General features: G+C 61.2%; 48 protein-coding genes, 1 other RNA gene and 2 pseudogenes (2 of these 51 running past the window's edge). 32 read left to right on the top strand and 19 right to left on the bottom strand.

Going from position 1 to position 57,671, the window contains the following annotated elements:
• The 3 genes from HBJ59_RS04765 to HBJ59_RS04755 all read right to left on the bottom strand — a co-directional run.
• Positions 1-26, bottom strand: the start of a protein-coding gene (locus HBJ59_RS04765) for a phosphoheptose isomerase (RefSeq protein WP_003216190.1). The gene continues 568 nt to the left of window position 1, outside the view; 26 of the gene's 594 nt are visible here — the first part of the coding sequence; it begins with the start codon at positions 24-26; its stop codon lies off the left edge, out of view.
• Between the two features lie 92 nt (positions 27-118).
• Entirely contained in the window at positions 119-490 is a 372-nt protein-coding gene (locus tag HBJ59_RS04760; RefSeq protein ID WP_076014393.1) for a YraN family protein, read from the bottom strand.
• On the bottom strand, positions 490-2,301 hold the full coding sequence (locus tag HBJ59_RS04755) for a penicillin-binding protein activator (RefSeq protein ID WP_167662884.1): 1,812 nt from the start codon (positions 2,299-2,301) through the stop codon (positions 490-492). Before HBJ59_RS04755 ends, HBJ59_RS04760 begins: the two co-directional genes overlap by 1 nt.
• 176 nt (positions 2,302-2,477) lie before the next feature.
• Between HBJ59_RS04755 and rsmI the strand changes: the two genes are divergently transcribed.
• The 18 genes from rsmI to lpxC all read left to right on the top strand — a co-directional run bounded on the left by rsmI (position 2,478) and on the right by lpxC (position 21,986).
• Complete coding sequence (rsmI, locus tag HBJ59_RS04750; RefSeq protein WP_167662883.1) at positions 2,478-3,383, top strand: 16S rRNA (cytidine(1402)-2'-O)-methyltransferase; 906 nt, start codon at positions 2,478-2,480, stop codon at positions 3,381-3,383.
• Between the two features lie 95 nt (positions 3,384-3,478).
• Positions 3,479-3,832: RNase P RNA component class A (rnpB, locus tag HBJ59_RS04745), an RNA gene on the top strand.
• A gap of 355 nt (positions 3,833-4,187) precedes the next feature.
• Positions 4,188-4,643 carry a division/cell wall cluster transcriptional repressor MraZ gene (gene mraZ / locus HBJ59_RS04740; protein ID WP_003171868.1) on the top strand — a complete coding sequence of 152 codons (456 nt, stop codon included), beginning with the start codon at positions 4,188-4,190 and terminating at the stop codon, positions 4,641-4,643.
• Positions 4,640-5,587: a 16S rRNA (cytosine(1402)-N(4))-methyltransferase RsmH gene (gene rsmH, locus HBJ59_RS04735; RefSeq protein ID WP_167662882.1), complete on the top strand. Its 948-nt coding sequence runs from the start codon at positions 4,640-4,642 to the stop codon at positions 5,585-5,587. The genes mraZ and rsmH overlap by 4 nt, the downstream gene beginning before the upstream one ends.
• Positions 5,584-5,877, top strand: a complete 294-nt coding sequence (ftsL, locus tag HBJ59_RS04730; protein ID WP_003216203.1) for a cell division protein FtsL — start codon at positions 5,584-5,586, stop codon at positions 5,875-5,877. Before rsmH ends, ftsL begins: the two co-directional genes overlap by 4 nt.
• Complete coding sequence (locus HBJ59_RS04725) at positions 5,877-7,619, top strand: penicillin-binding protein 2 (RefSeq protein WP_167663429.1); 1,743 nt, start codon at positions 5,877-5,879, stop codon at positions 7,617-7,619. Before ftsL ends, HBJ59_RS04725 begins: the two co-directional genes overlap by 1 nt.
• Complete coding sequence (locus tag HBJ59_RS04720) at positions 7,619-9,082, top strand: UDP-N-acetylmuramoyl-L-alanyl-D-glutamate--2,6-diaminopimelate ligase (RefSeq protein WP_167662881.1); 1,464 nt, start codon at positions 7,619-7,621, stop codon at positions 9,080-9,082. Before HBJ59_RS04725 ends, HBJ59_RS04720 begins: the two co-directional genes overlap by 1 nt.
• Positions 9,075-10,445: a UDP-N-acetylmuramoyl-tripeptide--D-alanyl-D-alanine ligase gene (murF, locus tag HBJ59_RS04715; protein WP_167662880.1), complete on the top strand. Its 1,371-nt coding sequence runs from the start codon at positions 9,075-9,077 to the stop codon at positions 10,443-10,445. The genes HBJ59_RS04720 and murF overlap by 8 nt, the downstream gene beginning before the upstream one ends.
• On the top strand, positions 10,445-11,527 hold the full coding sequence (mraY, locus tag HBJ59_RS04710) for a phospho-N-acetylmuramoyl-pentapeptide-transferase (RefSeq protein WP_017477688.1): 1,083 nt from the start codon (positions 10,445-10,447) through the stop codon (positions 11,525-11,527). Before murF ends, mraY begins: the two co-directional genes overlap by 1 nt.
• Before the next feature lie 6 nt (positions 11,528-11,533).
• Positions 11,534-12,880 (top strand): UDP-N-acetylmuramoyl-L-alanine--D-glutamate ligase, encoded by a 1,347-nt coding sequence (murD, locus tag HBJ59_RS04705; RefSeq protein ID WP_167662879.1) that lies wholly within the window; start codon positions 11,534-11,536, stop codon positions 12,878-12,880.
• Entirely contained in the window at positions 12,877-14,100 is a 1,224-nt protein-coding gene (gene ftsW, locus HBJ59_RS04700; protein ID WP_076014385.1) for a putative lipid II flippase FtsW, read from the top strand. The genes murD and ftsW overlap by 4 nt, the downstream gene beginning before the upstream one ends.
• On the top strand, positions 14,090-15,160 hold the full coding sequence (gene murG / locus HBJ59_RS04695) for an undecaprenyldiphospho-muramoylpentapeptide beta-N-acetylglucosaminyltransferase (RefSeq protein WP_167662878.1): 1,071 nt from the start codon (positions 14,090-14,092) through the stop codon (positions 15,158-15,160). Before ftsW ends, murG begins: the two co-directional genes overlap by 11 nt.
• Positions 15,153-16,598, top strand: coding sequence for a UDP-N-acetylmuramate--L-alanine ligase (gene murC, locus HBJ59_RS04690; protein WP_003216219.1), 1,446 nt, complete (start codon positions 15,153-15,155; stop codon positions 16,596-16,598). The genes murG and murC overlap by 8 nt, the downstream gene beginning before the upstream one ends.
• The gene (locus HBJ59_RS04685; RefSeq protein WP_076014383.1) at positions 16,595-17,551 is read left to right on the top strand and encodes a D-alanine--D-alanine ligase; all 957 of its coding nucleotides are present in this window, start codon (positions 16,595-16,597) and stop codon (positions 17,549-17,551) included. The genes murC and HBJ59_RS04685 overlap by 4 nt, the downstream gene beginning before the upstream one ends.
• A 4-nt stretch (positions 17,552-17,555) precedes the next feature.
• Positions 17,556-18,422, top strand: a complete 867-nt coding sequence (locus tag HBJ59_RS04680) for a cell division protein FtsQ/DivIB (RefSeq protein WP_029615882.1) — start codon at positions 17,556-17,558, stop codon at positions 18,420-18,422.
• A gap of 15 nt (positions 18,423-18,437) precedes the next feature.
• On the top strand, positions 18,438-19,700 hold the full coding sequence (gene ftsA, locus HBJ59_RS04675) for a cell division protein FtsA (protein WP_003216224.1): 1,263 nt from the start codon (positions 18,438-18,440) through the stop codon (positions 19,698-19,700).
• Positions 19,701-19,765: 65 nt separating this feature from the next.
• On the top strand, positions 19,766-20,962 hold the full coding sequence (gene ftsZ, locus HBJ59_RS04670) for a cell division protein FtsZ (protein WP_003216225.1): 1,197 nt from the start codon (positions 19,766-19,768) through the stop codon (positions 20,960-20,962).
• 112 nt (positions 20,963-21,074) lie between these two features.
• Positions 21,075-21,986, top strand: a complete 912-nt coding sequence (gene lpxC, locus HBJ59_RS04665) for a UDP-3-O-acyl-N-acetylglucosamine deacetylase (protein WP_003171886.1) — start codon at positions 21,075-21,077, stop codon at positions 21,984-21,986.
• A 155-nt stretch (positions 21,987-22,141) separates the two neighbouring features.
• Here lpxC and HBJ59_RS04660 read toward each other — a convergent pair whose 3' ends face one another.
• From HBJ59_RS04660 to HBJ59_RS04650, 3 genes are all read right to left on the bottom strand, one after another.
• Positions 22,142-23,641: a diguanylate cyclase gene (locus HBJ59_RS04660; RefSeq protein ID WP_167662877.1), complete on the bottom strand. Its 1,500-nt coding sequence runs from the start codon at positions 23,639-23,641 to the stop codon at positions 22,142-22,144.
• Positions 23,642-23,692: 51 nt separating this feature from the next.
• A complete protein-coding gene (locus HBJ59_RS04655) occupies positions 23,693-25,186 on the bottom strand; it encodes a sensor domain-containing diguanylate cyclase (protein WP_076014381.1) in 1,494 nt (497 codons plus the stop codon).
• Between the two features lie 86 nt (positions 25,187-25,272).
• Complete coding sequence (locus HBJ59_RS04650; protein WP_167662876.1) at positions 25,273-26,595, bottom strand: OprD family porin; 1,323 nt, start codon at positions 26,593-26,595, stop codon at positions 25,273-25,275.
• Between the two features lie 349 nt (positions 26,596-26,944).
• On the opposite strand from HBJ59_RS04650, the gene HBJ59_RS04645 reads away from it, so the two are divergent.
• The 4 genes from HBJ59_RS04645 to HBJ59_RS04630 all read left to right on the top strand — a co-directional run bounded on the left by HBJ59_RS04645 (position 26,945) and on the right by HBJ59_RS04630 (position 30,338).
• Positions 26,945-27,919, top strand: coding sequence for a D-glycerate dehydrogenase (locus HBJ59_RS04645; protein WP_076014379.1), 975 nt, complete (start codon positions 26,945-26,947; stop codon positions 27,917-27,919).
• Positions 27,920-28,097: 178 nt separating this feature from the next.
• Positions 28,098-29,000: a chemotaxis protein CheV gene (locus HBJ59_RS04640; protein ID WP_063027220.1), complete on the top strand. Its 903-nt coding sequence runs from the start codon at positions 28,098-28,100 to the stop codon at positions 28,998-29,000.
• Between the two features lie 3 nt (positions 29,001-29,003).
• Positions 29,004-29,486, top strand: a complete 483-nt coding sequence (locus HBJ59_RS04635) for an N-acetyltransferase (RefSeq protein ID WP_076014378.1) — start codon at positions 29,004-29,006, stop codon at positions 29,484-29,486.
• Between the two features lie 108 nt (positions 29,487-29,594).
• Entirely contained in the window at positions 29,595-30,338 is a 744-nt protein-coding gene (locus tag HBJ59_RS04630; protein ID WP_076014377.1) for a YkgJ family cysteine cluster protein, read from the top strand.
• Positions 30,339-30,504: 166 nt separating this feature from the next.
• Here the strand turns inward: HBJ59_RS04630 and HBJ59_RS31980 are convergent.
• The 4 genes and pseudogenes from HBJ59_RS31980 to HBJ59_RS04615 form a co-directional block, all read right to left on the bottom strand.
• Positions 30,505-31,047: pseudogene (locus HBJ59_RS31980) on the bottom strand (methyl-accepting chemotaxis protein); the annotation flags it as partial.
• A 348-nt stretch (positions 31,048-31,395) separates the two neighbouring features.
• Positions 31,396-32,079, bottom strand: a pseudogene (locus HBJ59_RS31975) (PAS domain-containing protein); the annotation flags it as partial.
• A 107-nt stretch (positions 32,080-32,186) separates the two neighbouring features.
• Positions 32,187-32,978: a transporter substrate-binding domain-containing protein gene (locus tag HBJ59_RS04620; protein WP_167662874.1), complete on the bottom strand. Its 792-nt coding sequence runs from the start codon at positions 32,976-32,978 to the stop codon at positions 32,187-32,189.
• Between the two features lie 167 nt (positions 32,979-33,145).
• Positions 33,146-33,388: a hypothetical protein gene (locus HBJ59_RS04615; RefSeq protein ID WP_003216247.1), complete on the bottom strand. Its 243-nt coding sequence runs from the start codon at positions 33,386-33,388 to the stop codon at positions 33,146-33,148.
• A 214-nt stretch (positions 33,389-33,602) separates the two neighbouring features.
• Here HBJ59_RS04615 and HBJ59_RS04610 point away from each other — a divergent pair, with 214 nt between their 5' ends.
• The 4 genes from HBJ59_RS04610 to HBJ59_RS04595 are packed head-to-tail and all read left to right on the top strand — an operon-like array spanning position 33,603 to position 39,924.
• A complete protein-coding gene (locus tag HBJ59_RS04610; RefSeq protein ID WP_076014374.1) occupies positions 33,603-34,769 on the top strand; it encodes an efflux RND transporter periplasmic adaptor subunit in 1,167 nt (388 codons plus the stop codon).
• Complete coding sequence (locus HBJ59_RS04605; protein WP_076014373.1) at positions 34,766-37,861, top strand: multidrug efflux RND transporter permease subunit; 3,096 nt, start codon at positions 34,766-34,768, stop codon at positions 37,859-37,861. Before HBJ59_RS04610 ends, HBJ59_RS04605 begins: the two co-directional genes overlap by 4 nt.
• 31 nt (positions 37,862-37,892) lie before the next feature.
• Positions 37,893-38,570 carry a heavy metal response regulator transcription factor gene (locus tag HBJ59_RS04600; RefSeq protein ID WP_003216255.1) on the top strand — a complete coding sequence of 226 codons (678 nt, stop codon included), beginning with the start codon at positions 37,893-37,895 and terminating at the stop codon, positions 38,568-38,570.
• Positions 38,560-39,924, top strand: coding sequence for a heavy metal sensor histidine kinase (locus HBJ59_RS04595; protein ID WP_167662873.1), 1,365 nt, complete (start codon positions 38,560-38,562; stop codon positions 39,922-39,924). The genes HBJ59_RS04600 and HBJ59_RS04595 overlap by 11 nt, the downstream gene beginning before the upstream one ends.
• Positions 39,925-39,937: 13 nt before the next feature.
• Here HBJ59_RS04595 and HBJ59_RS04590 read toward each other — a convergent pair whose 3' ends face one another.
• On the bottom strand, positions 39,938-40,906 hold the full coding sequence (locus tag HBJ59_RS04590) for a LysR family transcriptional regulator (RefSeq protein WP_003216257.1): 969 nt from the start codon (positions 40,904-40,906) through the stop codon (positions 39,938-39,940).
• Positions 40,907-41,096: 190 nt separating this feature from the next.
• On the opposite strand from HBJ59_RS04590, the gene HBJ59_RS04585 reads away from it, so the two are divergent.
• The 4 genes from HBJ59_RS04585 to HBJ59_RS04570 are packed head-to-tail and all read left to right on the top strand — an operon-like array spanning position 41,097 to position 45,860.
• Positions 41,097-42,608 (top strand): efflux transporter outer membrane subunit, encoded by a 1,512-nt coding sequence (locus HBJ59_RS04585; RefSeq protein WP_167662872.1) that lies wholly within the window; start codon positions 41,097-41,099, stop codon positions 42,606-42,608.
• 10 nt (positions 42,609-42,618) lie between these two features.
• The gene (locus tag HBJ59_RS04580; protein WP_167662871.1) at positions 42,619-44,802 is read left to right on the top strand and encodes an FUSC family protein; all 2,184 of its coding nucleotides are present in this window, start codon (positions 42,619-42,621) and stop codon (positions 44,800-44,802) included.
• Positions 44,792-44,992: a DUF1656 domain-containing protein gene (locus HBJ59_RS04575; RefSeq protein WP_076014369.1), complete on the top strand. Its 201-nt coding sequence runs from the start codon at positions 44,792-44,794 to the stop codon at positions 44,990-44,992. Before HBJ59_RS04580 ends, HBJ59_RS04575 begins: the two co-directional genes overlap by 11 nt.
• A 10-nt stretch (positions 44,993-45,002) precedes the next feature.
• Entirely contained in the window at positions 45,003-45,860 is an 858-nt protein-coding gene (locus HBJ59_RS04570; protein ID WP_076014368.1) for an HlyD family secretion protein, read from the top strand.
• Positions 45,861-46,058: 198 nt separating this feature from the next.
• On the opposite strand, the gene HBJ59_RS04565 is transcribed toward HBJ59_RS04570, so the two are convergent.
• Positions 46,059-46,460: a DUF4440 domain-containing protein gene (locus HBJ59_RS04565; RefSeq protein WP_076014367.1), complete on the bottom strand. Its 402-nt coding sequence runs from the start codon at positions 46,458-46,460 to the stop codon at positions 46,059-46,061.
• Entirely contained in the window at positions 46,457-47,647 is a 1,191-nt protein-coding gene (locus tag HBJ59_RS04560; protein WP_167662870.1) for an MFS transporter, read from the bottom strand. The genes HBJ59_RS04565 and HBJ59_RS04560 overlap by 4 nt, the downstream gene beginning before the upstream one ends.
• 111 nt (positions 47,648-47,758) lie before the next feature.
• Between HBJ59_RS04560 and HBJ59_RS04555 the strand changes: the two genes are divergently transcribed.
• Positions 47,759-48,622: a LysR family transcriptional regulator gene (locus HBJ59_RS04555; RefSeq protein ID WP_167662869.1), complete on the top strand. Its 864-nt coding sequence runs from the start codon at positions 47,759-47,761 to the stop codon at positions 48,620-48,622.
• Between the two features lie 164 nt (positions 48,623-48,786).
• Here HBJ59_RS04555 and HBJ59_RS04550 read toward each other — a convergent pair whose 3' ends face one another.
• Together HBJ59_RS04550 and HBJ59_RS04545 are read right to left on the bottom strand one after the other, a co-directional pair.
• Positions 48,787-49,599: an SDR family oxidoreductase gene (locus HBJ59_RS04550; protein WP_167662868.1), complete on the bottom strand. Its 813-nt coding sequence runs from the start codon at positions 49,597-49,599 to the stop codon at positions 48,787-48,789.
• Between the two features lie 17 nt (positions 49,600-49,616).
• The gene (locus tag HBJ59_RS04545) at positions 49,617-50,081 is read right to left on the bottom strand and encodes a multidrug transporter (RefSeq protein ID WP_167663427.1); all 465 of its coding nucleotides are present in this window, start codon (positions 50,079-50,081) and stop codon (positions 49,617-49,619) included.
• Between the two features lie 197 nt (positions 50,082-50,278).
• On the opposite strand from HBJ59_RS04545, the gene HBJ59_RS04540 reads away from it, so the two are divergent.
• Positions 50,279-53,659 (top strand): dermonecrotic toxin domain-containing protein, encoded by a 3,381-nt coding sequence (locus tag HBJ59_RS04540; protein WP_167662867.1) that lies wholly within the window; start codon positions 50,279-50,281, stop codon positions 53,657-53,659.
• A gap of 103 nt (positions 53,660-53,762) precedes the next feature.
• On the opposite strand, the gene HBJ59_RS04535 is transcribed toward HBJ59_RS04540, so the two are convergent.
• From HBJ59_RS04535 to HBJ59_RS04520, 4 genes are all read right to left on the bottom strand, one after another.
• Positions 53,763-55,214 (bottom strand): mannose-1-phosphate guanylyltransferase/mannose-6-phosphate isomerase, encoded by a 1,452-nt coding sequence (locus tag HBJ59_RS04535; RefSeq protein WP_076014362.1) that lies wholly within the window; start codon positions 55,212-55,214, stop codon positions 53,763-53,765.
• A gap of 217 nt (positions 55,215-55,431) precedes the next feature.
• Entirely contained in the window at positions 55,432-56,088 is a 657-nt protein-coding gene (locus tag HBJ59_RS04530) for an alginate O-acetyltransferase AlgF (RefSeq protein ID WP_076014361.1), read from the bottom strand.
• Positions 56,089-56,104: 16 nt separating this feature from the next.
• Positions 56,105-57,292, bottom strand: coding sequence for an alginate O-acetyltransferase (locus HBJ59_RS04525; RefSeq protein ID WP_076014360.1), 1,188 nt, complete (start codon positions 57,290-57,292; stop codon positions 56,105-56,107).
• Positions 57,293-57,303: 11 nt separating this feature from the next.
• On the bottom strand, positions 57,304-57,671 hold the end of the coding sequence (locus tag HBJ59_RS04520) for an MBOAT family protein (RefSeq protein WP_076014359.1). It continues 1,198 nt past the right edge of the window; only the last 368 of its 1,566 coding nucleotides appear in the window; the start codon falls outside the window, past its right edge — the gene reads right to left on this strand; it ends in the stop codon at positions 57,304-57,306.

Raw genomic sequence — 57,671 nt, 5'->3', positions numbered from 1 at the left:
TGGCGAATTCGGGATTGCATGTCCATCTGTGTGACCTTAAGTAGCGCGGCTGTTTGGCACAGGAATGTGCAGCCCGCAAAGCAAAGAGCAAAAGTGTGCGGTGTAGATGTCCGGCGAATCAGCTGTCAAAGGCATCTTGCAGCCAGTTCAGATCGGCTGTTCCCCGGGGAGTGCTTTCTATGGCAACCACATCGAAACGGCAGGGATGATCGGCCCAGCGACGCTCTTTGAGCAGGAAAAACTGCGCGGCGAGTATCAGCTTCTGGCGCTTGCGCCCGTCGATACTGGCGAGCGCACCACCCCATTGTGCGTGTTTTCTGTAGCGGACTTCGACAAATACTACTGTATCGCCGTCAAGCATGACCAGATCAAGCTCGCCGCGCTTGCATAACCAGTTCTGCGCCAAAAGGCGCAGACCTTGTTGCTGCAGGTACTCGAGGGCTTGAAGTTCGGCGTCCTTGCCGCTTTGTGCGCTTGACCGCTCAGGCATCAGCGCGGGGTATCAGGCAGGCGCTGGATCTCGCCACCGACGAACTTGGCCCATGGCATCTGGCGGTCGACGCGCTGGTTGGCGCTGACGCCCAGGTTACCCGACAGGCCATCAACACGAGTGTCCGGCAGTGCCTTGAGTTGCCCCAGGCGCGGCGCCAGGCGGTAGGCATCCACACCCATCGCGTACAGGCGGCCAAGGCTGCCGTTGGCTTGTGGCCATTGGGCGGCGACCTGGTTACGCAGCGGGTCGCTGGTGTTCAGGAGCCAAGGCGTCTCGCAGAACATCACGTTGGTCATGTCCAGGTACTGGTTTTTGTCGCCACTGGCGCTGAACACATGGGACGTCGCATACACCGGCACGTCGCCAGCGTATTGGAAGTTCAGGGTCGGCTTGATCTGCTGGGCCAGTTGCGGGGTGACGGCCAGGAAGATGAACTCGATGTCCTGGCGGCGCGACGGCTGGGCGGATACATCCGAACCTACAGTGCTTTGCAGGCTCTTGGCGCGGCCTTCACTTTTGCGCAACTGGAACAGGTCGGCGATCTGCTGGGCCAGGGCTACCGGCTGGTCAACGTACTCGACGCCTACCACGGTGCCGCCATTGGCTTCCCAATCCTGACGGAAGGCTTTGTAGACGCGCTCGCCCCATTCGCCTCTCGGCACCATGGCGGCGGCGCGGTGCAGGCCATCGGCACGGGCGCGACGGGACACTTCACGGGCTTCGTCTTCAGCGGCCAGGCCGAACTGGAACAGTTGCGCCGGGTTCTGGTCGGCTTCGCTGTAGTTCAGGGCGAGGGTGGTGATTGGCAATTGCGGGCGAGCGCTGAGTTGCTTGACCAGCGGTTTCTCCAGGGGGCCGACCACCAGTTGCACGCCGGCAGCTTGTGCCTTGGCGTAGAAGTCATCGATGGAGGTCAGGCGGGAGCTGTCGTAGAACTCGATCACCGGCGGCTTCTGCCCGGCTTGTTCAGCCTGGTAGTGCGCGGCCATGAAACCTTCGCGCAGCGCCTTGGCAACGCCGGCCAGCGGGCCTTCCTGTGGCAGCAACAGGGCGATCTTGTTCAGCGGCTGGCTGGCCAGTTCCTTGAGCTTGGTCAGCGGCTGCGGCAATTGCGAGGCCGCCGGGTGGCCCGGGTTCTGGGCGCGCCAGGTGTCGATGGCCGTTTGCTGTTGTTCCAGGGTGCCGGCGCTCTTGACCGCCTGTGCCAGGCTGATCCAGCCGTCCAGCGTCGGGTTGCCGCTGGCTTGCAGCTGATCGGCAGGCAAGGCTGCAATCAATGCCCAGATGGCTTCGTGGTTGCTGTTGTAGGCGTCGCCCGTCAGCAGCGGAGCCATGGCGACACGCTCGCGAGCGGCGGCCAGGGTCTGGCCGTCGGCTTCATAAGCACGAGCATGCACGGTACCGGTACGGATCTGCTGTTCAGGCGGCAGCTCCTTCAGGTTTTGCAGGCTTGGGTGGTTCAACGCCGTCAACGCGGCCTTGGGCTGGTTGCGGGCCATCGCCAGTTCAGCCGACAGGGTGCTGGCAAATACCTGCGCCGCCGGTTTCAGGACGTCCAGTGGCACTTGGGCAAGAATCTGCGCCGAGCGTCCCGGGTTGTTTTGGTGGAACGCCAGGTCAGCCGCACTCAAGCGCAACAGCGCGGCTTTTTCCGGAGTCTTGGCCGAAGTCGCCTGTTCGAGCAGTTGCTCGATGCTGGCATCCGGGGTCCGGGGGAGGTCGCCAAGGCTGGACGAGGGCGAGCTGGCGCAAGCCGCCAACAGGGCAGCGAGGCAGAGGGCAGAGAACAGCCGCAGGCAAGCGATCATGTAAGTGTTCCTGATACCGATCAAATTAGCGTGGAATTGTACCCAAGCACTGGCCGGGGCGCGATGTTACTGGCGTGAAACCGTCTATTTAGGTCGTGTAAATGTTGCAAGAGCCTACAGATGGCTGAAATGTAGCTTGCCCCGAGGGCATATATTCAAGGCGTCTACGCGCTACAATGTGGCTTTTGCCAATCATAGAGGTGTGCGCTTTGACTGCTCCAGGTCCTTTGAATTCCACTGCTGGCTCGCTTTTTGTCGTGGCGACGCCCATTGGCAACCTGGACGACATCAGTGCGCGCGCATTGAAAGTACTGCGTGACGTTAAGTTGATCGCCGCCGAAGACACTCGGCACTCCCAGCGGTTGATGCAGCATTTTGGCATTCCAACACCCTTGGCCGCGTGCCATGAACATAACGAGCGTGAAGAAGGCAGTCGTTTTATCACCCGTTTGTTGGCGGGCGATGATGTGGCATTGATCTCCGATGCGGGGACGCCGCTGATTTCCGACCCTGGCTACCATCTGGTTCGCCAGGCGCGGGCCGCTGGTATCAATGTAGTGCCTGTTCCGGGAGCGTGCGCGCTGATTGCTGCATTGTCTGCAGCCGGCCTGCCGTCGGACCGGTTTATCTTTGAAGGCTTCCTGCCGGCCAAGGCTGTTGGTCGTCGGGCGCGCCTGGAACTGGTGAAAGAAGAGCCGCGCACGCTGATCTTCTACGAAGCCCCGCACCGCATCCTCGAATGCCTGCAGGACATGGAGCTGGTATTCGGCGGCGATCGCCTGGCCTTGCTGGCGCGGGAAATCACCAAGACCTTCGAAACCCTCAAGGGTCTGCCGCTGGAAGAGCTGCGCGCGTTTGTTGAGGGCGACAGCAATCAGCAGCGCGGCGAGTGCGTGGTACTGGTAGCGGGCTGGTCGGCGCCGGAAAGTGAAGATGCGGTCGGCAGCGAGGCAATGCGCATTCTGGATCTGTTGCTCAAGGAGATGCCATTGAAGCGTGCGGCGGCCCTGGCTGCGGAAATTACCGGTGTGCGCAAGAACGTGTTGTATCAAGCTGCGCTCCATAAACAAAAGGGCGAATAGTTCCGGGTTCCAGCCTGCACTCCGTCTGAACATGATGGCATTAGTGTCTTTTAATACTTGTTCTAACGCCGCCGTGCCGTTAACCTGCGCGGCGGAGAGTCGATTGGACAGTCGCTGCCTTCTATGAAAATTAGAGGGGGGAGGAAAGTCCGGGCTCCATAGGGCGAAGTGCCAGGTAATGCCTGGGAGGCGTGAGCCTACGGAAAGTGCCACAGAAAATAACCGCCTAAGTACTTCGGTACCGGTAAGGGTGAAAAGGTGCGGTAAGAGCGCACCGCACGACTGGCAACAGTTCGTGGCTAGGTAAACCCCACTTGGAGCAAGACCAAATAGGGTCCCAAGGCGTGGCCCGCGCTGGGACCGGGTAGGTTGCTAAAGATGTCCAGTGATGGCCATCGTAGACGAATGACTGTTCAAGACAGAACCCGGCTTATAGATCGACTCTCCACCTTTTTCCCTCCTGTCCGAATCTCGAGCAGGAACCTGGTAGTAACGCGAGAATCCCTCCCTGCTGAATCATCAGCAGATGCGTCTTCGTAATACCGAAAAAATCTTACTCTTAATAAATTACTTTAACTTTAAGCCCTAGCTCTTTGAGCTATTTGGCGTTGTTGAGTCAAAATTGCCGTCAAACTCTCGTTTCTCCTCCTTTTACCTTCCTAAATCTCCGTTCTGTAAGGCTTTTCCTTGAATCCGCGCCTTGACGGTGTGGTGGGCGCATTCCTATAGTGTGCGCAAGTGGCGGAAAGTGGCACAAAGTGGGTTTTTTGAACGTAAAACGCTAAAATTTGGAGAAACGCATCTGTGTTTCGCGGAGCTAACGCTATCAGTCTCGATGCAAAAGGCCGTCTCGCCATGCCGAGCCGGTATCGTGACGAGCTCATTTCGCGAAGTTCCGGACAGTTAATCATCACCATCGATGCCGTTGACCCTTGTTTATGTGTTTACCCGCTCGATGAGTGGGAGCTGATTGAAACCAAGTTGCGGGCGCTGCCTTCACTGCGTGAAGAGAACCGCCGCCTGCAACGTTTGCTGATTGGTAATGCCGTCGACCTCGAACTCGATGGCAGTGGTCGTTTCCTGGTTCCACCGCGTCTGCGCGAATACGCCAAGTTGGACAAGCGCGCGATGCTGGTAGGCCAACTGAACAAGTTCCAATTGTGGGACGAAGATGCCTGGGATGCTGTTTCTGCAGCTGACCTGGCTGCTATTCAACAACCGGGCGCTATGCCTGATGAACTGCGTGATTTGATCCTGTGACTATTGATAGCGGCTTTAACCACATCACCGTACTGCTTGACGAAGCCGTTGAGGCTCTCGCCGTACGCGCGGATGGCTGCTATTTGGATGGCACCTTCGGCAGGGGCGGGCACAGTCGGCTGATTCTCAGCCAGCTGGGTCCGGACGGTAAGCTCCTCGGGTTCGACAAAGACCCTCAAGCGATTGCCACCGGGCAAGCGCTAGCGGCCGAAGACGGCCGCTTTGTCGTTGTGCAGCGTAGCTTTGCCGAGCTCGGCGCAGAAGTGGCCGAGCGTGGCATGGCGGGCAAGGTGGCCGGGGTTCTGCTGGACCTGGGCGTGTCTTCGCCACAACTGGACGACCCTGAGCGGGGCTTCAGCTTCATGAACGACGGCCCGCTGGACATGCGCATGGACCCAAGCCGTGGCGTCAGCGCCGCGCAGTTCATCGCCACCGCACCCCACGAAGAAATCACTCGTGTATTCAAGGAATACGGCGAAGAGCGCTTCGCTGGCCGCATGGCGCGTGCCGTGGTCGAGCGCCGGGAAATCCAGCCGTTCGAGCGCACCGCTGACCTGGCTGAAGTGCTGAAAGTCGCCAACCCTGCATGGGAAAAGGGCAAGAACCCGGCAACCCGTGCGTTCCAGGGCCTGCGTATTCACGTCAACAACGAATTGGGCGATCTGGAAGCCGGCCTTGAAGCCGCTCTGGAAGCGCTGGAAGTGGGCGGTCGCCTGGTGGTGATCAGCTTCCACTCCCTGGAAGACCGCATCGTCAAATTGTTCATGCGTCGTCTGGTCAAGGGCGAATCCGACAACCTGCCGCGCAACCTGCCGGTACGTTACGAAGCCTTTGTGCCGAAAATCAAAATCCATGGCAAAGCGCAGTTCGCTTCCGAAGCCGAACTCAAGGCCAACCCACGTGCCCGTAGCGCTGTCATGCGCGTTGCGGAGAAGTTGCGGTGAGCAAGCTTTTCGCCAAGCCCCTCCCGGGCGGCAGCTTCTTTATGTTGCTGTTGTTTGTTGGCGTGCTGGTGTCCGCGATTGCGGTGTCCTACAGCGCCCACTACAACCGTCAACTGCTCAATACCCTGTACGGGGAACTGAGTGTGCGCGACAAGGCGCAGGCAGAGTGGGGCCGGTTGATCCTGGAACAAAGTACCTGGACAGCCCACAGCCGTATCGAAGTGCTGGCCACTGAACAGCTCAAGATGCACATCCCTGGCGCTGCAGAAGTTCGCATGGTGGCGCCATGATGAAACTTGAGGGCGCACTCTACCCATGGCGTTTCCGTTTGGTGCTGGGGTTGTTGGCACTGATGGTGGGCGCGATTGCCTGGCGGATTATCGACCTGCAAGTGGTGGACCGTGACTTCCTGATCGGCCAGGGCGATGCCCGTAGCCTGCGGCATATCCCGATTCCTGCGCACCGCGGCCTGATCACCGACCGTAATGGCGAGCCTCTGGCCGTCAGTACTCCGGTGACCACCCTGTGGGCCAACGCCAAGGAAATGCAGACCGCCAAGGACAAGTGGCCGGAACTCGCTGCCGCCTTGGGCCAGGACCCGAAAGCCCTGAGCGAACGCCTCGAAGCCCAGGCCAATAAAGAATTCATCTACCTGGTTCGCGGGCTTACCCCTGAACAAGGCCAGCAAGTGCTCGACCTTAAAGTCCCCGGTGTCTACGGCATCGAGGAATTTCGGCGTTTCTACCCGGCCGGCGAAACCACTGCCCATATGGTGGGTTTCACCGACATTGATGATCACGGTCGCGAAGGCGTGGAACTCGCCTACGACGAATGGCTGGCCGGGGTTCCCGGCAAACGGCAGGTCATCAAGGATCGGCGCGGCAGACTGATCAAAGATGTCCAGGTCACCAAAAACGCCAAGGCCGGTAAGCCCTTGGCGTTGTCGATTGACCTGCGCCTGCAATACCTGGCCAACCGCGAGCTGCGTAACGCGATCATCGAGAACGGTGCGAAAGCCGGCAGCCTGGTGATCATGGACGTGAAGACCGGCGAGATTCTCGCCATGGTCAACCAGCCGACCTACAACCCGAATAACCGTCGCAACCTGCAGCCGGCGATGATGCGCAACCGCGCCATGATCGACGTGTTCGAGCCAGGTTCGACCATGAAAGCCATCTCCATGAGTGCCGCCCTGGAAACCGGGCGCTGGAAGCCCTCCGACAAGGTCGAGGTCTACCCGGGCACCCTGCAGTTGGGCAAATACACCATTCGTGACGTGTCCCGTAGCGAAGGCCCGGTGTTGGATTTGACAGGCATCCTGATCAACTCCAGTAACGTGGGCATGAGTAAAGTCGCCTTCGATATCGGCGGCGAAGCCATCTACCACCTCGCGCAAAAAGTCGGCCTGGGGCAACCCACCGGCCTGGATTTCCCGGGCGAGCGTGTAGGCAACCTGCCGAACTACCGCGACTGGAAAAAGGCCGAGACCGCAACGCTTTCCTACGGTTATGGCCTGTCGGTCACCGCGATCCAGCTGGCCCACGCCTTCTCGGTGCTGGCCAACAATGGCCGCATGGTGCCGCTGAGTTTGATTCACCTCGACGAGGCACCGCCTGCGACCCAGGTCATCCCGGAAAACGTCGCCAAGACCATACAAGGCATGCTGCAACAAGTGATCGAAGCACCGCGCGGCGTATTCCGTGCTCAGGTGCCGGCGTATCACGTAGCAGGCAAGTCCGGTACCGCGCGTAAAACCGCAGTCGGCACCAAGGGCTACGCCGAAAACTCCTACCGCTCGCTGTTCGCAGGCTTCGGCCCGATGAGCGATCCGCGTTATGCCATCGTTGTGGTGATCGATGAGCCGAGCAAAGCCGGTTACTTCGGCGGCCTGGTCTCGGCACCGGTGTTCAGCAAGGTGATGTCCGGGACGTTGCGCCTGATGAACATCACGCCGGACAACCTGCCGGCTACCCAACAAGCTAACGCCGGTCCACCGGCCGCTGCGGTAAAAGCCAATGGAGGGCGCGGCTGATGTCTCTTAGCCTGAACAAGATTTTTGCCCACGCTGGCCGCGATCTGCTGATTCGCGAGTTGACGCTGGACAGCCGTAACGTGCGTGCCGGTGACCTGTTCCTGGCTGTACCGGGCGGCAAGTTCGATGGCCGTGACCATATTGCCGACGCGCTGAAACGCGGTGCGGCGGCAGTAGCCTATGAAGTGGAAGGCGCCACTGTGCTGCCGATCACCGACGTGCCATTGATTCCGGTCAAGGGCCTGGCGGCGCAGCTGTCGGACATCGCCGGGCGCTTTTATGGTGACCCGAGCCGCACCCTGAACCTGGTGGGCGTGACCGGCACCAACGGCAAGACCAGCGTGACCCAATTGGTTGCCCAGGCGCTTGACCTGCTGGGCCAGCATTGCGGCATCGTCGGCACCCTTGGCACTGGTTTTTACGGGGCGCTGCAAAGCGGCCTGCACACCACGCCTAACCCGATTGCCGTACAGGCGACCCTGGCCGACCTGAAAAAGGCCGGTGCCAAGGCGGTTGCCATGGAAGTCTCGTCCCACGGTCTGGACCAGGGCCGCGTGACCGCCCTGGCGTTCGACGTGGCGGTGATGACCAACCTGTCCCGCGATCACCTTGATTACCACGGCACCATGGAGGCGTACGCCGCCACCAAGGCCCGTCTGTTTGCCTGGAATGACTTGAAGTGCCGGGTGGTCAACCTGGACGACGAATTCGGTCGCCAGCTGGCCGCCGCCAAAGGTGACGGTCGCTTGATCAGCTACAGCCTGGAAGATTCCAGCGCCTACCTGTATTGCCGTGAAGCCACCTTCGATGACGAAGGCGTGCGCGCCACCCTGGTGACGCCGCAGGGCGAACACCATTTGCGCAGCACCTTGCTCGGGCGTTTCAACCTGAGCAACGTATTGGCCGCCGTCGGCGCCTTGCTCGGCCTGGATTACGCCCTCGACGAAATCCTGCGAGTGCTGCCGAAGCTGGAAGGCCCGGCCGGTCGCATGCAGCGTCTTGGCGGCGGTACCCAGCCGCTGGTAGTGGTCGATTACGCCCACACCCCTGACGCCCTGGAAAAAATCCTGCAAGCCCTGCGTCCCCACGCCAAGGGCAAGTTGCTGTGCCTGTTCGGCTGTGGCGGTGACCGCGATCGTGGCAAGCGCCCGCTGATGGCTGAAATCGTCGAGCGCCTGGCTGATGGTGTTCTGGTTACGGACGACAACCCGCGCAGCGAAGACCCAAGCCAGATTTTTGATGACATTCGTGTCGGCTTTAAAGATGCGTCCAAAGCTACCTTCGTTGCCGGTCGCGGTGCAGCCATCGCCCAATTGATCGCCAGCGCGAGTGCTGACGACGTGGTGGTGCTGGCCGGTAAAGGCCACGAGGACTATCAGGAAATCAACGGCGAACGTCACGCTTTCTCCGATCTGGTCGAGGCCGATCATGCCTTGACCGCGTGGGAGGTGGCCCATGCTTAAGGCGCTCACATTCAGCGAGCTGACCCAGGCCTTGTCGGCCCGCATGCTGTCGGTTGATTGCAGCTTTGATGGCGTCAGCATCGACAGCCGGACGATCAAGCCCGGGCAACTGTTTGTCGCCTTGGCCGGCCCAAGTTTTGATGGCCACGACTACCTGAATGACGTCGCTGCCAAAGGCGCTGTCGGCGCTCTGGTGCAGCGCGAAGTTGCCGACTCGACACTGCCGCAATTGCTGGTAGCTGACACCCGCCTGGCCCTCGGCCAACTGGGTGCGCTGAACCGTGCCGCTTTCACCAATCCTGTTGCGGCAATCACCGGCTCCAGCGGCAAAACCACGGTCAAGGAATTGCTGGCCGGGATCCTGCGCACGCGCGGGCCGGTCCTGGCGACTCGCGGTAACCTGAACAATGATTTCGGCGCTCCGCTGACCCTGCTCGAACTGGCCTCGGAACACACGGCGGCCGTAATCGAACTGGGTGCTTCGCGCATCGGCGAAATCGCCTACACCGTGGCCATGACCAAGCCTCACGTCGCGGTGATCAGCAACGCCGGCACCGCCCATGTCGGCGAGTTTGGCGGCCCTGAAAAGATCGTTGAAGCCAAGGGCGAAATCATCGAAGGCCTCGACGCATCCGGCACCGCCGTGCTGAACCTCGACGACAAAGCCTTCGAAACCTGGCGTGTACGTGCCGCCGGTCGCAAGGTCTTGAGCTTCGCGGTGCACAACGCCGCTGCCGATTTCCATGCCTCGACTATCAAAGCCGACGCTCGTGGCTGCCCGTCTTTCACCCTGCATACCCCGCAAGGTGACGAGCACGTACAGCTGAACCTGCTGGGCAACCATAACGTCGCGAACGCCCTGGCCGCCGCTGCTGCTGCCCATGTGCTGGGCGTGTCGTTGTTTGGCATCGCCACCGGCCTTGGCGCAGTGCAACCGGTCAAGGGTCGCACCGTCGCGCAACTGGCCAGCAACGGCATGCGCGTGATTGATGACACCTACAACGCCAACCAGTCTTCGATCTGTGCCGCCATCGACCTGCTGATCAGCTTCGACGGTCGCAAGGTGCTGGTACTGGGGGACATCGCCGAACTGGGCGAGTGGGCCGAACAGTCTCACCGTGAAGTCGGCGCGTATGCCGCCGGCAAGGTCGACGCCCTGTACGCCGTTGGACCGAACATGCTTCACGCCGTGGACACCTTCGGGCCGGGCGCCAGGCATTTCGCCAGCCAGGCCGAACTGATCCAGGCACTGAGTGCGGCTGAACAAGACAAACACACCACTATTTTGATCAAGGGATCGCGCAGCGCGGTGATGGAAAACGTCGTCGCGGCCTTGTGTGCCTCAAGTACGGAGAAACATTAATGCTGCTGCTGCTGGCTGAGTATCTGCAACAGTTCCACAAAGGCTTCGCGGTCTTTCAGTACCTGACCCTGCGCGGGATTCTGGGTGTGCTGACCGCGCTGTCGTTGTCGCTGTTCCTCGGGCCATGGATGATCCGTACCCTGCAAAACCTGCAGATTGGCCAGTCCGTGCGCAACGACGGCCCGCAGTCGCACCTGTCCAAGTCCGGCACCCCGACCATGGGCGGCGCGTTGATCCTGTCGTCCATCGGCATCAGTACGCTGCTGTGGGCTGACCTGCATAACCGCTACGTCTGGACCGTGCTGCTGGTGACCTTGCTGTTCGGCGCCATCGGCTGGGTGGATGACTACCGCAAGGTGATCGAGAAGAACTCCAAGGGGCTGCCAAGCCGCTGGAAGTATTTCTGGCAGTCGGTGTTCGGCCTGGCGGCGGCAATCTTCCTCTATACGACTGCGCCAAGCGCGGTCGAGACCACCCTGATCATCCCGATGCTCAAGGACGCCAGCATCCCGTTGGGTGTTGGCTTCGTGGTACTGACTTACTTCGTGATCGTCGGCTCGAGCAACGCGGTCAACCTGACTGACGGCCTCGACGGCCTGGCGATCATGCCGACGGTGATGGTGGGCGGCGCGCTCGGCATCTTCTGCTACCTGTCGGGTAACGTGAAATTCGCTGAATACCTGCTGATCCCTTATGTACCGGGCGCGGGCGAACTGATTGTGTTCTGCGGCGCCTTGATCGGTGCGGGCCTTGGGTTCCTGTGGTTCAACACCTATCCGGCACAAGTCTTCATGGGCGACGTCGGCGCACTGGCGCTGGGCGCGGCCCTGGGCACCATCGCGGTGATCGTCCGCCAGGAAATCGTCCTGTTCATCATGGGCGGTGTGTTCGTGATGGAAACCCTGTCGGTGGTGATCCAGGTTGCCTCCTTCAAATTGACCGGGCGCCGCGTGTTCCGCATGGCGCCGATTCACCACCACTTTGAACTCAAGGGCTGGCCTGAGCCGCGGGTGATTGTCCGTTTCTGGATTATCACCGTGATTCTGGTTCTGTTCGGCCTTGCCACCCTGAAACTGAGGTAGAAACGAGTGTCCCTGATCGCTTCAGACCACTTCCGCATCGTTGTCGGCCTCGGCAAGAGCGGCATGTCCCTGGTTCGCTTCCTGGCGAACCGGGGCACGTCGTTTGCCGTGGCCGATACGCGGGAAAATCCACCGGAGCTGGTCACGCTGCGCCGTGACTACCCGCACGTGGAAGTGCGTTGTGGCGAGCTGGATGTCGAGTTTCTGTGCCGTGCCGATGAGCTCTACGTGAGCCCCGGCCTGGCCCTGGCGACACCGGCCCTGCAAGCGGCGGCGGCCCGTGGCGTGAAGTTGTCCGGCGACATCGAGCTGTTCGCGCGTAACGCGAAGGCGCCGATCGTGGCCATCAGCGGTTCCAATGCAAAAAGCACCGTCACCACCCTGGTGGGCGAGATGGCGGCTGCGGCCGGCAAGCGCGTGGCAGTGGGCGGCAACCTCGGTACTCCGGCGCTGGACCTGCTCAACGACGACGTCGAGCTTTACGTGATGGAGCTGTCGAGCTTCCAGCTGGAAACCACCGACCAGCTCAACGCCGAAGTGGCCACCGTGCTCAACGTCAGCGAAGACCACATGGACCGCTACAGCGGCCTGCCGGCGTATCACCTGGCCAAGCACCGGATCTTCCGGGGCGCGCGGCAAGTGGTGGTGAACCGTCAGGATGCCTTGAGTCGTCCGCTGGTCGGCGAAGGTCTGCCGTGCTGGACCTTCGGCCTGAACAAACCCGACTTCAAGGCTTTCGGCCTTCGGGAAGAGAACGGCGAGAAATACCTGGCCTTCGAATTCCAGAACCTGATGCCGGTGCGCGAACTGAAAATCCGTGGTGCCCACAACCAGGCCAATGCCCTGGCGGCGCTGGCGCTCGGTCACGCAGTTGGCTTGCCGTTCGACGCCATGCTCTCGGCCTTGCGCAGCTTTGCCGGCCTTGAGCATCGCTGCCAATGGGTTCGCGAGCTGGATGGCGTCGGCTATTACAACGATTCCAAGGCCACCAACGTCGGTGCGGCACTGGCCGCCATCGAAGGTTTGGGTGCCGATATTCAAGGCAAGGTCGTGCTGATCGCCGGTGGCGACGGCAAGGGTGCTGACTTCAAGGACCTTAAAGGCCCGGTCGCCGCTAACTGTCGCGCCGTGGTGCTGATGGGCCGTGATTCCGGCTTGATCGCCGATGCCCTGGGCGACGCCGTACCGCAGGTGCGTGCGCAGTCCCTGGATGACGCCATCGCCCAATCCAAAGCCCTGGCCCAGCCGGGTGACGTGGTGCTGCTGTCGCCTGCCTGCGCGAGTTTCGACATGTTCAAGAACTACGAAGAGCGCGGCCAGCTGTTCGCCCGCGCCGTGGAGGCCTTGGCATGAGTATCAATTTGCGGAACATCATCAAGCCGTACCCGTCGCCGCTCATTACCGGGCGCGGTATCGACCTGGATTTCCCGATGCTCGCCGGTTGCCTTGCGCTGCTGGGCCTGGGCCTGGTGATGATCACCTCGGCGTCCTCGGAAGTGGCCGCCGTGCAATCGGGCAACACCCTGTACATGATGATCCGCCACCTGGTGTACCTGGTCATCGGCCTCGGTGCGTGCATCGTCACCATGATGATCCCGATCGCCACCTGGCAGCGCCTGGGTTGGCTGATGCTGGTGGGCGCGTTCGGCCTGTTGGTCATGGTGATCGTGCCCGGCATCGGGCGTGAGGTGAACGGTTCGATGCGCTGGATCGGCTTCGGCGCATTCAACGTGCAACCGTCGGAAATCGCCAAGGTGTTCGTGGTGATCTACCTCGCCGGTTACCTGGTGCGGCGCCAGAAAGAAGTACGCGAAAGCTGGATGGGCTTCTTCAAGCCGTTCATCGTGCTGCTGCCCATGGCCGGCCTGTTGCTGATGGAGCCGGACTTCGGTGCCACCGTCGTAATGATGGGGGCGGCGGCGGCGATGCTGTTTCTCGGTGGCGTGGGCCTGTTCCGCTTCACCTTGATGGTGGTGCTGGCGGTGGCCGCCGTGACCATTCTGGTGCAGGCGCAGCCCTACCGGATGGCCCGTCTGATTACCTTTACCGACCCGTGGTCCGATCAATTCGGCTCCGGCTACCAACTGACCCAGGCGTTGATCGCCTTCGGTCGCGGCGAGTGGCTGGGCGTTGGCCTGGGCAACAGCGTGCAGAAGCAGTTCTACCTGCCGGAAGCCCACACCGACTTCGTGTTCTCGGTGCTCGCCGAAGAGTTGGGCGTGGTCGGTTCGTTGTGCACCGTCGCGCTGTTCGTATTCGTGTGTGTACGCGGCATGTACATCGGCCTGTGGGCCGAGAAAGCCAAACAATATTTCGCCGCTTACGTAGCGTACGGCTTGTCGTTCCTGTGGATCGGCCAGTTCCTGATCAACATCGGGGTGAACGTCGGCTTGCTGCCGACCAAGGGCCTGACCTTGCCGTTCCTCAGTTACGGCGGCAGTTCGTTGGTGATTTGCTGCGCCTGTCTCGGGTTATTGCTGCGTATCGAGTGGGAAAGTCGAACCCACCTGGGCAGCGAAGAGATGGAGTTCAGCGAAAGCGACTTCGCCGAGGAGCCGAACCATGGGCGCTAACGTGCTGATCATGGCGGGCGGCACCGGTGGCCACGTGTTCCCGGCGCTGGCCTGTGCCCGCGAGTTCCAGAGCCGCGGCTACACCGTGCATTGGCTCGGTACGCCGCGCGGCATCGAAAACGATCTGGTACCGAATGCCGGCTTGTCGCTGCATTTGATCAACGTCACCGGCCTGCGTGGCAAGGGCAAATTGTCCCTGCTCAAGGCGCCGTTCGTGTTGCTCAAAGCGGTGTGGCAGGCGCGCAAGGTGATCCGTGAAGTGAAGCCGGTGTGCGTGCTGGGCTTTGGTGGTTACGTCACCGGCCCTGGTGGTGTCGCGGCAAAACTCGCCGGTGTGCCGGTGATCGTCCACGAGCAGAACGCCGTGGCCGGCACCGCCAACCGCCTGCTGGTGCCTTTGGCTGCCCGGGTGTGCGAGGCCTTCCCGAAGACCTTTGGTGCTGCGGACAAGCTGCGCACTACCGGCAACCCGGTGCGTACCGAGCTGTTCATGGACATTGCCCGCCAGCCGTTGGCCGGTCGCAAGGCGCACCTGTTGATCCTGGGCGGAAGCCTGGGCGCCGAACCCTTGAACAAATTGCTGCCTGAAGCGGTGTCGCAACTCCCTGAAGAATTGCGCCCCGAGATCTTTCATCAGGCCGGCAAGAACCACGATGAAGTGACCGCCACGCGCTATCGCGAAGCGGGTGTGGAGGCGAATGTGCAGCCCTTCATCAAAGACATGGCCCAAGCCTATGGCTGGGCCGACCTGGTGGTCTGTCGCGCAGGTGCGTTGACCGTCAGTGAACTGGCCGCCGCCGGTCTGCCGTCCTTGCTGGTGCCTTTGCCCCACGCGATCGACGATCACCAGACCCGCAACGCCGAATATTTGGCCGGGGAGGGCGCTGCCTTCCTGCTGCCGCAAAGAACGACTGGCGCCGCCGATTTGGCCGCACGCCTGACCGAGGTTTTGATGCAACCGGAACGACTGAACAGCATGGCGAGCACCGCAAGCCGCCTGGCCAAACCTGACGCAACCCGCACCGTGGTCGATATCTGCCTGGAGGTGGCCCATGGTTGAGAATCAGAAAGCCATGCCACAGCCGGAAATGCGCCGCATCCGTCGCATCCACTTCGTCGGTATCGGCGGCGTGGGCATGTGCGGAATCGCCGAAGTGTTGCTGAACCTGGGTTACCAGGTGTCCGGCTCCGACCTGAAAATGTCGCCGGTCACCGAGCGCCTGGAATCGTTTGGCGCAAAAATCTTTATCGGCCACCGCGCCGAGAACGCCGCCGAAGCCGATGTGCTGGTGGTCTCCAGCGCTGTGAACACCTCCAACCCGGAAGTGGCCACTGCCCTTGAACGTCGCATTCCCGTGGTGCCGCGCGCCGAGATGCTGGCCGAGCTCATGCGCTACCGCCACGGCATTGCCGTCGCCGGTACCCACGGCAAGACCACCACCACCAGCCTGATCGCCTCGGTGTTCGCTGCCGGTGGCCTGGACCCGACGTTCGTGATCGGTGGCCGCCTGAATGCAGCCGGCACCAATGCACAGCTCGGTACCAGCCGCTACCTGATCGCTGAAGCCGATGAAAGCGACGCCAGCTTCCTGCACCTGCAACCGCTGGTGGCCGTGGTGACCAACATCGACGCCGACCATATGGCGACCTACGACGGTGACTTCAACAAACTGAAGAAAACCTTTGTCGAGTTCCTGCACAACCTGCCGTTCTACGGTCTGGCCGTGGTGTGTCTGGACGATCCGGTGGTGCGTGAAATCCTGCCGCTGGTCAAGCGTCCGACCGTGACCTACGGCTTCAGCGAAGACTGCGACGTGCGCGCAATCAATGTGCGCCAGCAGGGCATGCAGACCTTCTTCACCGTGCTGCGTCCTGACCGCGAGCCGCTGGATGTCTCGGTGAACATGCCGGGCAACCACAACGTACTCAACTCCCTGGCGACCATCTGCATCGCCTCCGACGAAGGCGTCAGCGATGAAGCCATCGTCGAAGGCCTGTCGGGTTTTGCCGGCGTAGGTCGTCGCTTCCAGGTCTACGGCGAACTGCCGGTGGACGGCGGCAACGTGATGCTGGTGGACGACTACGGTCACCACCCGACCGAAGTCGCGGCGGTGATCAAGGCCGTACGCGGTGGCTGGCCGGAACGCCGCCTGGTGATGGTGTACCAGCCGCACCGTTACAGCCGTACCCGCGACCTGTACGACGATTTCGTCAATGTACTGGCGGATGCCAACGTGTTGCTGCTGATGGAAGTCTACCCGGCCGGTGAAGAGCCGATCCCGGGCGCCGACAGCCGCAAGCTGTGCAACAGCATCCGTCAACGCGGCCAACTGGACCCGATTTATATCGAACGCGGTGTAGACCTCGCGCCAATCGTCAAGCCGCTGCTGCGTGCCGGCGACATCCTGCTCTGCCAAGGTGCCGGTGACATCGGCGGCCTCGCCCCTAAATTGCTGGCAAGCCCGCTGTTTGCCGCCGCGCAGGGGAAGTCGAAATGACCACTGACTACGGCTCGCTGTTCTCCACCATCCAACCTGCCGACTTCGGCCGCGTCGCGGTGCTGTTCGGCGGCAAAAGTGCTGAGCGTGAAGTGTCGCTGAAGTCCGGCAACGCCGTACTGGAAGCGCTGCAAAGTGCCGGTGTGAATGCGTTCGGCATCGACGTGGGTGATGACTTCCTGTCGCGCCTGCAGGCCGAGAAAATCGACCGGGCCTTCGTCATTCTTCACGGCCGTGGCGGTGAAGACGGCAGCATGCAAGGCCTGCTGGAATGCCTGGGCATTCCGTACACCGGCAGCGGCATCCTCGCTTCGGCGCTGGCCATGGACAAGTTGCGCACCAAACAGGTGTGGCACAGCCTGGGGATTCCGACCCCGCGTCACAGCGTGCTGTGCAGCGAAGACGATTGTATTTCTGCAGCCAAGGAACTGGGCCTGCCTTTGATCGTCAAACCAGCCCATGAAGGCTCCAGTATCGGCATGGCTAAAGTGAACTCAGCCGCCGAATTGATTGACGCATGGAAAGCGGCCAGTACCTACGATTCGCAAGTGTTGGTGGAACAGTGGATTCAAGGTCCCGAGTTCACCATCGCTACGCTGCGTGGCCAGGTATTGCCGCCTATCGCATTGGGCACGCCCCACACCTTTTATGACTACGACGCCAAGTACGTGGCTTCCGATACTCAGTACCGGATCCCGTGTGGCCTCGACGCAACCAAGGAACAGGAATTGATGGACCTCACGGCGAAAGCCTGTGAGGCGCTGGGTATCGCCGGTTGGGCGCGGGCAGACGTGATGCAGGATGACCAAGGGAATTTCTGGTTCCTTGAAGTCAACACCGCACCCGGGATGACCGATCACAGCCTGGTACCTATGGCCGCTCGTGCAGCCGGTTTGGATTTCCAGCAGTTGGTGCTGGCGATCCTGGCCGCAAGCATTGAGCCCCGAGGCTAAGACCATGAACGGCGCATCGCTTCGTCATCAGCAACCCGCTCCCGGCCGCAAGCCGGTACCGCGTGGTGCCAGCCGAATGGTGGCTAAAGAGCCGATGTCGGCGCGCATGCCGAAAGCCAATTTTGGTTTTCTGAAGGCGCTGTTCTGGCCGGTGATTCTGGTGGCGTTGGGGTTTGGTACGTACGAAGGCGCCCAGCGTCTGCTGCCGTATGCCGACCGGCCGATCACCAAGATCAGCGTGCAGGGCGACTTGAGTTACATCAGCCAGCAAGCCGTGCAGCAGCGAATCGCCCCGTTTGTGGCGTCGAGCTTCTTCACCATCGACCTGGCAGGCATGCGTTCCGAGCTGGAACAGATGCCATGGATTGCCCACGCCGAAGTTCGTCGCGTGTGGCCGGATCAGGTAACGATCCGCCTGGAAGAACAGTTGCCTGTAGCCCGTTGGGGCGATGGACAGTTGTTGAACAACCAGGGCCAGGCATTTGCGCCCCGCGAAGTGGCGAATTACGAGCACCTGCCGCAGTTGTTCGGGCCGCAGCGGGCGCAACAGCAAGTGATGCAGCAGTACCAGGCGTTGAGCCAGATGCTGCGGCCGTTGGGTTTCTCGATTGCGCGACTGGAATTGCGCGAGCGGGGCAGCTGGTTTTTGACCACGGGCGCAGGCAGTTCCGGCCCGGGCATCGAGTTGTTGCTGGGACGCGGCAACCTGGTGGAAAAGATGCGCCGTTTTATCGCCATCTATGAAAAGACCTTGAAAGAACAGATTACGAACATTGCGAGCATCGACCTGCGTTACGCCAACGGCCTTGCCGTCGGCTGGCGGGCCCCTGCGGCGCCCACGGCAGCGCAACCTGCTGTCGCGAAGAATTAAGAAGAGGCAGGACCCATGGCAAACGTGCAAAGCGGCAAAATGATCGTCGGTCTGGATATCGGCACCTCCAAGGTGGTGGCGCTGGTAGGCGAGGTCGCGGACGACGGCACGCTGGAAATCGTCGGAATCGGCACGCATCCGTCCCGGGGCCTGAAGAAGGGCGTGGTGGTGAATATTGAATCCACCGTGCAATCGATCCAGCGCGCCATCGAAGAAGCGCAGCTGATGGCCGGTTGCCGGATTCACTCGGCATTTGTCGGTGTTGCCGGCAACCACATCCGCAGCCTGAATTCCCACGGCATCGTGGCGATTCGCGACCGTGAAGTCAGCTCGGCTGACCTGGAGCGGGTACTCGACGCAGCGCAAGCCGTGGCGATCCCGGCTGACCAGCGCGTGCTGCACACGTTGCCGCAGGACTACGTGATCGACAACCAGGAAGGCGTTCGCGAGCCCCTGGGCATGTCGGGCGTTCGTCTGGAAGCCAAGGTTCACGTGGTGACCTGCGCCGTCAACGCTGCACAGAACATTGAAAAATGCGTGCGTCGCTGCGGCCTGGAAATCGACGACATCATTCTCGAGCAGTTGGCTTCGGCTTACTCGGTACTGACCGACGACGAAAAAGAACTGGGCGTGTGCCTGGTGGACATCGGCGGCGGCACCACAGACATCGCGATCTTCACCGAGGGTGCGATCCGTCATACCGCCGTGATCCCGATTGCCGGTGACCAGGTGACCAACGACATCGCCATGGCGTTGCGCACACCGACCCAGTACGCCGAAGAAATCAAGATCCGTTACGCCTGCGCTCTGGCCAAGCTGGCCGGTGCCGGTGAAACCATCAAGGTGCCGAGCGTGGGCGACCGTCCACCGCGCGAACTGTCGCGCCAGGCGTTGGCCGAAGTGGTCGAACCGCGCTACGACGAACTGTTCACCCTGATCCAGGCTGAACTGCGCCGCAGTGGCTACGAAGATTTGATCCCGGCCGGCATCGTGCTGACCGGTGGCACCTCGAAGATGGAAGGCGCGGTCGAGTTGGCCGAGGAAATCTTCCACATGCCTGTCCGCCTGGGCGTGCCCCATGGCGTCAAGGGCCTGGGCGACGTAGTGCGCAACCCGATTTATTCCACCGGTGTGGGCTTGCTGTTGTACGGGCTGCAAAAGCAGACCGACGGCATTTCCCTGTCGGGCCCGAGCAACCGCGACAGCTACAGAAGCGACGACGAAGCGAAAGCGCCGTTGTTCGAGCGGTTGCAGGCTTGGGTGAAAGGCAATTTCTAAAGATTTACCGCAACACCGTTTCAAGTAGTAGGCGAAAAAACTAGAGAAATGAAAGGAGAGGGAAAATGTTCGAACTCGTAGACAACATCCCCGCAAGCCCGGTCATCAAAGTGATCGGCGTCGGCGGTGGCGGCGGCAACGCTGTCAACCATATGGTCAAGAGCAACATTGAAGGCGTTGAATTCATCTGCGCCAACACTGACGCCCAGGCCCTCAAAAGCATCGGTGCACGCACCATCCTGCAATTGGGCACAGCCGTGACCAAGGGCCTGGGTGCCGGCGCGAATCCGGAAGTCGGCCGTCAAGCCGCTCTGGAAGACCGCGAGCGCATTGCTGAAGTGCTGCAAGGCACCAACATGGTGTTCATCACCACGGGCATGGGCGGTGGTACCGGTACCGGTGCTGCGCCGATCATTGCCGAAGTGGCCAAGGAAATGGGGATCCTGACGGTTGCCGTCGTGACTCGTCCGTTCCCGTTCGAAGGTCGCAAGCGCATGCAGATCGCCGATGAAGGCATCCGTCTGCTGTCCGAAAGCGTCGACTCGTTGATCACCATTCCCAACGAGAAGCTGCTGACCATCCTCGGTAAGGACGCCAGCCTGCTGTCGGCTTTCGCCAAGGCTGACGATGTACTGGCCGGTGCCGTTCGCGGTATCTCCGACATCATCAAGCGTCCGGGCATGATCAACGTCGACTTTGCCGACGTACGTACCGTGATGAGCGAAATGGGCATGGCGATGATGGGCACTGGCTGCGCCAGCGGTCCGAACCGTGCACGTGAAGCCACTGAAGCGGCCATCCGCAACCCGTTGCTGGAAGACGTGAACCTGCAAGGTGCACGCGGCATCCTGGTGAATATCACCGCCGGTCCTGACCTGTCCCTGGGTGAGTACTCCGACGTGGGTAGCATCATCGAAGCCTTCGCTTCCGAGCACGCCATGGTCAAGGTCGGTACTGTTATCGATCCGGACATGCGCGACGAACTGCACGTGACCGTTGTTGCTACCGGCCTGGGTGCAAAAATCGAGAAGCCTGTAAAGGTGATCGACAATACCGTCCATACCAGCCACGCCAGCCAGCAAGCTGCCGCTCCAGCGCCTTCGCGCCAGGAACTGCCGTCTGTGAACTATCGTGACCTGGATCGTCCGACCGTGATGCGCAACCAGGCTCAGGCCGGTGCTGCTGCGTCCCGTAGCCCGAATCCGCAAGATGACCTGGACTACCTGGACATCCCGGCTTTCCTGCGTCGTCAGGCCGATTAATGGAATGTATCAGGGCTATGAAGGTGATTGGTGTTCAGCAAAGGTCTGGTCTGCTATTATCGCCAGCCTTTGTTGATACCAGTTCGCAATTTGCGCTGAAGCGGTCCAAGCCATGATTAAACAACGCACCCTGAAGAATATTATCCGTGCCACAGGTGTAGGTCTGCACTCCGGGGAGAAGGTATACCTGACCCTCAAGCCCGCACCTGTCGACACCGGCATCGTGTTTGTTCGTGCCGACCTGGACCCTGTGGTGCAGATTCCTGCTCGCGCGGAAAATGTTGGCGAAACCACGATGTCGACCACGTTGGTCAACGGTGACGTCAAAGTGGACACGGTGGAGCACTTGCTCTCGGCCATGGCCGGTCTGGGCATCGATAACGCCTACGTCGAGCTCTCCGCGTCCGAAGTCCCAATCATGGATGGCAGCGCCGGACCCTTCGTATTCTTGATTCAATCTGCCGGCCTGGAAGAACAGGACGCAGCCAAGAAGTTCATTCGCATTCTGCGGGAAGTGACAGTAGAAGACGGCGACAAGCGCGCCACCTTCGTCCCGTTCGAAGGCTTTAAAGTGAGCTTTGAGATCGATTTCGATCACCCGGTATTCCGTGACCGCACACAAAGTGCAAGCGTGGATTTTTCCAGCACTTCGTTCGTAAAAGAAGTCAGCCGCGCCCGTACCTTTGGTTTCATGAGTGACATCGAGTACCTGCGCAAGCACAACCTCGCACTCGGCGGCAGCGTTGAAAACGCCATTGTGGTCGACGCGGATGGTGTACTGAACGAAGACGGCCTTCGCTATGAAGACGAATTCGTGAAGCACAAGATCCTCGATGCAATCGGTGACCTCTACCTGCTGGGCAATAGCCTGATAGGCGAGTTCAAAGGCTTCAAGTCGGGCCACGCCCTTAACAACCAGCTGCTGCGCAAGTTGATTGAGCAGACAGATGCTTGGGAAGTCGTGACCTTCGAAGATGCCAGCACCGCACCGATCTCTTACATGCGTCCCGTCGCGGCGGTGTAAGTAACAACTCTCTTTCCTTTTGTTTTTAAAGGCTGCCTTCGGGTGGCCTTTTTTTATGTACGCCAGGCATGGCGCGTTTTGATCGTTCCCACGCTATGCGTGGGAATGCTGCCAGAGACGCTCCGCGTCTCGCTTTATTGACACGCTTGCCACCATCACAGCGTGGCAGCATCGATAACGCGATTGCGCCCGGTGTGCTTGGCTTCATACAGCGCCTGGTCGGCGCTCAGCAGTAACTCCTCCAGTGTGATACGGCTATTTTTGGTCCAGGTACTCAGGCCAATGCTGACGGTAATCGGCACAGTATCCCCGCCCACCCGCGGCAGGTGCTCGACGCTGCTGCGGATATGTTCAGCAATCAACAACGCGCCCTGGCTGCCGGTATGCGGCAGCACCACCGCAAATTCTTCGCCACCATAGCGAGCCGCGAGGTCAGCAGGGCGGCGGATATTGCCGTCGATTACCTGCGCCACCGTGCGCAATGCCTCGTCGCCACCTTGATGGCCATGTCGGTCGTTGAAGGCCTTGAAGTGGTCCACATCGATCATCAGCACCGTCAATGGCTCGCCTGAACGCTGGGCGCGGTCCCATTCCAGGCGCAGGCGCTGGTCCAGCGTGCGGCGGTTGGCCAGGCCGGTGAGCGCATCGGTGGCTGCCAGTTCTGACAGTACCTGCTCGGCGCGATGGCGCCTGCGCAGCTCCATGCAGAGCATCCAGGTCAGCCATAACAGGCCAATGCACAAAACCCCGGTAGCGCCGCTGATCAGCAGCGCTGCACGCTTCCAGGGCGCGAATATTTCCTCTGTCGACAAGCCTACGACGACGACCAGCGGTAAATCCCCCACAGTCGAGAAGGTGTAGAGGCGTTTTTCCTCATCCACACTTGAGGTACCACGAAAGTTGCCGTCGCGCTCTTGCAGGATGCGAGCGACGTTGGGGCGCTGACTGAGGTCCTTGTCGATCATGTCCCGTTCCAGCAACGGCTCTTGGGCCAGCAGGATGCCCTGCTGGTTGATCAGGTTGATGGTGCTGTCGTTTCCAATATTCAGGCTGCGGAACAGTTGCTGGAAATACGACAGGCGCATGGACGCCACGGCAACCCCGAGGAATCGCCCGTCAGGCCCGGAAACCCGACGGCTGAATGCGACGCGCCATTGGTCCTCACACACGCAGCGCGCCATGAAGGGCCGGCTGATAAACAGGCCCAGGTCGGGGTTCTGTCGGTGAGCCTGAAAGTAATCACGGTCGGCGAAGTTGGCGGCTTTAGGTGTCAGCAACGAGGAATCGGCAATCACCTCGCCGGCCTTGTCCAGCAGCAGGATGTCGCCCTTGTACGGCGCTGCTTCCGAACGGTCGAACAGCACCAAGTGGCGGATGCTCGCCGATACACCCGCCAAATCACTGCGTTCGGTTGCTGCGATCAGGCCCTTGATCGATAAGTCGTACAGCTCGACGTTGCGCAGTACGTCGGCGTCGATCAGTTGGGTGATGTTATTGGCGCTGCGCTGGGCCGCTTGCAAGCTGTTGGCGTGTTCGCGGGTCAGCAACACGGCGACCACCAGCATGATCAGCAGCACCGTGACACAACTGCCGATGATCAGCAGCAGCTCCGGGCGGTGGGTAGGACGGGGCGGACGGGTGGTGCTTGGGCTCATCGGGCGTACTTCTGCTTCGAGGATGCCTTTAGCGTAGTTGCTGATAACGGCTCATGTGGTCTGGCTGTGAACGGTGCGGTTGCGCCCGGAGTGCTTGGCGTCATACAGCGCCCGGTCGGCGCTCAGCATCAGCTCTTCGAGTGAGCCACGGCTGCGTTTGTCCCAGGTACTGAGGCCGACGCTGACGGTGACTGACAGCGCGTCCCCGTCTGCCGGTGGCAAGTGCTCCACCGCGCTGCGGATATGCTCGGCGATGATGCTCGCGCCTTCGTCGTCGGTATCCGGCAGGATCACCGCGAACTCTTCGCCGCCGTAACGGGCCGCAAGGTCGGCGGGGCGACGAATATTGCTGCCGATGACCCGGGCTACGTTGCGCAATGCCTCGTCACCGCCTTGATGGCCATGGCGGTCGTTGAAGGTCTTGAAGTGGTCGACGTCGATCATCAGCAATGCCAGTGGTTCGCCCGAGCGTTGCGCGCGCTCCCATTCCAGGCGCAGGCGCTGGTCGAGGGTGCGGCGATTGGCCAAGCCGGTGAGGGCGTCGGTGGCCGCCAGTTCCGACAACACCTTCTCGGCGCGATAGCGGCGGCGCAGTTCCCGGCGCAGCATCCAGGTCAGCCACAGCAGGCCTATACACAGCACACCGGTGGCGCCACTGATCAGTACGGCGGCACGCCTCCAGGCGGCAAACACGTCATCGCTGGACAGCGCCACCACCACAATCAGCGGCAGCGCGCCGACGCTGGTGAAGGTGTACAGCCGTTGCGTGCCACTGACGGTGGAGATGGCGCTGAAACTGCCGCTGCCTTCACGCAGCATTCTTTTGAAGTTAGGCCGCGCGCTCAGGTCCTTGTTGATCATGTCGCTTTCGAGCAGGGGTTGCTGGGCAAGCAGAATGCCGTCGTTGTTCACCAGGTTGATGCTGCTGCCGCTGCCGATGGTGAGGCTATTGAACAACTGGTCGAAATACGCCAGGCGCATGGTCGCCACCGCCACACCGGCAAATTCGCCGTTGGGCCCGGGCACCCGGCGGCTGAATGCGATGCGCCAGACTTGATCGCAGTCGCAATGGATCTTGAAGGGCCGGCTGATGAACAGACCCGCATCGGGGTTCTGCTGGTGGACCTGGAAATAGTCGCGGTTGGCGAAGTTGCGCGACGTGGGGGTCAGCGTCGAGGAGTCGGCGGTGACCGCGCCGGCCTTGTCCAGCAGCAGGACTTCACCTTTGAAAGGCGCAGCAGTGGACTGGTCGAACTGCACCATATGCAGCACTTCGGCGGAAACCTGCGGCAAGTCATGGCGGGTGGTTGCGGTGATCAGGCCGTTCAGGGCCAGGTCGTAGAGCTCGACGTTACGCAATACGTCGGCGTTGATCAGTTGGGTGATGTTGCTGGTGGAGCGCTTGGCCGCCTGCAGGGCGCTGGCGTGTTCGCGAGTCAGCAGTACGGCAACGATGATCACGATCAGGATGACGGTAAGGCCACTGCCCAGAATCAGCAAAAGCTCCGGGCGTGCAGGCTGGGTAAAGGCGCGGCGTTCACTCATGGGACTGGCTTCGGCACTCAAGATGCTGGCAGTTTAGTTCCATGCTGTGAAAAATAAGTCGTCGCCGCTAAAAGAAAACTTGAAGGTTAAAAAACGTCAATCGGGTAGTCGACGATCACGCGGTATTCATCCACGTCCCGGTCCACTGCCGCGTAGCCATTGCCGCCGCGATTGGTTGCCCACTGCAGGCGTACAGCCAGGTCCTTGGCCTTGCCGCCTTGCACCACGTACTTGAGGTCGATGTCCCGTTCCCAGTGCTTGGCGTTCTTGCCGTCGGCGCTGTACCAGGATGAGTAACCACGGCTGTCCGGGTCGACGGTGGTCAGGTCGGTCTTGCCGCTGATGTACGACACCGCCGAGGTCAGGCCTGGCAGGCCCAGCCCGACGAAGTCATAGGCGTATTTGAGCTTCCACGAGCGTTCGTTGGGGCCGTTGAAGTCTGAGTATTGCTGGGAGTTGTCCAGGTAAACGCTGTCGCCCTGGCTGATGTAGTCGAACGGGGTGTTGCCGTTGACCCGCTGGTAGGCGGCGGTCACGGTGTGATTGCCGACGCCGACTGTGAAATGCAGGCTGTAGGTGTTGTTGTCGATGTTACCCAGCAGGGCTTTGCCGGTGTCCTGGGTGTGGTAGTAGTGCAGGCCCGGGTTGAGGCTGACCAGTTCGTTCAGTTGCCAGGTGTAATCCAGGTCGTAGTAGAACTGGTTCCAGATGTCCTTGAGTTCGGACGCGTACAGGTTGCTGGTCAGTCCCGGCAGGCCGCTGAAGGACACGCCGGCCCAGTCCATGTGCTGGCTGTCTTCACCGTTGGGCAAGGCGCCGTAGCTGGTGCCGATCCGCCGGTGGCCGCTCTGGTTGTAGAGCTTGGTGAAGCTGGCCTGGCCGCCTTCGAACATCCAGCCGTCCAGGCTGTGGTTGGTCAGGCTCACACCGCGGAAGGTCTGCGGCAGCATGCGGGTCATGCCGCCGGCAATTACCGGGTTGTTGAGGAACAGGTCGCCGGCTTTCAGTTCGGTGTTGAAGGCACGCATTTTCAGGGTCGCGCCGGCGGTGGAGAACGAGCCAGGCGCTTTACCGTTGCCGGAGCTCACCGGCAGGATGGTGGAACCGTCGGTGCCGCCACCGCCGTCGAGCTTGAGGCCGAGCATGGCGTTGGCGTCCAGGCCGAAGCCGACGGTGCCTGGGGTGTAGCCGGATTCGAAAATGCCGATGATGCCCTGGCCCCATTCCTTGCTGTCATCGGTGTGAATGTCGCGACGGTCGCGGTTCATGTAGTAGTTGCGGGTGTTGATCTTGAAGCTGGAACCTTCGACGAAACCGTCGGCGGTCGGGGTGTCTGCCGCGTGGGCAAGGGGAACGATCGTTGCAGCAATCGCGAGGAATAACGGGGTGAACGTCAGCGAGGTTTTCACCGGTGGAGCTCCTTTGGGTCAATCGAAACCGGCCAGTGTTGTTGGGGTTCCTGGCCTTTTTTCAGCGCAAAAAAAAGCCGCTGAACTCAGCGGCTTTAAGACAGATTCCCAGTGTAGAGCCCTGGAAATAAGTCGAGGGAAATCGGGGGAGAGCGGGTCGGTCTTAACCGCTGCGCTCATCGATGCGACAAATTAGCGCAGGTGAGCGGTGCGATACAGAGTGTAACAAGATAATGACTGTTGCCCAAATCGCAACAGTCTGGTGGTGTGGACGCGGGGCGTCCTGACAACCCCACGCAAGAATGTTAGCGTGCTTGCCATTCCCACGTAGTCGATGAGCCCGCCTTCCATGAAAAAGACTGTCCTCGCCTTCAGCCGCGTCACCCCGGAAATGATCGAACGCCTGCAACAGGATTTCGACGTTATTGCGCCTAACCCAAAGCTGGGCGACATCAATGCCCAGTTCAATGAGGCTTTGCCGCACGCCCACGGGCTGATCGGCGTAGGCCGCAAATTGGGCCGCGCGCAACTGGAAGGCGCGAGCAAGCTGGAAGTGGTCTCCAGTGTGTCGGTGGGCTACGACAACTACGACCTGGCGTACTTCAATGAGCGCGGGATCATGCTCACCAACACTCCCGATGTGCTCACCGAAAGCACCGCCGACCTGGCCTTCGCCCTGCTGATGAGCAGCGCCCGCCGGGTCGCCGAACTGGATGCCTGGACCAAGGCTGGCCAGTGGAAAGCCAGTGTCGGCGCGCCGTTGTTTGGCTGTGATGTACACGGCAAGACCCTGGGCATCGTCGGCATGGGCAACATCGGCGCGGCTATTGCCCGTCGTGGTCGCCTGGGTTTCAACATGCCGATCCTGTACAGCGGCAACAGCCGCAAGACCGAACTGGAACAGGAACTCGGCGCGCAATTGCGCAGCCTCGACCAGTTGCTGGCCGAAGCGGATTTCGTCTGCCTGGTGGTGCCGTTGAGCGAGAAAACCCGCCACCTGATCAGTCATCGCGAGCTGGGGTTGATGAAGTCCAGTGCGATCCTGGTGAACATCTCCCGTGGCCCGGTGGTGGATGAACCGGCGCTGATCGAGGCCCTGCAAAACCAGACCATCCGTGGTGCCGGCCTGGATGTGTATGAGCAGGAGCCGTTGTCGGAGTCGCCACTGTTCCAACTGAGCAACGCCGTGACCCTGCCGCACATCGGCTCGGCCACTAACGAGACCCGCGAAGCCATGGCCAACCGTGCCCTGGAAAACCTGCGCAGTGCGCTGCTGGGCCAGCGTCCGCAGGACCTGGTGAACCCGCAGGTGTGGAAGGGCTGATCACGGCTTGTTGTGTGTAGGAGCGAGCTTGCTCGCGAAGAACTTGAAGGCGATGTATTTATTCAGGCTGCCCGCGTTATCGTTGACGTTTTTCGCGGGCAAGCCCGCTCCTACAGTTTTCAGCGTGCAAGTCGATAACGGTCTATAGATCGTCATCCCTGATCCACAGAAGGTTTTTATGTCCACCACCAAAGCCCGCGCAGACTCACTCTCGCTTCTGCTCTTTACCTTGCGCAGCGGCAAGCTGATGGCGATCAACCTGTTGAAAGTCAGTGAAATCATTCCCTGCCCGCCGCTGACCAAGCTGCCGGAGTCGCACCCGCACGTTAAAGGCATCGCCACCTTGCGCGGCGCCGCCTTGTCGGTGATCGACCTGAGCCGGGCGCTGGGGGAAATGCCCCTGCAAGACCCGGATGGTGGCTGCCTGATCGTCACCGATGTAAGCCGTTCCAAGCAGGGCCTGCATGTGCAGGCGGTGAGCAAGATCGTGCACTGCCTGACCACCGATATTCGCCCACCACCGTTTGGCTCCGGTGGCACGCGTTCGTTTATCACCGGTGTGACCCAGGTCGAAGGCGCCTTGGTGCAGGTACTGGACATCGAAAAAGTCATCCACGGCATTGCCCCGGCGCAGATCGAAGCGGCGCCCACCGACCTGACCATGGAAGAAGCCGAAGTGCTGGGCAACGCCCGAATCCTGGTGGTGGACGACAGCCAGGTGGCCCTGCAGCAATCGGTGCACACCCTGCGCAACCTCGGCCTGACCTGCCACACCGCCCGCAGCGCCAAGGAAGCGATCGACCGTTTGCTGGAGCTGCAAGGCACTGTCGAGCAAATCAACGTGGTGGTCTCGGACATCGAAATGTCCGAAATGGATGGCTACGCCTTCACCCGCACCCTGCGGGAAACCCCGGACTTCCAGGACCTCTACGTGCTGCTGCACACCTCCCTGGACAGTGCGATGAACAGCGAAAAAGCCCGCCTGGCCGGTGCCAATGCGGTGCTCACCAAGTTCTCCTCCCCCGAACTGACCAAGTGCCTGGTGGTGGCGGCCCAGACCGTGGCGCAACAAGGCCTGTGATCGGTGGGTGAATACTTCCAGTTGCTGCGCCGTGACCTCATCGGCAGCCTGCCCGCGCCGCAATGGCCGGCAGATATCCAGCTGGATCATTACCACGAAGCAATGGCTCCGGCGATCCACGCGGTATTGAGCCTGGCCCAGGAACAAGGCGGCGGACGCGTCGGCCCCCTTGAACACTGGCGCCAGCAGTTCATCACCGACGCCGAGTTCGACCCGAAGCTGTGCCTGGTGGCCAGTAATGCCAGTGGCATCCTCGGCGTGTCCCAATGCTGGACCAGCGCCTACATCAAGAACCTGGCCATTCATCCGTGTGCCCAAGGCATGGGGCTGGGCCGGGCGTTATTGCTGCACACGTTCCACGTGTTCAAACAACGCGGCGAGGCGTTTGTCGACCTCAAGGTGCTGGAGTCCAATCGGCGGGCCCGGCACCTGTATGAAAGTGCCGGCATGGTGTTTGTACTTCGGGACCTGGTGCCCGAGGAATAGAAGCACTGGCGCATAACTTGCTTTGCACAGAGGCAGAACGGTAAACAGAGGCAAAAACCCGCCGCCGTTCATGAGCGCCTTCAGACCTTGCCTGGTGACAGATCCTCCATGAATACCCACTTTTCCTGCGTCGGTTGCGGTAAATGCTGCACCGACCACCATGTGCCCCTGACCCTCGAAGAAGCCCGCAGCTGGGCGGCTGACGGCGGCAATGTCATCGTGCTGGTGGAGGGTTTCCTGGGCACTGGGCTTGGGCTGCCCGAGTTGCAGCGCGAACACGCACAACGGCGTTCCGCCATCGTGCCCAGCGGCAACACCGAGGCGTATGTGGCAATCACCTTTGCCGCCTATAACGCCGGGCGCTGCCGGAATCTTGACGAAGACGACCGTTGCCGCATTTACGAGCGGCGGCCGTTGGTGTGCCGTATCTACCCGATGGAGATCAACCCGCACATCCCGTTGAACCCGGGCGCCAAGGATTGCCCGCCGGAATCCTGGGAGCAGGGGCCGGCGCTGATCGTGGGCGGCGAGTTGATGGACAAGGAGCTGGCCGAGTTGATCCGCCGCTCACGCCAGGCTGACCGCGACGACATCCAGGCCAAGGAAGCCGTGTGTGGTTTGCTGGGCATCCATACCACGGCGCTCAAGGGCGATGGGTTTACCGCGTACCTGCCGGATATGAGCCTGTTTGCCCAGGCGATCGAGTTGGCGACGCAAGAGGACGTGCAGGCCAATGAGTGGGTGTTCCATGTGTCCGGGATGGATATTGCCGAGCAGTTGCTGGACGCCGGCGCCCGGATTGCCACCGAGGTGCCGGCGAACTATGCGTTCATTTCGTTGCGCGCGGCTTGAGTGAATGTAAGCCTGTGGCGAGGGGGCTTGTCCCCCGTTGGGCTGCGAAGCGGCCCCAAAATCAGCGACGCCGTTCTGTCTGAAACACCGCACTGACCTTGCTGGGTCTGCTTCGCAGCCCAACGGGGGACAAGCACCCTCGCCACAAAGACAGCTCATGCCGCTACTAGCGCCGCTTACTCCAGAACTCCTCCGCCAACCGCCGCAAATCCTCCGCCAGCCCCGCCACATCCCCTGAGCTGAGCTGGCTCTGCTGGCCGGCGCTGACTGTCACCTCTGCGGCATTGCGAATGCCGATGATGTTGCGGTTGATGTCCTCGCTGACCGCGCTTTGCTCTTCCACCGCCGCCGCGATCTGCTGGCTCATGGCAGTAATCTGGGTCACCCGCTGGCTGATGCCATCCAGTGCCGCTGCGGCGCGCTGGGCCTGGTCGACACTGGCCTCCACATGCTGGCTGCTTTGCGCCATGGCTTGCACCGCATCCCGGGCGCCGCCTTGCAGGGTGCTGATCATGCGCTGGATTTCATTGGTCGAATCCTGCGTGCGCTGGGCCAGCCCCCGCACTTCATCGGCCACCACGGCGAAGCCGCGTCCCTGTTCCCCGGCCCGCGCCGCTTCGATGGCGGCATTGAGCGCCAGCAAGTTGGTCTGTTCGGCAATCGCCCGGATCACTTCCAGCACCCCGGAAATATCGCCGCTGTGGCTTTCCAGTTGATGGATCACTTCGGTGGCCTGTGCCAGTTCCTGGGACAAACGCAGCACCGCATCGCGGCTTTCATCCACCCGCTGGTGGCCTTCCCGGGTCTCGCTGCCGGCCTGGTCAGCGGCCTTGGAAGCCTGCAACGCGTGCTCGGCGACTTGCGCCACGCTGGCGGCCATTTGATTGATCGCGGCGGCAACCTGATCGGTCTGGGTCTGTTGGCCGAGGCTGCTGCAGTGGCTGCTGTCCAGCTGCTCTACCAGCGCCGCTGCATGCCCGGATAGACGTTGCGAGGCGTCACCAATCCGGCCGACCACCGCACCCACCTGGGCCTCCAGCATCTGCATGGCAAACTCGATACGCCCGAACTCATCCCCGCGTCCGGTGTAGATCGTCTGGCTCAGCGGGTTGTCAGCAATCAGCCGCGCCCGCTGGTTCAACTGCGCCAGCGGCCGTAACACAGCGTGCACGCCCGCTACCCCCACGGCACATGTCGCCGTCAGCGCCAGCAGTTGCCAGACCACGGGATAGGTCGCCAGTCCAAGGCCCAAGGCCCACGTTACGGCGCAAGCCCCCAGCACCCACGCCGACAACTTGAGGGTCACTCCCACTACCGGCGGCGCCCGCCGGGTACCGGCACGCAAGCGGGCATAGGCCCGCTCGGCCAGTTGCACCCGCCGCGCATCGGGCTTGGTGCGCACCGACTGATACTCCACCGTCACGCCGTTCCGTGTGACCGGCGTGGCGTAGGCGCTGACCCAGTAATGATCGCCGTTCTTGCAACGATTTTTCACCATGCCCATCCACGAACGGCCGCTTTTCAACACCTGCCACATGTGCGCAAACGCAGCGGGCGGCATGTCCGGGTGACGCAGCAGGTTGTGCGGGGTACCCAACAACTCCTCGCGGGTGTAGCCGCTGATATCGATGAAGTCCTGGTTGGCGTAGGTAATTGCGCTGGTCAGGTCGGTGGTCGAGAGGATATTGGCGTCGGGGGCAAAATCCACATTTCGACCGGTGACCGGCAGATTGATCTTCATGAAAACGCGCGCTCGTGATTGTTGGGGGAGTCGGCAGGGCGTCGACTCTAAGCGCACGGGTTTGGTAAATACTGATCCAGCTCATGTTTGGTGCAATTAATTGGCCATTACGGCCTGGCGGGCGGTGCGTCAAGACGGTAGGGCTGGACGATGCGCTGGTATTCGCCACTCTGCATCAGTTGTTCGAGGGCGCAGTTAAGGTCATTGCGCAGCGCGGTGTCGGGCTTGCGCAGGGCAATTGCCACGCCGTTACCCAGCAGATCGGTGGAGACGGCGGGGCCGAGGAAGTCGAAAATCTGGCCGTCAGCGGTGTCGAGCAGTGCCTCGCGGATTTCCACCGTGCCTTGCAATGTCGCATCGATGTCGCCGGCCAACAGGCTGCGGATCAGTTCTTCATTGCGCCAGAAACCCTTGACGATCACACCCTTCGGCGCCCACTTCGCCAGGGCAAACGCCTCGCGGTTGCTGCCCACCAACACGCCGACGCGCTTGCCCTTCAGCGACCGTGGGGTCGGCATCAAGCCTGATGTCTTGCGGGCCACCAGATGCGTGGTCATCGGATAGAGGTCATCGGTGAAATTCACTCGCCGGTGCCGCTTCGACGTGGGGGCGATGCCCATGATCGCGTCGAATTGCCTGGCTTCAAGGGCGGTGAAACTTTCTACCAGGATCTGGTCGACCCAGGTACATCGCATATTGAGCTGTATGCACAGGGCGTTACCCAATTCGATGTTCAGACCTACAAGTTGGCCTTGTTGATTGCGGCTTTGAAAGGGCGGGAACTGCGCGGCCACGGCAAAACGAATTTCGCTGCGTGGTTGATCACCGGCCGCAGCGATGGAGACGACACCGTCTATCAGCGACAAGCCCAGCACAACACAGGTGCGTATAAGAACCACAGGGACGTCCTATTCCGGAAAACCAGCTGCACCACGTCCAGCCCAGAGCGAAAGAGTCGGGGCTGGCGGGTGCGTGCAAGCTTTCAAGAATTGGCCGCAGGCCTACAAGGCGAAACGTCAGTAACTCTTGTAGGCATAAATCTCCATTGCGAAGGATTTATTACCGGTCAGCGCTTGCCCATCGAGCGACGGGTGCCGGGCGGTGCCATGCCCGGGCTCTTGGTGTGGCCGTTCTTCGCGCCGTTTTTGTACCAAGGCTGGCTGGCGTTTTTTGCCCCGGCCAGTTCGCCCGGCTTGAACGGAAACTTGAATGCCGGGATCTCGGCCTTGGTTTCGCCTTCGACGCTGTCAGGATTGGCCTGTTGGTCGATGTCGACCGCTTCAACAGCGGGTTGTGTCGGGGAATTCATGGAAGCTCCGGGGAGTACTGAAAATGACGCGGGCCTGACTTGCAGGCCACACCGTCGGGCAGTATACCTGCGTGCCTCGGATCTTTAACCACTGCTCGTACGAATGGTCGGACTTTACTGACGGCGCTGTCAGTTAGCAGTCACTTTGCTGACCGGGTTGGCGGGCTATAAAGAACCTTCATTCTTCCGATCCTTTGCCCTGGCGCCTCACCCCATGCACATTCAACGAAAAACGGCCTTGATCGTGGGCGTCCTTGTGGTACTGGCCGTGGTTGCCTGGGTGGTGACCCGCCCGGCCAAGACCAAACTGACCGCGTCGGCAGCGATTCCGGTGCGTGTGATCAGCGTCAAACAGCAGGACATTCCGGGTTTTGTCAGCGGCATTGGTTCGGTGCTGTCGTTGCACAGCGTGGTGATCCGCCCGCAAATCGACGGCATCCTCACCAAATTGCTGGTCAAGGAAGGTCAACTGGTGAAGACCGGTGACCTTCTGGCGACCATTGATGACCGCTCGATCCGCGCCAGCCTGGACCAGGCCAAGGCGCAACTCGGGGAAAGCCAGGCGCAACTGCAAGTCGCGCTGGTCAACCTAAAGCGCTACAAGGAACTGAGCATCGACGACGGCGTGTCCAAGCAGACCTATGACCAGCAACAAGCCCTGGTCAACCAGCTCAAGGCCACGGCCCAAGGCAACCAGGCCGCTATTGATTCGGCGCAGGTGCAGCTTTCCTACACGCAGATTCGCTCTCCGGTCACCGGTCGCGTCGGGATTCGCACGGTGGATGAAGGCAACTTCCTGCGCATGAGCGACACCCAGGGCTTGTTCTCCGTGACCCAGATCGACCCGATTGCCGTCGAGTTTTCCCTGCCGCAACAAATGCTGCCGACCCTGCAACGCCTGATCGCCGCGCAACTGCCCGCCGACGTCAACGCCTACATGGGCGCCGACACCGACGGCCAGACCGGCGACCTGCTGGGCGAAGGTCGCCTGAGCCTGATCGACAACCAGATCAGCGGCACCACCGGCACCATCCGCGCCAAGGCCGAGTTCAGCAACGGCGCGCAAAAACTCTGGCCGGGGCAACTGGTGACAATCCGGATCCAGACCGCCCTGCACAAGAATGCCCTGGTGGTACCGCCCACCGTCGTGCAACGCGGGCTGGATTCGCACTTCGTGTACCGGCTCAAGGGTGACAAGGTAGAGGTGGTGCCGGTGCAGGTGCTGTATCAGAACAGCGACATGAACATCCTCCAGGGCGTGCAGGCCGGCGACGTGCTGGTCAGCGACGGCCAGTCACGGCTCAAGGCAGGCGCTCAGGTCGACGTGCTCAAGGAGCCGCCGCAGGTGATCCAGACCGTTGATGCCAAGGTGCAGCCATGAGTGGCAGTCGTTCGCCGTCGGCCTGGTGCGTCGACCATCCGGTCGCCACTTTGCTGCTGACCTTCGCCCTGGTGTTACTCGGGATGATTGCCTTCCCACGACTGGCCATCGCCCCACTGCCGGAAGCTGAATTTCCGACGATCCAGGTCAGCGCCACGCTGCCCGGCGCCAGCCCGGACACCATGGCGTCCTCCGTGGCCACGCCGTTGGAAGTGCAATTCAGCGCCATCCCCGGCATGACCCAGATGACCTCCAGCAGTGCCTTGGGCTCCAGCCTCCTGACCCTGCAATTCACCCTCACCAAGAGCATCGACACCGCCGCGCAAGAAGTGCAGGCGGCGATCAACACCGCGTCCGGCAAACTGCCCAGCGACATGCCAAGCCTGCCGACCTGGAAGAAGGTCAACCCGGCGGACAGCCCGGTGCTGATCCTCAGCGTCAGCTCCGACAGCATGCCCAGCACCGAACTGAGCGACTACGTGGAAACCCTGCTGGCCCGTCAGATCAGCCAGATCGACGGCGTAGGCCAAATCAACATCACCGGCCAGCAACGCCCGGCCATCCGGGTGCAGGCGTCAGCCGATAAACTCGCGGCCATCGGCCTGACCCTGGCGGACGTGCGCCTGGCGATCCAGCAATCGAGCCTGAACCTGGCCAAGGGCGCGATCTACGGCGAAAACAGCGTGTCGACCTTGTCGACCAACGACCAGTTGTTCCATCCCGAGGATTACGCCCAACTGATCGTGTCCTACAAGGACGGGGCGCCCGTGCAACTGCGGGATATCGCCAAAGTCGTCAACGGTTCGGAAAACGCCTACGTGCAGGCCTGGTCCGGCGACACGCCAGGGGTCAACCTGGTGATCTCCCGCCAGCCCGGGGCGAATATCGTCGAGACCGTGGACCGCATTCAATCCGAGCTGCCACGCCTGCAAGCCATGTTGCCGGCCTCGGTGCAGGTCAGCGTATTGACCGACCGTACCAAGACCATCCGCGCGTCCTTGCATGAAGTGGAAGTGACCCTGCTGATCGCCATCCTGCTGGTGGTGGCGGTGATGGCGCTGTTCCTGCGCCAGTTGTCGGCCACGTTGATTGTGTCCAGCGTGCTCGGTGTGTCGCTGGTCGCCAGTTTTGCGCTGATGTACCTGATGGGCTTCAGCCTGAACAACCTGACCCTGGTGGCGATCGTGATCTCCGTGGGGTTTGTGGTGGACGATGCCATCGTGGTGGTGGAAAACATTCACCGCCATCTGGAGGCGGGCCTCGACAAGCGCGAAGCGGCGATCAAGGGCGCGGGGGAAATCGGCTTTACCGTGGTGTCCATCAGCTTCTCGCTGGTGGCGGCGTTTATTCCGCTGCTGTTCATGGGCGGTGTGGTCGGGCGGTTGTTCAAGGAGTTTGCACTGACGGCCACCTCCACCATCCTGATTTCGGTGGTGGTCTCACTGACACTGGCGCCCACCCTGGCCGCGTTGTTCATGCGCGCCCCGACCCATCACGCCCACGACAAACCCGGCTTCAGCGAACGCCTGCTTGCAGGCTATGCGCGCAATCTGCGCCGCGCGTTGGCCCACCAGCGCACCATGGCCGCGATCTTCATGGTGACCTTGGCCCTGGCCGTGGTCGGCTACGTGTTTATCCCCAAGGGGTTCTTCCCGGTACAAGACACCGGCTTCGTCCTCGGTACCAGCGAAGCGGCGGCTGACGTGTCCTTCCCGGACATGGTCGCCAAGCACAAGGCGATCGCCGAGATCGTCAAGGATGACCCGGCGGTGGAAGCGTTTTCCCATTCGGTGGGCGTGACCGGCAGCAACCAGACCATCGCCAACGGCCGGTTTTGGATCGCTTTAAAAGATCGCGGAGATCGCGACGTGTCGGCCAGCCAGTTTATCGATCGGATCCGGCCGAAACTGGCGAAAGTGCCGGGCATCGTGCTGTACCTGCGTGCCGGCCAGGACATCAACTTAAGCTCCGGCCCCAGCCGCGCCCAGTATCAGTATGTGCTCAAGAGCAATGACGGTCCGACCCTGAATACCTGGACCCAGCGCCTCACCGAAAAACTGCGGGCCAACCCGGCGTTCCGCGACCTGTCCAACGACTTGCAATTGGGTGGCAGCATCACCCACATCAGCATTGACCGTCAGGCCGCTGCGCGTTTTGGTCTCACCGCCACCGATGTGGACCAGGCGCTGTACGACGCCTTCGGCCAGCGCCAGATCAACGAGTTCCAGACCGAGATCAACCAGTACCAGGTGGTGCTGGAGCTGGACACCCAGCAACGCGGCAAGGCGGAAAGCCTGAACTACTTCTACCTGCGCTCGCCGCTGACCAACGAGATGGTGCCGCTGTCGGCGGTGGCCAAGGTCGACCCGCCTACCGTCGGGCCATTGTCCATCAGCCATGACGGCATGTTCCCGGCGGCCAACCTGTCGTTCAACCTGGCGCCGGGCGTCGCGTTGGGGGATGCGGTGATCATGCTCAACCAGGCCAAGAACGAAATCGGCATGCCGACTACCATCATCGGTAACTTCCAGGGCGCGGCCCAGGCGTTCCAGAGTTCGTTGGCCAGCCAACCCTGGCTGATCCTCGCGGCACTGGTGGCGGTCTACATTATCCTGGGTGTGCTGTACGAGAGCTTCGTGCACCCGCTGACGATCATCTCCACCTTGCCGTCGGCGGGTTTGGGCGCGTTGATCATGTTGTCACTGATGGGCCAGGACTTTTCGATCATGGCCCTGATCGGGCTGGTGCTGCTGATCGGTATCGTGAAGAAGAACGGCATCCTGATGATCGACTTTGCCCTGGATGCCCAGCGCGTACGCGGCTTGCCGCCTGAAGAGGCGATTTATGAAGCCTGTGTCACGCGGTTCCGGCCGATCATCATGACCACCCTCGCCGCGTTGCTGGGTGCGGTACCGTTGATGCTGGGCTCCGGCCCCGGTGCAGAAATGCGCCAGCCACTGGGTATCGCGGTGGTGGGCGGGTTGCTGGTGAGCCAGGCGCTGACGCTGTTCACCACGCCGGTCATATACTTGTACCTTGAGAAGTTTTTCCATCGACCCAAACCAGCTCCCCAGCTGGCAACCACACTCTGAGGCTGAGGCCCCGTCCTGGAACAAAAGGCTCATGCGTGTACTGATTATTGAAGACGAAGAAAAAACCGCCGACTACCTGCATCGCGGCCTGACGGAGCAAGGCTATACCGTCGACGTCGCCCGTGAAGGCGTCGAGGGTTTGCACCTGGCCCTGGAGAACGATTACGCGGTGATCGTGCTCGACGTGATGCTGCCCGGCCTGGATGGCTTTGGCGTGTTGCGTGCACTGCGGGCGCGCAAGCAGACGCCGGTGATCATGCTGACCGCCCGCGAGCGCGTGGAAGACCGCATTCGCGGCCTGCGCGAAGGGGCGGACGATTACCTCGGCAAGCCATTCTCGTTCCTCGAGCTGGTGGCGCGCCTGCAGGCCCTGACCCGTCGCAGCGGCGGGCATGAGCCGGTGCAGGTGACCATCGCCGACCTGTGGATTGACCTGATCAGTCGCAAGGCCAGCCGCAACGGCGTTCGCCTGGACCTGACCGCCAAGGAGTTCTCGCTGCTCAGCGTATTGGCTCGGCGCCAGGGTGAAATCCTGTCCAAGACCTCGATTGCGGAAATGGTCTGGGACATCAATTTCGACAGCGACGCCAACGTGGTGGAAGTGGCGATCAAGCGCCTGCGGGCCAAGCTCGACGGGCCGTTCGAACAGAAACTGCTGCACACCATCCGCGGCATGGGTTATGTGCTGGAGAACCGCAGTGTCGGCTAACTCCATCGCCCTGCGCCTGAGTGGCATGTTCACGTTGGTGGCGCTGCTGATCTTCCTGTTGATTGGCGGCGCGCTGTACCAGCAGGTGGACAAAGGCCTGGGCCTGTTGCCCGGTGCCGAGCTGGATGCGCGTTACAGCGTGCTGGAGTCTTCGGTGAACCGTTTTGGTACGCCGGATCACTGGGCGAAGATCACCGCCAAGCTCAAGCTGTTGGGTGAGGAAGACAAACGCATCCGCTTCTGGGTGGTGAGCAGCGATCCGACCTACGAATATGGCAACCCGGACGCGCAGATTCGTGCCTTCGCCGAAGGCCCGACCGGCAAGCGCGATTTGCACCTGCCGGGCCATCATCATCCGTTCAAAATGCTGGTCAGCCAGTTCCCGGCCAAGGACCAGCGTCCGCCGCTGCGCTTCATGATCGGGGTCGACACCGAGAACTTCCGCGCCACCCAACATCAACTGTTGGTGGCGCTGATCAGCCTGGCGTTTGTCGGCGTGGTGTTGGCGTCGCTGCTGGGGTTTTGGGTCGCACGTATCGGCCTCAAGCCGCTGATCAAACTGTCGGATGAGGCGCAGAAACTCGCGCCGCCGAAACTCTCCGGGCGCCTGCAACTGTCGCCGTTGCCGCCGGAGCTGAAGCAGTTCGTCAATTCCTTCAACTCGACCCTCGACCGGGTGGAGCAAGCCTATTCGCGCCTGGAGTCGTTCAACGCCGATGTGGCCCATGAACTGCGCTCACCGTTGACCAACCTGATTGGCCAGACCCAAGTGGCACTGACCCGTGGGCGCTCGGCCGAGCATTACTTCGAGGTGCTGCAATCGAACCTCGAAGAGCTGGAACGGCTGCGTTCGATCATCAATGACATGCTGTTTTTGGCCAGCGCCGACCAGGGCAGCAAGGCCACCAAGTTGATCAGCAGTTCACTGGCGGACGAAGTGGCGACCACCCTGGACTACCTGGACTTCATCCTCGAAGACGCCCAGGTGCAGGTACGCGTGAGCGGCGATGCCCAGGTGCAGATAGAGAAGGCGCATTTGCGCCGGGCGTTGATCAACCTGTTGAGCAATGCGGTGCAGCACACACTGCCTGGGCAGGTGATCGAGGTGAAGATCGACGTGCTGGAAGATCACGTGGCGATCGGGGTGACCAACCCGGGTGATGAGATTGCCAGTGAGCACCTGCCCCGGTTGTTCGAGCGGTTCTACCGGGTGGATGCGTCCCGCAGCAATAGCGGGGCGAATCACGGATTGGGGCTGGCGATCGTCAAGGCGATCGCGCTGATGCACGGCGGGGATGTGTTTGTGCGCAGCGAGGGCGGCGGCAATACCTTTGGCATTACGCTGCCGGTGTAGCGGCTGACCGCCCTCAGTTACTCAGCCGAACCCCGCCCAAACTGCCACTTAGCTCATAGGCCGCCAGTTCCGCCTGATGCGCGGCCATGATCTCCGGCAGGGAACTGCGCAGGTATTCCACCCACGTCTTGATCTTCGCATCCAGGTATTGGCGCGACGGGTAGATGGCGTACAGGTTCAGTTCCTGGGAGCGATAGTTGGGCATCACCCGCACCAGCGTGCCGTTGCGCAACCCTTCAATTGCCGCATACACCGGCAACAGGCCAACGCCCATGCCGCTGGTGATGGCGGTCTTCATCGCGTCTGCCGAGTTCACCAGGAACGGTGAGCTGTTGATGGCGACACTTTCCTGGCCTTCAGGGCCGTTGAATGACCATTTATCCAGCTGAATCACCGGGCTGACCAGGCGCAAGCAGGCGTGGTTAAGCAAGTCGCTGGGCCGTTGTGCACAGCCATTGGCCTTTACATAGGCCGGCGACGCACAAGCGATGCTGTAAGTTATCCCCAGGCGTTGCGAAACAAAACCCGAATCCGGCAGTTCGCTGGCGAGCACGATGGACACGTCGTAGCCCTCGTCCAGCAGGTCCGGCACGCGGTTGGCCATGGTCAGGTCAAAGGTCACGTCCGGGTGGGTGCGGCGGTAGCGGGCAATCGCATCGATCACGAAGTGCTGGCCGATGCCGGTCATGGTGTGCACCTTCAACTGCCCGGCCGGGCGGGCGTGGGCGTCGCTGGCTTCGGCCTCGGCTTCCTCGACGTACGCCAGGATCTGCTCACAACGCAGCAAATAGCGCTTGCCGGCCTCGGTCAGGGCGATGCGGCGGGTGGTGCGGTTGAGCAAACGGGTTTGCAGATGGGCCTCAAGGTTGGAGACCGCGCGCGAGACGTTGGCCGTGGTGGTATCCAGTTGCACGGCGGCGGCGGTGAAGCTGCCGGCTTCGGCCACACAACTGAAGGCGCGCATGTTTTGCAAAGTGTCCATGGAGTGCTCTCTGGGAGATGACAAATTGTGACACGAAGTTTCTTTTTTTTGCAGAGCGAATAATGAACCTACGACGGATTATCGCCTGAACGGTAACAAAGATTCACAAGAATCCCACCTTATCGCCATCCGGCCCGGCCCTTAGAATTGCGCCACCTTCCCCGCAACACCCTCTCAGGAATTCGCAGCAGTGCCGCGTCGCATCAGCAGAGAGCTGAAGACTCTCAGTGTTTGGGCCTTATCGTTAGCAATCAGCGGCTGCATCGGAACCGGAGGAATTGCCCCTCAAGGCCAGTCACTCGTCGCCAATTCATTGGCCACCGACGAAGCGATCAACACCGCCGCCCAGGACGCCCACTGGCCCACCGCGCAATGGTGGCAAGCCTACGGCGACCCGCAACTCAACCACTGGATCGACCTCGCCGTGCAAGGCAGCCCGAACATGGCCATGGCCGCCGCTCGTGTGCGTGAAGCCCGGGCCATGGCCGGGATTGCCGAGTCGGCCGAGTCGTTGCAGGTCAATGGTGACGCCACGCTCAAGCGCCACAACTGGCCAAGCGACCAATTCTACGGCCCGGGCGCGCTGGACAATTCCACCACCTGGGACAACAACGCTTCCCTGGGCTTGAGCTATGCCCTCGATCTTTGGGGCCGCGAAAGCAATGCCACCGAGCGTGCCGTGGACATGGCCCACATGAGCGCCGCCGAAGCGCGCCAGGCTCAGCTCGAATTACAGAACAACGTGGTGCGCGCGTATATCCAGCTGTCGTTGCACTTCGCCCAGCGCGATATCGTGGCCGCCACCCTGGCCCAGCAACAACAGATTCTCGACCTGGCGCAAAAGCGCCTGAATGGCGGGATCGGCACCCACTTTGAAGTCAGCCAGGCCGAGACGCCACTGCCGGAAACCCATCGGCAACTGGATGCTTTGGATGAGGCCATCGCCCTGAGCCGTAATCAACTGGCTGCGTTGGCGGGCAAGGGGCCGGGGGAGGGCGCGCAGTTGCAGCGGCCCACGCTGTCCCTTGGTGCACCGCTGAAATTGCCGTCGACCTTGCCCGCCGAACTGCTCGGCCAGCGCCCGGACGTGGTTGCCAGTCGCTGGCAAGTGGCAGCCCAGGCCCGTGGCATTGATGTGGCTCACGCCGGTTTCTACCCCAACGTCGACCTGGTGGGCAGCCTCGGGTACGTCGCCACCGGCGGCGGAATGCTCAGTTTCCTCACGGGTAAAAAGCTCAACTACAGCGCCGGCCCGGCCATCAGCCTGCCTATCTTCGACGGCGGCCGCCTGCGCTCGCAGTTGGGTGAAGCCAGCGCCGGCTACGACATCGCCGTCGCGCATTACAACCAGACCCTGGTCAATGCACTCAAGGGCATCAGCGACCAGTTGATCCGCCGCGAGTCGATGGACAAACAGCAGGCCTTCGCCGCCGAATCCGTGGCTTCCGCGCAGAAGACCTACGACATCGCGATGATCGCCTACCAGCGCGGCCTCACCGATTACCTCAACGTACTGAATGCCCAGAGCCTGTTGTTCCGCCAGCAGCAGGTGCAGCAACAGGTGCAGGCCGCGCGCCTGAGTGCCCATGCCGAACTGGTGACCGCATTGGGCGGCGGCCTCGGTGCCGGCAGCGACGTACCCTTGGACAGCAAGACTCTTCCGAGCAAGACCCCGGCGGCCCTCGCCGTGTTTGATCACTGAGTAGGATGCAATGACTCCCTTGCCTGCACCGCTGCGCTGGTTGCACTCCCTCGAGTGGCGCCGTGGTTTTTTCGATTGGGCACGCAGTGACGGCGTGACCTGGGTCTATATCTTCAAGGTGCTGATCGCGGCGTTCCTGACGCTGTGGCTGGCCATGCGCCTGGAACTGCCGCAACCGCGCACCGCAATGATCACGGTATTTATCGTGATGCAGCCGCAGAGCGGCCAGGTATTCGCGAAGAGTTTTTACCGCTTCCTTGGCACCCTGGCGGGCTCGGCGGTGATGGTGTTTCTGATCGCGTTGTTCGCGCAGAACACGGAACTGTTCCTCGGTTCGTTGGCGATCTGGGTCGGCATCTGCACTGCTGGCGCTACCCGCAATCGCAACTTTCGCGCCTATGGTTTTGTGCTGGCCGGCTACACCGCCGCGATGGTCGGCTTGCCAGCCTTGGCTCATCCCGACGGCGCGTTCATGGCGGCGGTGTGGCGGGTCTTGGAAATTTCCCTGGGGATTGTCTGCTCCACGCTGGTCAGCGCAGTGATCCTGCCGCAAACCGCCAGCGCCGCCATGCGCAACGCCTTGTACCAGCGCTTCGGTGTGTTTGCGCTGTTCGTCACCGACGGCCTGCGCGGTCGCAGCGAGCGTGAAGGGTTTGAACGCAGCAACGTGCGCTTTATCGCCGAAGCCGTGGGCCTGGAAGGGCTGCGCAGCATCACCGTGTTCGAAGACCCGCACATGCGTCGGCGCAATGGCCGGCTGACGCGCTTGAACAGTGAGTTCATGAGCATCACCACTCGCTTCAACGCCTTGCACCAGTTGCTCGAACGCCTGCGCAGCCAAGAGGCCGATCACGTGGTGGCCGCTATCAAGCCCGGCCTGCAAGACCTCGCGGAATTGCTCGACGGTTTTTCCGGCCGCGCCCTCACCAGCCCCGATGCGGCGCGCCTGGCCAATCAGTTGAATACCTATAAGGAAGGCCTGCCCGCCAAGGTGCGCAGCCTGCGCACGAGCTTCCAGGAAAGTCAGCCCAGTGACGCCGAGCAGCTGGATTTCCACACTGCCTATGAGCTGCTGTACCGTTTCGTCGACGACTTGCACAACTACGCCCAGACCCACGCGTCCCTCGCGGATCACAGCCATGAACGCGAACACTGGGACGAGCCCTATACCCCGAAAACCAACTGGCTGGCCTGCGCCGCCTCGGGGATTCGCGCTTCATTTATCCTGATCGTCCTCGGCAGTTACTGGGTGGCCACGGCCTGGCCCAGCGGCGCCACCATGACCCTGATCGCCGCGGCCACGGTGGGCTTGTCGGCCGCCACGCCCAATCCCAAGCGCATGGCGTTTCAAATGGCCTGCGGCACCTTGATCGGGGCGCTGGTGGGCTTTGTCGAAATGTTCTTCGTGTTCCCCTGGATCGACGGTTTCCCGCTGCTGTGCGTGATGCTCGCCCCGGTGATCATCTTCGGTTCGTTCCTGGCTTCACGCCCGCAGTACGCCGGGGTTGGCGTGGGGTTGCTGATTTTCTTCAGTACCGGCTCGGTGCCGGACAACCTCACGATCTATAACCCCTACACCTTCATCAACGACTACATCGCGATGGTCATCGGCATGCTGGTGTGTGCGGCGGCGGGCGCGATCATCCTACCGCCCAACAGCCGCTGGTTGTGGCGCCGGCTGGAGCAGGACCTGCGCGAGCAAGTGGTGTTCGCCATCAGCGGCAAGCTCAAGGGCCTGGCGTCAGGTTTCGAAAGCCGCACCCGCGACCTGCTGCACCAGGCCTACGGCTTCGCCGCCGGGCAACCCCAGGTGCAACGCAACCTGCTGCGCTGGATGTTCGTGGTGCTGGAAGTCGGCCACGCGATCATCGAATTGCGCAAGGAACAGGCGATCTTGCCGGTACACCCGGCGTATGCCGAATCCCAGCCGTGGCGCCAAGCGATCCGGGTGATGGGCCGCTCGTTGGTGCGGCTGTTCCTGCAACCCAGCGCCAGCAACCTGGAGCGCAGTCTGATCGCCGTGGACCATGCGATCAGCCGGGTGCAGGCCACCGACGAACCCTTCGCCCCGCACTTCGACACCTCGGCCCTGCGCCGGGTGAAAAGCTACCTGCACTTTATCCGCACCTCATTGCTGGACCCGCAATCACCCCTGGCTGCACTCAAGTCCGAAGGACCCGCTCATGCCTCGTGAAATCGCCTTCCACGGCGTCTATATGCCCACCATGACCCTGATGTTTTTTATCGCGGCGGGCGTGGCCTGGGCCCTCGACCGGTTTCTGGCCGGCTTTGATCTGTACCGTTTTTTCTGGCACCCGGCGCTGCTGCGCCTGAGCCTGTTCGCTTGCTTGTTCGGCGCCCTGGCGCTGACCGTCTACCGTTGAGAATGCCCCGATGAAAAAGTTTTTCAGCCTGCTCGCGACCTTGCTGGTACTGGCCCTGGCGATCTGGATTGGTCGTACGCTGTGGGTGCAATACATGGAAACCCCATGGACCCGCGATGGCCGCGTGCGCGCCGACATCATTAACGTCGCTGCCGACGTTACGGGCGAGGTGGTCAATGTCCCGGTGCGTGACAACCAGTTGGTGAAAAAGGGCGACCTGCTGATGCAGATCGACCCCGAGCACTACCAGATTGCCGTCAAGCAGGCGCAATCGCTGGTGGCTTCCCGCAAGGCCACCTGGGAGATGCGCAAGGTCAACGCCCACCGTCGCGCCGACCTCGACGCCTTGGTGATCTCCAAGGAAAACCGCGACGACGCCAGCAACATCGCCGACTCGGCCCTGGCAGATTACCAGCACGCGTTGGCGCAACTCGAAGCAGCCGAACTGAACCTCAAGCGCACCCAGGTTGTGGCGGCGGTGGACGGCTACGTCACCAACCTCAACGTGCACCGTGGCGACTACGCGCGTATTGGCGAGGCGAAGATGGCGGTGGTGGATATGAACTCGTTCTGGGTGTACGGCTTCTTCGAAGAAACCAAGCTGCCCCACGTCAAAGTCGGCGATAAAGCCGACATGCAGTTGATGAGCGGCGAGACCCTCAAGGGCCACGTGGAAAGCATCTCGCGCGGGATCTACGACCGGGACAACCCGGAGAGCCGCGAGCTGATCGCCGATGTGAACCCGACCTTCAACTGGGTGCGCCTGGCCCAGCGTGTGCCGGTGCGGATCCACATTGATGAAGTGCCGGAGGGCGTGCTGTTGGCGGCGGGGATTACCTGCACCGTGATCGTTAACGACGACCTTTGATACACCCTCAATTCCCTGGCAGGAACCGGATCAATGTGGGAGCGGGCTTGCTCGCGAAGGCGGTGGATCAATCGCCACATGTATTGACTGGCACACGCCTTCGCGAGCAAGCCCGCTCCCACAACTTGATTCAGTGCTTTCAGGTGTATCGAGGTGCATCGCAGGCAGCCCCACAGTTGATTTCTGTTGTTTGGGAAGTCAGGCCTGGCAGTAGGTCTCGTGCAAGTGCCGCCATAGCAGGGCGCCGCTGGCCAGTTTTTCGAATACTACGGTGGCGCGGCGGTCGGTCTGGGTGCCGCTGTCATCGATCTGATGCTCGCGATACGTCACGGTCGCGCCACGTGCATGACGGTCAATGCCAGTCAGTTCGCTCAAGGTTATCTTCAGCCCCGGACGCTGGCCACCCAGGCGGGTGAACAGGTAATTGACCCCGGCCGCGTTCATCCGAGTCCCGGTGGACGGCGCAATCATGCTGAAGTCGGGGGAGAAGCGCGCCAACAAGGTGTTCAGTGTTCCCTCGGGCGCAACGCCTGCAAACCATTGTTCGATCTCGACATGGGTCTGGATCACTTCATCAAAAAAATCACGGTAATCAATCATTGTGTGGGCTCGCTGGCAGGGTGAAGCAGTGTCCGTACTTTGGATGCATCCAGGCACAGTACTGCAAATAAGGGGATGAGGGTCAACGCTGCGGCAATCGCGAAGGTCGCGGTGAAGGAGTCCAGCGCGGCCAGCACCCCGCTGAGCACGGCGGCACCGAGGCAAAAACTCAATTGCCGATTGATATTCCACAAGGCGCTGGCATGCCCCATGCGCTCGGCCGGAATGTCGAGAAAGGCCAGGGTTTGCGCGGTGCTGCTGCACAGGCTGCCGCCCAGGCCCATCAGGATGTAGGCGAGCACCACGACTATCGGGTGTGGCTCGATCAGCAACAGGATGCCGATGGATTGCAGCAGCATGCCCGCCAACAGCAACGGCCGAGGCCCGCAGCGATTGAACAGTTTTTTGCTCAAGGCAATCGCCAGCCCCGAGGCCAGCGCCCAAGGCAGCATCAGCGCGCCGATGTGGCTGGCGCTGAACCCGAGGCCGTGCAGATAAAGAATCGCCACCAGGTTGGTGCCGATAAACACGCCCGGAATGAACAGGTAGACCAGCATCGCGACCCGCAGCATTGGCCGGCGAATCTGCGCGAGCACCGCGCCGAGATCCAGACTTGGGCGGGTGGCAGCGGGCGTGTCCACCTCCAGCCAGCTCAACGTCAACATCAAGGTGATCAGCGCCAGCGGCAGGTTGGCGAAAAAGATCCAGCGCCACGACACACTGTCCACCACCAAGCCGCCCAATGCTGGCGACAACGCCGGAATCAGTAACGCCACCAGCATGACTTTGGCCGTCAGTTGGCTGCGTTCTGCCGGGGCAAAATGCCGATAGGCCAAGGCTTGGCCGACAGGAATCAACAAGCCACCGCCCAAGCCTTGCAGCAGGCGCCAGCCGATCAACGTTTCAATCGACGCGGCCTGGCCCACCAGCACCGAGGCCACGCCGAACAGCAGCAGGCTTACGGCAATCAAGCGTCGTTCGCCCAACAGGGCCGCCAGCCACACGCTCAGGGGAATCACCACGGTCAGGCCGAGCATATAGGCGTTGCCGATCCACGCCAGTTGCGTGATCGAGGCGTGTAACTCCCGGGCGATATCCGGGTAGGCGATGGTGGCGACAAACATGTTCACCAGGTCGAGGGCGAAGCCCAGTAGAAAGATCCAGGTGACTTTCGAGCGGTAGGTCATTGCGCTGTTCCTGCGGTGGATGGCGGCAGGGTAGGCGGGTGCAGGCACTTGGGAAACAGCAGTTTGACTGTTAGTTTGTCAAAAATATTTTGACAAAGGAGGGTGTGGCCCATGGTCAGCCTGGATCGATTCGACACCTTCAAGGCCGTGGTCGAGGCTGGTTCATTGACCGCAGCCGCTGACTTCCTCGGGCAAACGCGGGCGGTGGTGAGCTTCAACCTCAAGCGCCTGGAGGCCGAACTGGGTGTCACCCTGCTGACCCGCAGTACTCGGCAACTGGCACTGACCGATGCCGGTGAACGCTTTTACCTGCGCTGCACGCGGATGCTGGAAGAGGCACGGCTGGCGGTCGAGGAAGCCCGTTCGGAACACAGCCAGCTCAAAGGCACGTTGCGTATCACCACCACCGTCGAATACGGATTGGCCGTGGTGGTGCCGGCACTGGAAACCTTTCGCGGCCTGCACCCGGAATTGAACGTCCAGTTATCCACATCCTCCAGCCACGCTGACCTGATCTCCGAGCGGTTTGATGTGGCCATTCGATTGGGACGGATGCTCGACTCCAATCACCGGGCGGTGCAGCTGTCGAGCTACGAGATTTTTGCCGTGGCCGCGCCGGAGTTTGCCGGGGTCGCCACGCTGGATGAATTGGAGCAATTGCCCAAGCTGGGCCATGGGCGGCTGACGGAGTTGGCGGTGGTTGATCCGGCTGGTCTCGAGCGCCTGTATCGCCCGGGGCCTGGCAAGGCTTCATTGGTTGCGGACAGCGCCGCCATTCTCCAGGCCTTCGCCGTGCGCGGGCATGGTGTGGCGATCCTGCCCCAGTGGCTGGTGCAGGAAGACCTGGAGGCGAGGCGTTTGGTGCGTCTGCTGCCGGGTCATCGATTTGCGCCACAGGGGGTGTATGCGTTGTACCCGGATACTCGGCATTTGCCGCTGAAAGTGCGGGCCTTCATTGATTTCATGAAAGGCTGATCAGTCGAGAAACCGTGTGGCGAGGGAGCTTGCTCCCGCTGGGGTGCGAAGCACCCCTGAAAAGGTCAGCGCATTCTTTCAGGAATACTCGGGCGGATGGTTTTGGGGCTGCTGCGCAGCCCAGCGGGAGCAAGCTCCCTCGCCACGGGTGTGGCGGGGGGCTCTTACAGCTGGCCGCTTAGGCCAAAGCGTTTTTTCAAGACGGTCTCCAGCAAACCCTTGGGCAGCAACGCCGCCATCAACGGCAATGCCCGGCAGCCATTTCCCGAGCGTAACAGGCGCGGCGGTGTTGTCTGTTGCACGGCCTTCAATACATCCGCGGCAAAATCGCGGGCGGGCGTAGGCCGATCCTGGGAGGCCTTGGCCCGGGCGCGGATGCTTTCGCGCAGCGGCCACCAAGGCGATTTTTCATTGATCAACAGCTCGGCCTGGGTGCCGGCGTTTTTCGCAAAACTTGTATCGATGGCGCCCGGCTGTACCTCCATCACCCGTACGCCGAAGGGCGCGAGTTCCATGCGCAACGCATCACTCAAGGCGTGCACTGCCGCTTTCGAGGCGCAATACGCACCGGCAAACGGTGTGACCAGCACGCCGGACACGCTGCCGATATTCACCACTAACCCTTTACGACGACGCAGGGCCGGGAACAGCGCCTGGGTCACCCCGACCACTGAAAACACGTTCGTCTCGAATTGCTGCTGCATCGCCTGAGTGCCGCCGTCGAGCAGCGGGCCCATGGCGCCGTAGCCGGCGTTGTTGATCAGCACATCCAGCTCGCCGATCTGGCCGGCCAATTGAGCGAGCGCGGCGCTGTCGTTGACGTCCAGTTGCACGGCGTTGAAGCCGGCGGCGCGAAGTGCCGTCACATCATCAGTGCGCCGGGCGCTGGCCCACACGTCAAAACCGGCTTGCTTGAAGGCATCCGCCAGGGCACGGCCAATACCACTGGAACACCCGGTGATGAGTACGTTGGGCATGGATCAGTCCTTTGTTGTTAGTCGGAGAAGCTGCCTTGCAAATGCTCGGCGCGAAATTCCAGGGTTTGCGGGCGATAGCCGGGGCGCAGTGGCGGTACCGGCAGGCAGTCTTCCCAGGTGGCGCCGGCTTGCAGTTCGCCGGGGCCGCGATAGCGTGGGGCAGCGTAGACGTTGTCGGCCAGGTTGACGGTGTCGCCTGGTGCATAAGCTGCGACGCGCCAGCGCAGTTCGGTCAGTGGCACATCGTTGCCGTTGTTCAGAGTGAGTTTGAGTGGCCGGTCTGCCGGGCATTCTTGAGGCGCGTAGACGGTGCGTAATTCCAGGCGTGCCAATTGTTGGGCCTCACGCTTGTCCAGCCACACTACGCCTACCGCGACCAAACCCAGGCCGATGGCGGCCGCAAGGGAAACCGGCAACGCCTTGGCCGGATAGCGCAGCAGGAGGATCAACCAGGTGATGATCAGTAGAACGCCGATGAACACGATAAAACCCTCGCTTGCCATGAGCATTCATCGTAGCTGAGCCCGGGGGCCAAGCCTAATCACTTGCGGTAATGCATTGCACTTTACCCACCGGAACCCGCTGGCGCTCTTACACCACGGATTGATTCATCACTGGAGTGATATCTCTTTTACAAGGGTAACAATGGACTAACTCCCTTTTGCACAGGGTCCATTCAATGATTGTTAAACGTCATACCGAGTATCAGCCTGATCTTGCCCCTCCTTCAGCTTTAAACGGCCAGCGAGCCGCTGAAAACCAGACGCCTCAGCTCAGTAGCGCGGCGTCATTTTCTGGCCAGGCCTTCCCTGGTGCACCTGCTATGCCGGTCGTTCGGAGCATTCGTCCGGCCACTGTCGCCGAGTATGCTTTTGGTAGACCCGCCTCTGCTCAACAGGGTTATTTCAGCCAGCACAATTCACTCAACATTCAAATCAACCGGTTGATCAGCCAGCAGCCCACCTATGAGCAATTTGTGCAGGAGTATCAGGAGTACGTTGCCAAGACGCCTGGCGCCGTAGGGCAAATTGGTGAGCTGTTTGCCAACGCCGTCACTCGATTCTGGACGTCTCCCCGCCCCACCGAAACAGACCCCAGCCCGCCTCAAGACCAACTGATCAACCTGCACCGCCAAATGCTCTCCACTCAAGCGGCCCTGCGCGTGGAGGACGGTACCCTGAGCCCGGCGAGCAAAGCGCTGATCGACAAAGCGTTCCGTTATCCGACCCTGGCGTCCCGGGGAAGCGCTTTCCCCAACGGTGCGCGGCCCGGTGTATATCCGCTCACGGTTGATGACACGACGCTGAACGGCGCGCGCCTGGCCGGGGCCTTCATGATTACCGCCTCCGATGGCTCCCTGCAAACCCAGCCTCACTGGCCCAACGGCAACAAAAACATGCTTGCCAACCAAGACAACGGACCTGTGGTGCTCTACACCCCCGGTGAGGGCTTTGAGGAGTTCGCGACCCCTGCCCAATTGCAGTCGACGCTGATGCAACGAATTGACAAAGGCGGCGTTCGCGCAGAGCTGCTGTCACAGAGCTTGCCCTTGTCGGCGGAAAACCTGCGCAAGCCTTTACGCGGCGAAGACCTGATGCTCAGTTTCGCTCCCACCTCAGGGGACGTGATTGCTGAAGCGATTCCTCAGCTTCTGGAGCGACAAAAAGCCGAACTGAATGCACTGACTCACTCAGACACCAGCGACATGAACGGCCCACAAATCTCCCAGGCCATGAACAGCGCCGCCAATTGGTCTACTCAACTGGACGGCAGCAACGCAATGCTCGCCCGGGGAGAAAGGCTTGAAGACAAACAACAGCCGCAGTGGCTGAAAAACCTGTCGCGCATGAACGAGGGCGAATACAAGTCTCTGGAGGCGAGCGAGCAGCAATCCCTCCAGTCACTGGTGCCGTTGCTGGAAGCGATTCCTTCACTGCAGGGCTTTGCCCATGACAAATTGGCGGCGGCGCTCAGGAAAAAATACCCCACGGTAAATATCGACCCGGACAAGATCGTGGTCACCACCACCACACAATCCAGGACTCATACCGGTCGGCAAGGCGCTTACGTTGCGCGCAATGTCAGCAGGCAGCACAGCTCATTGATTGAGCTTGCCCTGAAAAACCCTACTGCATGGCCCGCCGCAGAAAGCCACCAGCATGTTGAGGTGAAATTCGCCGCAACGCTGACCGATGTTTCAGGCAAGCCGGTGCTCGGGGCAGATGGAAAACCTGTGGTGTTGGGAACCGAGGAACTCAAGACTCTGGTGAATGAGCTGGATGTGGGCGGTAACTACATCACCCTGCTCAAGGAACGAATGGCGCCTGACGCCCAGACGGGAGCACCGGGGAAACTCCGCTCGGCATGGAAAGCCAACCTGTCGGATGTCATGCAGAAGCAGGCGTTTCTGGGGCAGTTGAATCCGCAGGCTTATCCACAAGGCTCCTCGGGACCTGAATGGGTCCGGGCCGTGCTCGATTTTCCGGACGCTGCCACGCGGCCCCAAGTGGATGGAAAGACCGTTGTCGCAAACACCGTCAGCCACTACGGTCAGGAGCTTCAGGGTGTGGTCGCCATTGGCAACGGCCAGGACGGGCCGCTTGTGCTGTATAGCCCGGATGCGCCCGACGGGATCTCCTTTCGGGAAGTCGCCAATCAGGCGGCGCTCAGTGCGCTTTTCAAAGAACCGGGATGGCGAACCTACGCAAGTAGCAAAACATCGCCGCTCAATCCGGACGGTTTGAGTGCAATCGTCCAGAGGAGCATTGTTGAAAATGTGGGGCGGCTGGGACGGGTGAATGAGTTGGGTAGCAACGCCTACCTCACGCCTATCCAGGGCAATTTACAGGACACTCTGTACAAACAACTGACGGAAATACTGATCGATAAGGCGGACGTCGGATCTGTCAGCTCAGATGAAGTAGCTAAAGAATCGAGATACAACAAGACACTGTTTGGCATCGAGGTCGCCACGATCTTCATGGACCTGCTGCCCATTGTCGGAAAGGGCGTTTCGACCGCGACCCGCCTGACCAAGGCGGGGCTGCGTGTCATCCGGGCACCGGGACAATCCATCGTCAACGTACTCAACAAACCCAACCGCCTTGCCATGATCTATGCCCGGTATGGCGACGGCAGCGGCATGGCCGCGGGTAGCAAGGCCAGCCCAATTATGCGCCCGGTCCTTAACCCGGCGCCGGCAAGTAGAGTCGTCGTGCCGCTGACGACCACACCGGCGGCACACCAGGTACCGGCAGGGGGCGTCTCAGTCCGCGCGTTGCCAGACATCAGCGCCCATTCCGTGCCTGACAGCCTGCTCAGCGGCCGTACGATGCGGGGCGATGGCACTTATCAAGTCGGCGAGCAGTTTTATGTGCGTTACACCGATGGCAGCGGCGTCAGCAAACCGTACGAAATCAGCTCCGTGTACAAGGTCGAGGGTGGATATGTACGGGTCATTGACCCGCAGACCAAAAAGACCGTGGCATTCCTGCAGCCGGCGGGCGACGGCGAATGGCGATTGAACCGGTTGCCGGGTGGCGTCAAGTCAGGATTAGGTCCAAAGAAGACTGGCAAGCCTCAGGCGCAAAAGCTGCTGGGCCAGCCAGGCAGCTCTGCTCCACTCTCTGCAACGAATAAGCAATTGGTCAATCATCCAGATTGGCAGTCGGCAGTGGATTCGGGCACGCACAACGGGCAACCCGTATATATCCACTACACCAGCAAGGAAGGCGCTGAAGCGATTGCTCAAGGGCAAGGTATTAACGATCTGGCGCGCGGTGAAACGCGCGCGGGTTCGAAGGGCGGCGTGTACGTTAACCCCCCCGGCCAGCAATTTAATGGTGAAAACGTCGAAAACCTGTTGTTCCTGGGGAACGAACGCTATGTGGGCAGGGGCGACTACATGGTGATATTCAGCACGGATCAGGTTCCGCAGGATCTGGGTTCCATCACGGCGGGCAGCCCGTTCGTTGAGCTGAAGATGAACAAAGAAATCAAGTTGAACCCGTCGAACTTCCTGTATTTGGGGCCGAATCAGTTTCCCGACTATTTCGGTTGAGCGCGTTTGAAAGCGCTGGGGCATTGATCTGAAAAAGCCCCCGACCCACCGGCTGCGGATAGGGGACGCAGTCGGTGTGACGGGGGCTTCTTGTGCCGCTCTTTTACTGCGCGATGGTTTTCACCGACACGCCACGCTCGATCGGCGTAGACCGACCGTAGATATCTTCAAAACGCTCGATATCGTCTTCACCCAGGTAGCTCCCGGACTGCACTTCAATGATCTCCAATGGGATCTTGCCCGGGTTGCGCAAGCGGTGCACCGAGGCGATCGGAATGTAGGTGGACTGGTTTTCGGTGAGCAGGAACACGTTCTCGTCACAGGTGACTTCGGCAGTGCCGCTGACCACGATCCAGTGTTCGGCGCGGTGGTGGTGCATCTGCAACGACAGGCACGCGCCCGGCTTGACCGAGATGTGCTTGACCTGGAAGCGGCCGCCCATGTCCACCGAGTCATACGAGCCCCACGGACGGTAGACCTCGCAGTGGTTCTGGGTTTCGCTGCGGCCCTGTTCGTTGAGAGTGTTGACCATCTGCTTGACGCCCTGGACCTTGTCCTTGTGGGCAATCATCATCGCGTCCTTGGTTTCTACCACCACGATATTTTCCAGACCGATAACCGACACCAGCTTGCCGTTGCCGTGGATCATGCAGTTCTTGCTGTCCTGGATCACCACGTCGCCTTTGCTGACGTTGCCGTTGGCGTCTTTTTCATTCACGTCCCACAGCGATGCCCAGCAACCCACGTCGCTCCAGCCAGCGGTCAATGGCACCACGCAGGCCAGCTGGGTTTTTTCCATCACGGCGTAGTCGATGGAGTTATCCGGGCAGCAGGCGAAAGTGGCTTCGTCGATGTCGATGGTGTCGGCGCTGTGGTTGCTGCGTTCCAGGGTCAGCAGGCAGGTGTCGTAGATGTCCGGATCGTGCTTTTTCAGCTCTTCCAGGAAGCGGCTGGCGCGGAACAGGAACATGCCGCTGTTCCAGAAGTAACCACCGCTTTTGACGAACTCGGTGGCGCGTTTTTCATCGGGTTTTTCAACGAACTGTTGCACGCGGCTGACGCCTTCGGGCAGCAGCGAATCGTTGGTCGACTTGATGTAGCCGTAGCCGGTTTCCGGACGGGTGGCCGGCACGCCGAACAGCACCATTTCACCACGCTCAGCGGCCACAGTGGCCAGGGCCAGGGCACGTTGCAGGGCTTTCTGGTCGTCCAGCACGTGGTCGGCCGGCAGCACCAGCATCAGCTCGTCACGGCCTTCGTTGACCAGCATCATTGCCGTCAGGGCCACGGCCGGCGCGGTGTTGCGGCCGAACGGTTCCATCAGGATTCGCTGGGTTTCCAGTTTGCGGGCGGCCAGTTGCTCGTTGACGATAAAGCGGTGGTCTTTGTTGCAGACCACGATGGGTGCATCCATGCCGTCGAACACCAGGCGCTCCAGGGTTTGCTGGAACAAAGTGTGCTCGCCGGTCAGGGCCAGGAACTGCTTGGGAAACTGTTTACGCGAAAGCGGCCAAAGACGTGAGCCGCTACCACCGGAAAGGATTACTGGGATCATGTGTTTCTCCTTGAATCAATATGGGTTAGAGCTACTGCGTTCTGTCGTTTCACTCTTGTTTTTGTCTCGGTCCGGGCTGGCCGCTTAATCCTGTAGGAGCGAGCTTGCTCGCGAAAAACCAGAGAGCGCCGGGATAAACCGGGGGCGCTGCGTCATCGTTAGCGTTCTTCGCGAGCAAGCTCGCTCCTACAGGGGGTGCGGTCCGTCCGGTAAATAGTTAGCGGGTCGACACGGGGCGCTTGACCCACACTGGCGACAGGTTGGCGCCGCTGCCGGTGACGTACAGCACTGCGGCCTCACCACGCTCCAGGGCTACCGGCTTCACGTCGCCGACTTTCTTGTCGCCTTCGTACAAGGCCAGGCTGACCTTCACCGGGTTGATTTCGCGCTCGCCACGGCCCTTGGCGGCCACGGCCTGGACCACGTCGGTCTTGCCGTCGGCGGTTTTCAGGGTCAGCGACTTGTCACTGAGGTTCTGCACGCGCACCAGGGATTTCTGCTTGTTCTTGAACGGCGGTTCTTCGATCAGTTGTGGCTGGCCGCTGCCGCTGCTGACCAAGGTGTAGTAGTGATCGGAGGCGAGCTTGACCGGCAGGGTCTGGCTGCCGACCTTGGCGCTGTAGTCACCGCCCGGCATGAAGCTGAAGTCACTGCTGGCCAGCGGTGCAACCTCGTTGAGGTTGGTGCTGCCGACGGTGGCGCTGACTTCCTGGTTGCTGGCGTTGTACACCCGCACAAAGCTCGAGCCTTTTGGCGCGACGGGGCCGTAGAGGGCGGCGTCGCCACCGGCAAATGCGGACATCGAAATAACGCTCATGCCTGCAACGAAGGCAAAGGTTTTTGCGAGACGGCGCGGAGTAGTAGTGAAAGTCATGTGAGTTACCTCTCTTTCAGTTTTGCGCCCGGTTGGGCGTCTCGGAGTTCATGTTTTTAACGGCGGGGGTGTTGATAGCCATGTTCTGTTGGCGCGCACCGGCTTGTTTGAGCTGCGCAACCCACTGCGGGTCGGCATCGCCGATTTCGTTGTTCACAGGCAGATAACGTTCAGGAAACTCCCAGATCAGCACCTGTGGCGGGCTGTTCTTGAAGTCGTCGCTTTTCAGGTAGCTGAGCATCGGCAGGATCGGGCCGTGGCCGTCTTCGGAGTAGTTGATGACGTCGCTGCCCAGCGCTTGCTTCAGTGCGCCGACAAAGTTCCAGTTCGGGTTGGCGCTGTAGCTGGTGCCCACCAGGGCCACCGGGGTTTCGCTGTCGGTGAACAGGGCGTCGTCGCCTTTGGTTTCAGCCAGGTGAGTCACGCGTTTTTGCAGCGGCTCCTTGGGTGGCATCAGGTTTTCGAACAGCGGGTCCAGGGGCAGGAACAGACGCAGGTCGCCCTTGTGTGGCTCGGTCTTCTCGGCTTCGGTGACGAAGCGTTGAGGTTCGCCGCTCAGGGGCGTTTTGTTGGCAATTGTCTTGGCCAGTTCTTTGGCCGCCACTTCAGCGCCGTCCGGTGTCCAGTGGGTGTCGGTGCGCAGGAACACTTGCTGGCCGTGCAGCTTGGCCTGTTGCAGCGGGCCCATCAGGTCGGGAGCGACGATCTTGTCGGCGGCCATGCGGGCATGGAAGTCCTGGTACAGACCTGCGTGGATACTCGCCGGCTGCACTTCACCCAGGTGTTCCGGGTACAGGCGCACCTTGGCCGGCACGATCGCCATCACCAGTTGGATGCCTTGGGCCTTGAGCTTCTGGCGCACGCCTTCCACCAGGGCGTAGTTGCCTTGCAGGTTCTGGTCTTCGTTGACGATGGGGTTGAATTCCTCGTCGCTGTAGAGCCAGTGATCGCGGCCAATCACCACGCCAGGGCGGCCTTCATTGAACAGCTTGTAGTCCAGGGCTGCCCAGAGGTTGGTGCCCAGGCGCTTGATCGGGAACTGGTCGTCGTAATGGGTCTCGACGGCCTTGGTCCAGCGACCGTTGAGCACGGTAGCGTCGGCGTTGGTGCTGAAGCCGAAGAAACTGCGCATCGACCAGGCGCCCAACGCCAGCAGCACGGCCATGAACAAGGCGATATAGAGGACGCGTAATGAACGGGTCATGGTCGGCTCCCTCAGAACTGGAAGTAAAGGAACGGCGAGAAGCTCTGCGCCGAAAGTTTGAGAATCGACGCCACGAACAGCAGCAGTACTGCGGCGCGCATGGCGTAGCGTGGCCAGGTGGCGGTCCAGTAGGCCGGTTGCACGGTGGCCTCGGTGCCAACGGTGTAGCCGGGCTCATGGATGCTGCCCGGGGTGTCGCCCGGTACGGCCTTGATCAAGCCAGGTTGTGCAGTCGCCGGGCCATCGGCCTGGGTGTTGACCGCAGGCTTGGTTTTTTCCGGTGGGCGGTTGTTGTAGAAGTCTCGCAGGCCGAAAAACGCCAGGGTTGCGTATGCCACCACCAGGGTTGCCACTTGCAGGCCGGTGAGGCTGGCGCGAT

It is taken from the genome of Pseudomonas sp. AN3A02, from assembly GCF_011765255.1.
Lineage (GTDB): Bacteria > Pseudomonadota > Gammaproteobacteria > Pseudomonadales > Pseudomonadaceae > Aquipseudomonas.
The sequence above is the reverse complement of the archived record's forward strand: the minus strand, read 5'-3'. Positions and strand labels throughout refer to the sequence as shown.

Bases quoted from the DNA above. Each gene is read 5' to 3' on its own strand.
- ftsA (WP_003216224.1), top strand. From the start codon at position 18,438: ATGGCAAACGTGCAAAGCGGCAAAATGATCGTCGGTCTGGATATCGGC.
- HBJ59_RS04600 (WP_003216255.1), top strand. From the start codon at position 37,893: ATGCGTGTACTGATTATTGAAGACGAAGAAAAAACCGCCGACTACCTG.
- HBJ59_RS04615 (WP_003216247.1), bottom strand. From the start codon at position 33,388: ATGAATTCCCCGACACAACCCGCTGTTGAAGCGGTCGACATCGACCAA.
- HBJ59_RS04550 (WP_167662868.1), bottom strand. From the start codon at position 49,599: ATGCCCAACGTACTCATCACCGGGTGTTCCAGTGGTATTGGCCGTGCC.
- HBJ59_RS04605 (WP_076014373.1), top strand. From the start codon at position 34,766: ATGAGTGGCAGTCGTTCGCCGTCGGCCTGGTGCGTCGACCATCCGGTC.
- murG (WP_167662878.1), top strand. From the start codon at position 14,090: ATGGGCGCTAACGTGCTGATCATGGCGGGCGGCACCGGTGGCCACGTG.
- HBJ59_RS04525 (WP_076014360.1), bottom strand. From the start codon at position 57,292: ATGACCCGTTCATTACGCGTCCTCTATATCGCCTTGTTCATGGCCGTG.
- HBJ59_RS04610 (WP_076014374.1), top strand. From the start codon at position 33,603: ATGCACATTCAACGAAAAACGGCCTTGATCGTGGGCGTCCTTGTGGTA.
- HBJ59_RS04680 (WP_029615882.1), top strand. From the start codon at position 17,556: ATGAACGGCGCATCGCTTCGTCATCAGCAACCCGCTCCCGGCCGCAAG.
- HBJ59_RS04640 (WP_063027220.1), top strand. From the start codon at position 28,098: ATGTCCACCACCAAAGCCCGCGCAGACTCACTCTCGCTTCTGCTCTTT.
- HBJ59_RS04540 (WP_167662867.1), top strand. From the start codon at position 50,279: ATGATTGTTAAACGTCATACCGAGTATCAGCCTGATCTTGCCCCTCCT.
- ftsZ (WP_003216225.1), top strand. From the start codon at position 19,766: ATGTTCGAACTCGTAGACAACATCCCCGCAAGCCCGGTCATCAAAGTG.
- murF (WP_167662880.1), top strand. From the start codon at position 9,075: ATGCTTAAGGCGCTCACATTCAGCGAGCTGACCCAGGCCTTGTCGGCC.
- mraY (WP_017477688.1), top strand. From the start codon at position 10,445: ATGCTGCTGCTGCTGGCTGAGTATCTGCAACAGTTCCACAAAGGCTTC.
- HBJ59_RS04655 (WP_076014381.1), bottom strand. From the start codon at position 25,186: ATGAGTGAACGCCGCGCCTTTACCCAGCCTGCACGCCCGGAGCTTTTG.
- HBJ59_RS04720 (WP_167662881.1), top strand. From the start codon at position 7,619: ATGTCTCTTAGCCTGAACAAGATTTTTGCCCACGCTGGCCGCGATCTG.
- HBJ59_RS04560 (WP_167662870.1), bottom strand. From the start codon at position 47,647: ATGACCTACCGCTCGAAAGTCACCTGGATCTTTCTACTGGGCTTCGCC.
- rsmI (WP_167662883.1), top strand. From the start codon at position 2,478: ATGTGGCTTTTGCCAATCATAGAGGTGTGCGCTTTGACTGCTCCAGGT.
- HBJ59_RS04630 (WP_076014377.1), top strand. From the start codon at position 29,595: ATGAATACCCACTTTTCCTGCGTCGGTTGCGGTAAATGCTGCACCGAC.
- HBJ59_RS04645 (WP_076014379.1), top strand. From the start codon at position 26,945: ATGAAAAAGACTGTCCTCGCCTTCAGCCGCGTCACCCCGGAAATGATC.
- HBJ59_RS04580 (WP_167662871.1), top strand. From the start codon at position 42,619: ATGACTCCCTTGCCTGCACCGCTGCGCTGGTTGCACTCCCTCGAGTGG.
- HBJ59_RS04725 (WP_167663429.1), top strand. From the start codon at position 5,877: ATGAAACTTGAGGGCGCACTCTACCCATGGCGTTTCCGTTTGGTGCTG.
- HBJ59_RS04590 (WP_003216257.1), bottom strand. From the start codon at position 40,906: ATGGACACTTTGCAAAACATGCGCGCCTTCAGTTGTGTGGCCGAAGCC.
- ftsW (WP_076014385.1), top strand. From the start codon at position 12,877: ATGAGTATCAATTTGCGGAACATCATCAAGCCGTACCCGTCGCCGCTC.
- HBJ59_RS04660 (WP_167662877.1), bottom strand. From the start codon at position 23,641: ATGAGCCCAAGCACCACCCGTCCGCCCCGTCCTACCCACCGCCCGGAG.
- HBJ59_RS04755 (WP_167662884.1), bottom strand. From the start codon at position 2,301: ATGATCGCTTGCCTGCGGCTGTTCTCTGCCCTCTGCCTCGCTGCCCTG.
- HBJ59_RS04530 (WP_076014361.1), bottom strand. From the start codon at position 56,088: ATGACTTTCACTACTACTCCGCGCCGTCTCGCAAAAACCTTTGCCTTC.
- HBJ59_RS04535 (WP_076014362.1), bottom strand. From the start codon at position 55,214: ATGATCCCAGTAATCCTTTCCGGTGGTAGCGGCTCACGTCTTTGGCCG.
- HBJ59_RS04685 (WP_076014383.1), top strand. From the start codon at position 16,595: ATGACCACTGACTACGGCTCGCTGTTCTCCACCATCCAACCTGCCGAC.
- HBJ59_RS04575 (WP_076014369.1), top strand. From the start codon at position 44,792: ATGCCTCGTGAAATCGCCTTCCACGGCGTCTATATGCCCACCATGACC.
- HBJ59_RS04760 (WP_076014393.1), bottom strand. From the start codon at position 490: ATGCCTGAGCGGTCAAGCGCACAAAGCGGCAAGGACGCCGAACTTCAA.
- lpxC (WP_003171886.1), top strand. From the start codon at position 21,075: ATGATTAAACAACGCACCCTGAAGAATATTATCCGTGCCACAGGTGTA.
- murC (WP_003216219.1), top strand. From the start codon at position 15,153: ATGGTTGAGAATCAGAAAGCCATGCCACAGCCGGAAATGCGCCGCATC.
- HBJ59_RS04565 (WP_076014367.1), bottom strand. From the start codon at position 46,460: ATGATTGATTACCGTGATTTTTTTGATGAAGTGATCCAGACCCATGTC.
- HBJ59_RS04570 (WP_076014368.1), top strand. From the start codon at position 45,003: ATGAAAAAGTTTTTCAGCCTGCTCGCGACCTTGCTGGTACTGGCCCTG.
- HBJ59_RS04555 (WP_167662869.1), top strand. From the start codon at position 47,759: ATGGTCAGCCTGGATCGATTCGACACCTTCAAGGCCGTGGTCGAGGCT.